Below are 57,671 nucleotides of genomic sequence, written 5' to 3'. Positions count from 1 at the left end.
GCCGGCCTGCAAACAGCAGTCTCCTGCGCTTCCGGTGCTCACGTACTTTGAGTACGCTCCGCTCCGGTTCTCGGAGACCGCCGTTTTCGGCTCGTCCTGACCCGAATCTCGACACGCCTCCCGGCGCAGGTTTCCCGTTCTCCACAAAGGGAGACGGGGAAAGGTGAACTGTTATCAAAACTTCATGGTTCCGAAATGCGCCTGAAACATTGAGGCGAGAGCTTGGCGGTCCCGTTCAACGCCATCCGGAGACAGCCATGAACAAGCTTTCGTTGACCCGCCGCGCTTTCGTCACCTCGGCCAGCGCCTTCGGCCTTGTCGGCGCCTCCGGTCTCGCGCTGCCATATTATTCCCGCGCCAGCCAGCGCCCGGCCTTCACGCATGGCGTCCAGTCCGGTGACGTCGACGCCACCTCCGGCATGGTGTGGACCCGCACCGACCGTCCGGCGCGCGTCATGTATGAGGTGTCGACGACCGAAAGCTTCGCCAATGCGACGCGGCTCGCGCCGCTCGACACCTCGCCGGCCAGCGACTACACGGTGAAGCGGCTGCTCACCGACCTCGCCTCGGATCAGGATATCTTCTACCGCATGGTGGCGGCCGATCTCTCCGACATCAACGCCGTCTCCGAGCCGATCGTCGGCCGCTTCCGCACCGCGCCGTCTTCGAAGCGCGATGTGCGCTTCGCCTGGTCGGGCGACACGGCCGGCCAGGGCTGGGGCATCGACGAGACCGGCATGAAGACCTATTCGACGATCGCCAAGCACACGCCGGACTTCTTCCTGCATTCCGGCGATACGATCTATGCCGACGGCGCCTTGAAGGACGAGGTCGACCTGCCCGGCGGCGGCAAGTGGAAGAACGTCGTCATGCTCGACGGCAAGCGCAAGGTCGCCGAGACGCTGGACGAGTACCGCGACCAGTGGAAGTACAACATGATGGACAAGCATGTGCTTGGCCTCTCCGCCATCTGCCCGACCTTCTACCAGTGGGACGACCACGAGGTGCTCAACAACTGGTCGGATTCCAAGGACCTGACCGCCGACGACCGTTACAAGGAAAAGTCGATCCATGTGCTGGCGGCCCGGGCGGCGCGTGCCTTCCATGAGATGACGACCATCCGCTACGAGCCGTCGGAGCCAGGCCGCGTCTACCGCAAGATTTCGCATGGGCCGCTGCTCGACGTGTTCTTCCTCGACATGCGCTCCTATCGCGGCCCGAACGGCCCCGACATGGAAGAAACGCTGACGCCGAAGTCGCGCATGATCGGCGAGGAGCAGTCCAAGTGGCTGAAGCGCGAGCTGGCCAATTCCAGGGCGATCTGGAAGGTCATCGCCGCCGACATGCCGCTCAGCCTCGTCGTCTGGGACGATGCGGCCAAGAAGGTCGGTTTCGAGGCCGTCAGCAACAACGACAATGGCGCGCCGAAGGGCCGCGAGCTCGAATTCGCCGACGTGCTGCGCTTCATCAAGAATGCCGGCATCACCAACACGGTGTGGCTGACCGCGGACGTGCATTACACCGCGGCGCATTACTACAACCCCGACAAGGCGCAGTTCCAGGATTTCAATCCGTTCTGGGAATTCGTCTCCGGCCCGATCCATGCCGGCACCTTCGGCCCCAACGACCTCGACATGACCTTCGGGCCGGAGTTGAAATTCATCAAGGCGCCGACCGCCGAACAGGGCCAGAATCTGCCGCCGTCGGCCGGGCTGCAGTTCTTCGGCCTGGTCGATATTTCGGGCGCGACCGAACAGCTCACCGTGCGGCTGATGGATCGCGACGACAACGAGCTTTACAAGGTGACGCTCGATCCGGTGCGGTCCGCGTAAGGTCCTGGAGAAAATTGGTAAGGTTGGCGGGACAGCGCCCCCCTCTGCCCTACCGGGCATCTCCCCCACAAGGGGGGAGATTGGCCGTCACCTCGACCTTCGCCAATCTCCAACGTTGCAGGAATGAGCGAGGCGCCGAAGCTGCTAATCTCCCCCCTTGTGGGGGAGATGGCCGGCAGGCCAGAGGGGGGCGCGAAGGATCGCGACGTTAGCCGCGTTATGGCAAAGGCGAAATCAATCCGGATAGCAAGCCCGCGGAACGTTCGGCCAGACCGCGGTGTCGCAGTTGGCATCCTTCTGGCGCTGCTTGAAGGCGGCGCTGACCGGGCCGGTGACGATCGGGTCGACGCCGTCGGGCGCGTCGGCGAACATCTGCTGTACGGTCCTGGCGTCGGGCGGCGTGATCGGGTCGGCTTCCCGAAGGGCGGCCGCCGACTGCGCGGCGCCTGCCGCTACAAGCACGCCAAGCGCGGCCCACACAAAAACCGGACGCAATCTGGGCATATGATCGGTCATGAACATCGAACTGTCCGGCCCCTCAAAGGTTCCGCCTTGGTTAACAGAATCATTTCACACCAAGACGTTTAAGAATCAGTGACCATCTATTTGGGGTCGTGCCTCCCCTTTCGCAATTGCGAAAAACCTTGTATGAGCCGCGCAACCGAAAAAGGCGGCGCTTTTGGGCCTGCTGCCTGCAACGTTCCCGAGACCAGAAAAATGAACCTCCGCAATATCGCGATCATCGCGCACGTCGACCATGGCAAGACCACGCTGGTCGACCAACTTCTGAAACAGTCCGGCGCCTTCCGCGACAACCAGCGCGTCGCCGAGCGCGCCATGGATTCCAACGACCTCGAAAAGGAACGCGGCATCACGATCCTGGCCAAGGCGACCTCGGTCGACTGGCACGGCACCCGCATCAACATCGTCGACACGCCCGGACACGCCGATTTCGGCGGCGAGGTCGAGCGCATCCTGTCTATGGTGGATTCGGCGATCGTGCTCGTCGACGCCGCCGAAGGCCCGATGCCGCAGACCAAGTTCGTGGTCGGCAAGGCGCTCAAGGTCGGACTGCGACCGATCGTCGTCATCAACAAGATCGACCGTCCGGACGCCCGCCACATCGAAGTGGTCAACGAGGTGTTCGACCTGTTCGCGGCGCTTGACGCCACCGACGAGCAGCTCGATTTCCCAATCCTCTATGGTTCTGGCCGTGACGGCTGGGTTTCGGAAAATCCCGAGGGCCCGAAGGACCAGGGTCTCGCCCCGCTGTTCGACCTGGTCGTCAAGCATGTGCCGGCACCGACCGTCCATCCCGGCCCGTTCCGCATGATCGGCACTATCCTCGAAGCCAACCCGTTCCTCGGCCGCATCATCACCGGCCGCATCGAGTCCGGCACGCTGAAGGCCAACCAGGCGGTCAAGGTGCTGCACCATGACGGCACGCAGATCGAGACCGGCCGCGTCTCCAAGATACTCGCCTTCCGCGGTCTCGAGCGCCAGCCGATCGACGAAGCCCAAGCGGGCGACATCGTGGCCATCGCCGGCCTGTCGAAGGGCACCGTCGCCGACACGTTCTGCGACCCGGCGGTGAGCGAGCCGCTGCATGCGCAGCCGATCGACCCGCCGACCGTCACCATGTCCTTCCTCGTCAATGATTCGCCGCTTGCCGGCACCGAGGGCGACAAGGTGACCAGCCGCGTCATCCGCGACCGCTTGCTGCGCGAGGCCGAGGGCAATGTCGCGCTGAAGATCGAGGAATCGGCGGAGAAGGACTCCTTCTTCGTCTCCGGCCGCGGCGAATTGCAGCTCGCCGTGCTGATCGAGACGATGCGCCGCGAAGGTTTCGAGCTTGCCGTGTCGCGTCCGCGCGTCGTCATGCAGAAGGGCGACGACGGCCAGCTGCTGGAGCCGGTCGAGGAAGTCGTCATCGACGTCGACGAGGAGCATGCCGGCGTCGTCGTGCAGAAGATGTCGGAACGCAAGGCCGAAATGGTCGAGCTGCGCCCGTCCGGCGGCAACCGCCAGCGCCTTGTCTTCCACGCACCGACGCGCGGCCTGATCGGCTACCAGTCCGAATTGTTGACCGACACGCGCGGCACCGCCGTGATGAACCGCCTGTTCTTCGCCTATGAGCCTTACAAGGGCGAGCTGCCCGGCCGCACCAACGGCGTGCTGATCTCCAACGAGCAGGGCGAATCGGTCGCCTATGCGATGTGGAACCTCGAAGACCGCGGCCCGATGATCATCGATCCGGGCGTCAAGGTCTACCAGGGCATGATCATCGGCGTCCATTCGCGCGACAACGACCTCGAAGTGAACGTGCTCAAGGGCAAGAAGCTCACCAACATCCGCGCCGCCGGCAAGGACGAGGCGGTGAAGCTGACGCCACCGATCCGCATGACGCTGGAGCGGGCGCTGGCCTGGATCCAGGACGACGAGCTGGTCGAGGTGACGCCGAAGACCATTCGCCTGCGCAAGCTCTATCTCGACCCGAACGAGCGCAAGCGTTTCGAAAAGGCCGCCAAGGTGATGGGCGCGGCGTAAGCTTCCAGATGAAGTTCAAAGAGGGACCCGGTGCTCCCTCTTTTCGTTTCAGCGGCACGCGGCAGACAAGATAGCGCTGCAATCCGCCTCTCCAGCCAGATCGATGCGCACCGCCAAGCCGTCGCGAACCGGCTTGCGCAAGGCTTTGGCGCCATCCGGTTCGATGGTCAGTCGCCTTCGGTCGTCCAGGGCCTGAAGCCTTGACCGCGAAAGGCCGAGTTCGTCGGCAAGCAGGCGGTCAAGCCGCAAAGGTGTCGTGCCATCGAGACGAAGGTCGAGCGCGAGCGCGACCGCGCGTCCCGGCTCGCCGTCCAGAAACTCCTTTCGGACCGTGACATCGGGAGATTCCTCGATCCGGCCAGTCCGGTCGCGCAGCGCGGCGGCATCGAAAGCAAAGCGGCGCACAAACGCCGGATCGTTGCTTTCGAGCGCCGCAAGCCGTGCCGGCTCGATCTCGCGGCGGTTTTGCCGCTCCAGGATGGTGAAGTTCCAGGCGTTGTCGCAGTCGACGCAGCGATAAATCAGCCAGACGTCGATGCGCTTGCCGTTGGCGTTGACGCGGAATTTTTCGCCGCATCGATACGGTTTGATGCCACCGCAGCGATTGCAGTTGATCAGAGGTCGAGGCGCGATTGCGGGCGCGATCGTCCAGTGGACACGCAAGGTGGACATGCCGGCAGGCCCTTCCCGTCGGGAAGTCCGTCAGGCCGGCAATGTCCGAGATGCCCCTTTTTGTTGAACATGATCTTTTCCGAAAACCGGGTACCACTTTTCGGCATCATGCTCGTGCGGGCACGGCGTGGCGAAGGCTGCGTGCGTTGGAAGTCAGGCGTCGGCGTGGGTCACACGCGGCGGCTCAGCAATGCCAAACCGGTCTCGAACCGCCGCCTGAAGAACACGTGAGATGAAGCAGACGCGCCAATGGCTGCGCCTGCGGTGCATTCAGAGGAGTTGGCGAGACCGGCGGTTACTGAGGCAAAGTGATGCTCGAAAATGGCTATCGGGGTGGGTCTTCTAACCGCATGGCGTCCAGCCGGCAAGCCGTCCGACTTTCGCCATCCCGGTGGTTGCGCTAGTCTCGTGGGCTAAAATTCTTCACCACAAGAGGTCCGCCATGCATCTCGCCTCGCTGCTGATCTTCGCCGCCGCTTTGTTCGTCGCCGCCGGCTCGCCCGGCCCGTCGATCGCAGCACTCGTGGCGCGGGTGGTCTCGAAGGGGTTCCGCGATGTCTTCCCGTTCCTGCTGGCGATGTGGATCGGTGAAGCCGTCTGGCTGTCGCTGGCGGTGTTCGGGCTCGCCGTCGTGGCGCAGACCTTCCACTACGCTTTCGTCGTCGTGAAATGGGTGGGCGTCGCCTATCTCGCCTATCTGGCGTTCAAGATGTGGACGGCGCCGGTCGAGGCGAAGGAAGGCGAGATGCCGCGCGAGGACTCGCCCTTGAAACTGTTCTTTGCCGGCATGGCGGTGACGCTCGGCAACCCGAAGATCATGATGTTCTATCTGGCGCTGCTGCCGACCATCATCGATCTTGCCTCGGTCAGCGTTGTCGGCTGGGTCGAACTGACGCTGACCATGGCTATCGTGCTGGTGGTCATCGACCTCGCCTGGGTGCTGGCCGCTTCGCAGGCGCGCCGGCTCCTGAAGAGCAAGCGCGCCATGAAGATCGCCAACCGCGTCAGTGCCACGACCATGGCGGGCGCGGCCGCGGCAATCGCGGCGCGATAGAGCGTTCACCGTTTCACGGAAACGGCGAACCCGCCCTATCTCCTTGTTTTGACGCAATTCCGGACGGAAGGCTACGGCGAAGGCGCCGAGCCTAACCGCTCACACTTCTCCTGGAATTGCTCAAGGCGCTTAAGCGCTACATCATCTCGATGATCGGCGCGATCTCGACGCTGAAGGCTGGGTCCATCAGGATCGGGCAATCCTTTGCCTTGGCGACGGCGTCGTCGATGTCCCTGGCTTCGACGATGGTGTAGCCGGCGGTCGGATTGCTGCCGCCATTGTTCTCGATCTTGCCGCTCGGCAGCACCGTCTTCGACATGCCGACCGGATTGCCGCCGTCGACCACGGCCGTGCCGAGCTTGTCGTACCAGCCGGTCCAGGCATCCATAGCCGCTTTGCGTTCGGCTTCGTCGGTCGGCATCTTCCGGAGCCGTGATAGACATAGAGAAATTTCGCCATGTTCTCCTCCCTTGTCGGCGGCGTCGAACCGGCATGCGGCCACGCCGCTTGCAATATGCGGCTGCGCCGCAGTCCTGGATATGCGGCTACGCCGCAATCCTGATCATCGGACCAAATGGCGGGATGGGCAACGAAAAATTCGATATTGCTAATGTAAAGCCGCGGCCGCTACCGCGCCATGGCGTGGTATTCGGGGTTGGGCCGCATGTCGACCGCGGCGGCCACCCGGTTCGACATGTTGAAGAAGGCGGCGGTCGAGGCGATGTCCCAGATATCGCGATCGGTGAAGCCGGCTTGTCGCAAGGCCGCGCGGTCGGCCTCGACGATCGTGGCCGGCTCCTCGGTCAGCTTGACCGCGAATTCGAGCATCGCTGTCTGTTTCGGCGACAGCTCGGCGGCGCGGAAATTCATCACCATCATCTCGCCGAGCGCCGGTTCGCCCGACAGCTGGCGCACTGCCGCGCCGTGCGCGGTCAGGCAATAGAAGCAGTGGTTGATCGAGGAGACGACCACGGCGATCATCTCGCGCTCCAGCTTCGAAAGACCGGAATCGCCCAGCATCAGATCGTTGTACATGTCGGTGAAGGCGCGCAGCTTCTTCTCGTCGAAGGCGTAGGCGGTGAGCACGTTGGGTACGAGGCCGAGCTTCTCCCGGCATTTGTCGAAATAGGCTTTCGTGGCCTCGCTGAGCTCCGCCTGGACAAGGTCGAGCGCGGTTATTTTGCCGGTCATGGTCGTTCTCCTCGCGCGGCGATGGCGTCGGTTCGAATTTTTTAAAGCGTCGTCAAACCTTTGTCGCCAAACCGCAGTCATCTGGCTACCATAGTCGCAAAAGCATGCCACGGGAGGCAATAAGCGTCATGGCCAGCGTGAAATCCAAGCCGAAGAAGAAAGCCGCCGCCGCGAAAACGGAGGAGAAACCCGCAAGGCTTGCCGACTATCTGCTGGCACGGGCGCCCGCCGAGGACATCGCGTCCTATGACGTGACCGACCTCGAACGCGCCGGCGAGCTCGCCGCGCAAGCGGTCGCCAGCCACCGGAAAGGCGAAAGCGTCGTCGCCGTCGAGGCCGATTCGGGCGTCGCCTGCGACGGCCGGCCAGTCACGGTGATCACCGTCGTCAACGACAACATGCCGTTCCTGTTCGATTCCATCCTCGGCGAGATCACCGAGATCAGCGGCGAGCCGACGTTGGTTACCCATCCGATCGTCACCGTCCGCCACGGCAAGGATGGTGTGGTCGAGGTGCTTGGCGATGGCGGCAAGGAGGATGACGACAGGCTGAGTGTCGTCCATGTCCACATTCCAAGGCTGAACGCCGAGCAGGCCAAGAGCCTCACCGAGCGGCTGCGCAAGATGCTTTCGCAGGTCCGGGCGGCCGTCGCCGACTGGAAGCGCATGCTCGCCCGCCTCGACCAGGCGATTTCCGAATTCCGCTATTCGGCGGTGCCGCTCGACAAGAAGAGCGTCGCCGAGGCGATCGCCTTCCTCGAATGGCTGCGCGACGACAATTTCACCTTCCTCGGCATGCGCGAGTTCAAATATACCGGCGGCGAGGAAAGCGGCTCGCTGGAGCGCGCCGAAAAGCCTGGGCTCGGCATCCTTTCGGATCCCGATGTGCTGGTGTTGAGGCGCGGCACCGAGGCGGTGACGACGACGCCGGAGATCCGCGCCTTCCTGCACGGGCCGGAGCCGCTGATCGTCACCAAGGCCAACGCCAAGTCGTCGGTGCATCGCCGCATCTATCTCGACTACATCGGCATCAAGACCTACACGGCGAAAGGCGCGCTCGCGGGCGAGCTGCGCATCGTCGGCCTGTTCACCTCGACCGCCTACACGCGCTCGGTGATGAAGATCCCCTATCTGCGCTCCAAGGCCGAGACCGTGATCTCGAAATCCGGTTTCGATCCGCACGATCATTCCGGCAAGGCGCTGATCAACATCCTGGAGAGCTATCCGCGCGACGAGCTGTTCCAGGTTCCCATTCCCATCCTGCGCAAGCACGCGGTCGCCATACTCGGGCTGATCGAGCGGCCGCGCGTGCGGGCGCTGGTGCGCGTCGACCAGTTCGATCGCTTCGTCTCGATCATCGTTTTCGTGCCGCGCGACCGCTACGACAGCGTCGTGCGCGAGAAGGTCGGCACCTATCTCAAGACGGCGTTCGAAGGCCGGTTGTCGGCCTATTACCCGGCCTTTCCGGAAGGCGGACTGGCGCGCGTGCATTTCATCATCGGCCGTTCCGGCGGCAAGACGCCGAAGGTCGAGCAGTCGACGATCGAGGCGGCGATCCGCGACATCGTGCGCACCTGGGAGGACGCGCTCTCCGAAGCCGCGGAAGCCGCCGGCAGCGATCCGGCGCTGAAGGCGATCGCGGCGCGGTTCCCCGAAAGCTACCGCGACTCCTTCTCGGCCGCCGTGGCGTTGGCCGATGCCGGGCGCATCGCGAAGATCAGCGCCGTCAATCCGATCGCCATCGACTATTACCGCCATGCCGACCAGAAGCCGCAACAGGCGGCTCTGAAAATCTATCATTTCGGCAGCCCGGTGGCGCTGTCGCGGCGCGTGCCGGTGCTGGAAAACATCGGCTTCCGCGTCATCAGCGAGCGCACTTTCGAGGTCGGCGACGATCCGGCCGACCGGGTGTTCATCCACGACATGGAGCTGGAGAACAGCTACGGCGCGCGAATAGACCTTGCCGATGGCGGCGCGCTGTTCGAGGACGCGTTCCTGTCGGTCTGGCGTGGCGATGTCGACAATGACGGCTATAACGGCCTGGCCCAGACCGCCGGCCTGTGGTCGGGCGAGATCACCATATTGCGCGCCTATGGCCGCTATCTGCAGCAGGCCGGTATTCCGCAGAGCCAGGATTTCATCGCCGCGGCACTCAACCGCTATCCGGAGATCGCGCGCGGCCTGCATGCGCTGTTCGTCGCCCGGCTCGGGCCGGCGGCGGAGGGCGATGGCGATGGCGCGGTTGCCGCCAAGCACCTCAAGGCCAAGATCAAGGACGCGCTGGAGGAGGTGCCCAATATCGATGACGACACGATCATCCGCCGCTATCTGAACCTCATCGAAGCCTCGCTGCGCACCAATCATTTCGTAGCCGATACGAAAGAGAAAGGGCAGTCGCTGGCGATCAAGCTCGACTCCCAGGCGGTTGAGGGCCTGCCGGCGCCGCGGCCATGGCGCGAAATCTTCGTCTACGGCTCCGAGGTCGAGGGCGTGCATCTGCGCTTCGGTCCGGTGGCGCGAGGCGGCCTGCGCTGGTCGGATCGCGCCCAGGACTATCGCACCGAGGTGCTGGGCCTGGTGAAGGCGCAGCAGGTGAAGAACGCGGTCATCGTGCCGGTCGGCGCCAAGGGCGGCTTCTACCCGAAGAAGCTGCCGATGAGCGCCGGGCGCGACGCGATCTTCGAGGCCGGGACTTCGGCCTACAAGAATTTCGTCTCCAGCCTGCTCTCGATCACCGACAATATCGGCGTCGACGGCGTCATCCCGCCGGCCGGCGTGGTGCGGCGCGATCCTGACGATCCCTATTTCGTCGTCGCCGCCGACAAAGGCACCGCGACCTTCTCCGATACCGCCAACGCCATTTCCGAAAAACACCACTTCTGGCTGGACGATGCTTTCGCCAGCGGCGGTTCGGCCGGCTACGACCACAAGAAGATGGGCATCACCGCCAAGGGCGCCTGGGAAGCGGTGAAGCGGCATTTCCGCGAGATCAACCGCGACATCCAGACCTCGCCCTTCACCGTGGTGGGCGTCGGCGACATGTCGGGCGACGTGTTCGGCAACGGCATGCTGTTGTCGCCGCAGACCAGGCTGATCGCCGCCTTCGACCATCGCGACATCTTCATCGACCCCGATCCGGACATGGCCGCATCGATGGCCGAGCGGGTGCGCATGTTCGCGCTGCCGCGCTCGTCCTGGCAGGACTACGACAAGTCGAAGCTGTCGGAAGGCGGCGTCATTGTCTCGCGCAACCAGAAATCGATCACGCTGCCGCCGGCGGCGGCTGCCGCGATCGGCCTCGCCAAGACGACGGCGACGCCGGTCGAGATCATGAACGCCATCCTCAAGGCGCCGGTCGACCTTCTGTGGTTCGGCGGCATCGGCACTTATGTGCGGGCTTCAGGCGAGAGCAACCAAGATGTCGGCGACCGGGCAAACGACGCCGTCCGCGTCACCGCGCTCGATGTCCGGGCGAAAGTCATCGGCGAGGGCGCCAATCTCGGCGTCACGCAGCGGGCGCGCATCGAGTTCGGCCTGAATGGCGGCCGCTGCAATTCGGACGCCATCGACAATTCGGGCGGCGTCAACTGCTCCGACGTCGAGGTCAACATCAAGATCGCGCTGGCTTCCGCCATGCGCAAGGGCTCGCTGACGCGGCCGGCGCGCAACAAGCTGCTCGCCGAGATGACCGACGAGGTGGGCGCGCTGGTGCTCTCCAACAACTACCAGCAGACGCTGGCGCTCTCGCTGGCGCGCAAGCGCGGCCTCGCCGACATCGCGCACCAGGCCCGTTTCATGACGGCGCTGGAATCGCGCGGCCTGCTCGACCGCGTGGTCGAGACGCTGCCTTCGCCGGCGGCGCTTGCCGAACGCGAGGCGCGCGGCGAGCCGCTGACCAGGGCCGAGCTCGGCGTGCTGCTCGCCTATGCCAAGATCGTGCTGTTCTCCGACATCGTCGCCAGCGACGTGCCGGACGAGCAACATTTCGACCGCGACCTGATGGGCTATTTCCCGGAACGCATGGCGAGGAAATTCGCCGGTGAGATCCGCGACCACCGGCTGCGGCGCGAGATCATCGCGCGCGTCGTCGCCAACGATCTGGTCAATCGCGGCGGGCCGTCCTTCGTCAACCGGCTGCAGGAAGCGACCGGCCGCACGGCGGCCGATGTCGTGCGCACCTTCGCGGTGATCCGCGACGGCTTCGCGCTGCCGGCGCTCTACAAGGAGATCGACGCGCTCGATAACCAGATCGACGGCCAGATCCAGCTCGATCTCTATCAGTCGGTCAGCCGGCTTATCTTTGTGACCAGCGGCTGGTCCCTGAAGAACGAAGCGGGTTCCGCGCCGCTGGGGCAGCGCATCGCCGAATTGCAGGACGCGTGCAAGGCGCTCGAACCGAAGCTGGCGTCGCTGCTGCCGGCCTTCTCGCGCGAGCGTATCGAGGAGCGGCGACATGGCCTGTTCAAGGGCGGCGCGCCGGAAAAACTCGCCGGGCAGCTCGCCCTGGCCGAAGTGGCCGAGCTGATCCCGGATGTCGCGCTCACCGCGCGCACGGCCAATGCCGACATCGTCAGCGCGGCCAAGGCGTTCTTCGCCGTCAGCGATGCTTTCCGCATCCCGCGCGTCGAGGAGGCCGCGCGCTCGATCATGCCGCCCGACTATTACGACCAGCTGGCGCTGTCGCGCGCGACCGACACGATCGGCGTGGCGCGGCGCGGCATCGCGGTGGCGGCGCTCACCGCGCACGGCACGGCGGCGGATCCGGTCGGGGCATGGCTCGAGGCCGGCGGCGAACGCGTCGCGCGCATCCGCGAGCGGCTGCAGGCGCTGACCGAAGGCGGCGACATCACCGTGTCGCGGCTCTCGGTGGCGTCGGGCCTGATGAGCGACCTGACGGGGATGTGAAGTTCCTCGCCCCTGCCAAAGCGGCTGGTCTTTGGCGATAGCGCGCATGGCAGCTTGGCGCTTGCGTTATCCTATGCTGCGCTGGTCGACCCCCACTCCGTCTCGGCTTCGCCGAGCCACCTCTCCCCCGATCGACGGGGTAGAGGAGGGCGCCAAGCTTTTTGCCGTCAATGCTCGTCCAGCAACGCTCCCTTCCTTTCCCTCCGGAGGGGGGAAAGGTGGCGCTGCGAAGCAGCGACGGATTGGGGGAACCACCTGGCAATCAAGCCTCGGCCTGATCGGTCACGCCAGAAGATGCGTGCATCGCGTAGCCGCCTTCGTGGGGCGAGGAATTGGCGCCTGCTTGTTCATTTGCATCACTGCCTGAAAACATGCAGACATGGCGTCCGACGCGAGCGGTGCCAGGGGAATCAGCATGGTGGCGGTAGAGACAGTGCAGCGGGCATCGGGGCGCGGCATCTGGGGCTGGATGTTCTTCGACTGGGCGGCGCAGCCTTTCTTCACCGTCGTCACCACCTTCATCTTCGGGCCCTATTTCGTCTCGCGCATGGCGAGCGATCCGACCGCCGGGCAGGCCGCCTGGGGCTATGGCATTGCCGCCGCGGGCCTGGTCATCGCGGTGCTCTCCCCGGTGCTCGGCTCGATCGCCGACCAGACCGGGCCGCGCAAGCCGTGGATCGCCTTCTTCGCGACGATCAAGATCGTCAGCCTCAGCCTGCTGTGGTTCGCCGCACCCGGCTCGAATCTCTTCCTGGTCGTGCTCTTGTTCTCGCTGGCTTCGGTGGCGGCCGAATTCTCCACCGTGTTCAACGATTCCATGATGCCGCGGCTGGTGCCGAAGGAAGAGATCGGCCGGATATCCAACATGGCCTGGGGGCTCGGCTATCTCGGCGGCATGATCGCGCTGATCTTCGTGGTGCTGTTCCTGGCGGGCAATCTCGAAACCGGCAAGACGCTCATCGGCCTCGATCCATTGTTCGGACTCGATCCGAAGCTCGGGGAGGACGCGCGCTTCACCGGGCCGATGTCCGCCGGCTGGTATTTCCTGTTCATCCTGCCGATGTTCTTCTTCACGCCGGACGCCAGCAAGGGAATCCCGATCGGCCCGGCGGTGCGCGAGGGCCTGTCCGAGTTGAAGTCTACTCTGGTGGAAGTGCGCCAGCGCAGCGGCATCCTGCGCTTCCTGCTGGCGCGCATGATCTATCAGGACGGCGTCAATGCGCTGCTCGCGCTCGGCGGCACCTTCGCGGCCGGCATGTTCCGCTGGTCGATCACCGAGATCGGCCTGTTCGGCATCATCCTCAACGTCGTCGCCATCTTCGGCTGCTGGATCGCCGCGCGGCTCGATACCGCGCTCGGCTCGAAGCACGTGGTGATGATCGCGCTGGTGATGCTGTCGGTCGCCACGATCGGCGTCGTCTCGACCGGTCCGGGCTTCACGCTGCTCGGCCTGATCCCGCTGTCGACCGCGGATTCCGGCGGCCTGTTCGGCACCGCGGCCGAAAAGGCCTATATCCTCTATGGCCTGCTGATCGGGCTCGCTTTCGGGCCGGTGCAGGCATCGTCGCGTTCCTACATGGCGCGCAGCGTGACTGCCGCCGAGTCGGGCCGCTATTTCGGCATCTACGCGCTGGCGGGACGCGCGACCAGCTTCCTGGCGCCGTTCATGGTGGCGACCATCACCACGATGAGCGATTCACCACGGCTCGGCATGGCGGCGATCATCCTGTTCCTCGGCGTCGGCATGGCGATCCTGGTGGGGACGCCCTATCCGGCGGACAAGCCGAAAGAGATGCTTCGATAATTCTACTCCGCTGGCCGCTTGCCGCGGTTTTCTGCGCTCCGGTGCTCACGGACCTGAATGTCCGCTCCGCTCGGTTCTCGAAAACCGCACCAATCGACTCAGCGGAGCGAATTCTTGAAGCATCTCCGCGCTGAGCATCAATGCCGGAAGTGCCGTACGCCTGTGAACACCATGGCGATGCCGTGCTCGTCGGCGGCGGCGATGACGTCCTCGTCGCGCATCGAGCCGCCGGGCTGGATGACGGCCGTGGCGCCGGCCTCGATCGCCGAGAGAAGGCCGTCGGCGAAGGGGAAGAAAGCGTCGGAGGCAACGACGGAGCCCTTGGTCAGCGGTTCGGCGAGGTCGGCGGCTTCCGCCGCGTCGAGCGCCTTGCGGGCGGCGATGCGCGAGGAATCGACGCGGCTCATCTGGCCAGCACCGATGCCGACCGTGGCGCCGTCCTTGGCATAGACGATGGCGTTCGACTTGACGTGCTTGGCGATGCGGAAGGCGAACTTGAGGTCTGCCAGTTCGGCCGGCGTCGGCGCGCGCTTCGTCACCACCTTCAGCTCGAGATCGTCGACCACGGCGTTGTCGCGGCTTTGCACCAGCAGCCCGCCCGCGACGGACTTGACCATCGTACCGGCGGCGCGCGGATCGGGCAGGCCGCCGGTGACCAGCAGGCGCAGGTTCTTCTTCGCGGCGACGATCGCGGCTGCCTCGTCGGTCGCGTTGGGCGCGATGATGACCTCGGTGAAGGTTTTCACGATCTCCTGCGCCGCCTCGGCGTCGAGGATGCGGTTCATGGAGACGATGCCGCCAAAGGCCGAGACCGGATCGCAGGCCAGCGCCTTGGCATAGGCCGCCTTGAGCGTTTCACCCTCGGCGACACCGCAAGGGTTGGCGTGCTTGATGATGGCGATCGCCGCCGAGCGGGCGGGATCGAACTCGCCGACCAGCTCGAAGGCCGCGTCGGTGTCGTTGATGTTGTTGTAGGAGAGCTGCTTGCCCTGCAGCTGCTTTGCCGTCGCCACACCCGGCCGTTTGTCGCCCGACAAGTAGAAGCCCGCGTTCTGGTGCGGGTTCTCGCCGTAGCGCATCACCTGGTCGAGACGGCCGCCGAAGGCGCGCCAGGTCGGGTGCTCGATCTGCAGCGCCTCGGCGAACCAGCCGGAGATCGCGGCGTCATAGGTGGCGGTGCGGGCAAAGGCCTTGGCCGCAAGCATCTTGCGGAAGTCGAGCGACAGCGAGCCGAGATTCATCTCCAGCGCGTTGACGACGGGCGCATAGTCGGCCGGATCGGTGACGATGGCGACATAGGCGTGGTTCTTGGCCGAGGCGCGGATCATCGCCGGTCCACCAATGTCGATGTTCTCGACGATCGAGGCATAGCCGGCGCCGGAGTGGCGGACCTCTTCAAACGGGTAGAGGTTCGAGACGACAAGGTCGATCGGCTCGATGCGATGGTCGCGCATGGCCTTGGCATGCTCGGCATCGTCGCGGATGCCGAGCAGCGCGCCATGCACCGACGGATGCAAGGTCTTCACCCGGCCGTCCATGATCTCGGGAAAGCCGGTGAGCTCGGAAACGTCGCGCACAGCCAGGCCCGCCTCGGCGATGGCCTTCGCCGTGCCGCCCGTCGAAACCAGCTCGACGCCGGCGGCGGCGAGCGCCTTGGCAAAGTCGATGAGCCCGGTCTTGTCGAAGACGGAAAGCAGCGCACGGCGCACCGGAACGAGATCGGGCGCCGGAATGTTTTTCGTGGGCACGGCCATGGGCGGGCGGCCTTTCAGAGCTGTTGGACGGGACGTTGGCCGGCCCTAGCATATGAGCCCCGGAAATCAAGTGAGTCTCGGAAATCAAGCGCGCGGCCGGATTTGTCGGGAATTCAGTTGTTCTCGGGATGGCCCGCAATGCCGGTGCGGGTCAGCTGCCAGTGGACTTCGGCAACCTCCGAGGCCTTGAAGGAGAGCACGATCTGCCGGCTGCGGCGCGGGCCGCTCAGTCCGGCGAAGTAGATCGATTCCTCGACCTCCGGCACCACTTCGGCGCAGGTGAAGACCCAGGTGTCGCCCTGCGCGGCTGCGAGCGTCAGGCGGTCGTGGTCGTCCTGCAGCAGGCTGATGTCGGGGTGGACGTGGAAGCGCACCGTGACGAAGTCGCGGCCGTTGTTGCGGATCGCGGCATTGCCCGGGCGCAGGAAACGGTCGCGGCCGGCAAGCACGTTGCCGTTCGTGGTCAGCTTCAGCTCGCGCTCATGCAGGAAACCGAATTGCTGGGCATAGCCGTCGTGGCGGGCGACGAAGCCGTGCACGCCCTTCTGGTCGAGGCGCTTGCAGGGCACGTGCTGCGGGCCGCCGATCAGCGGCGAGCCCAGCAGGTCGCTGACGCGCAGCGAATGGCTGAAGCGCGCCGACGAGGTGTCGTTGAGCGTAGCGGTCGAATGCGCGGCGGTGGCGCGCGCCAGCGGCCGGAATTCCGGGGCGCCGTAGGTGTCGATGCCGGCATTGACGATGAAGTGCTGGCGCCCAGAGGAGAGTTCGAAGGCGAGGCAGCCGGCGTGCGCGGCGTTGGAGACGTCGACCGGCGGCGGCAGGCCGGTGTCGGCGATCACCGTCACGCCGCCCATCGACAGGCGCTCGTAGCCGGAGTGCGGCGCGTGCAGCAGCGGCGCGCCCGCCGTGTCGTCATGGCGCATGATGGTGGCGATGCGGTCGTGGATGGTGGCGCCCATGCCGTTGAAGCGGGCGAGACTGCCGTCCTGGTGGCGAAAGAAACGCAGCGCCGGCAACATGCGGTCGATGGCGCCGATCAAGGCCGACGGCGGCGCCTCGGCCTGGTTGGCATAGGTCTGGCGCAACGGCAGAAGGTCGGCCAGCAGCTCCAGCACCGCCATCGGCTTGCGCGAGATATGGCCGCCATCGGGCAGGATCTGATGTTCCAGCTCCTCGGCCAGGTTGCGTGTCGCGGCGCGCAGCGCCGAGGCCGGCGCCGGCAGAGACAGCGCGGCGAAGGCAAGCGCGATGCGGGCGCGCAGCCTGGCCTCGCCATCCGGCATCTCGCGCGCCATCGAGCGGAGATAGCGGATCTGCACGGCGAGCGATTTCAGGAAGGCGCGATAGAAGGGGAATTCGGCGCCTTGAAGCACCACCGAGGAATGCTGCAGCCAGGCGATCACCCGTTTGGCCGTCGTGCCCGGCTCCCAGGCGATGCCGGAGATCTGGTTGCCGTGCATGGCGATCCAGTCGGTGACGAGCGCCCTGGCGTTGGCGGCGGCAAGCTCGGTGCCGGTGGCGCGCATGTGGCGCAGCCAGCGGAAGCCATGCAGCGATTTCTGCCAGCCGCGGTTGGGCACGTCGAGCTGGAAGGGCGATGTGCCGCCGGTCTCGACCAGATGGCCGGACAGCGGGTAGCGGCCGTAATAGATCTCCAGCGCGATCTGCGGATCGGCGAGCCGCAGATCCGGCGGCGCGATCAGGACACGTTCGGGCGTGCGGCCGGAATAGCGCCAGCGATAGACCGGGCCGGCGCGGAGGCGCCGGCGCGTTTTGCGCCAGAACTCCCTCGCGACAAGCGTCCATAGACGCGTCGTGCTGCCGGCAACAAGTGCCAATAGCCCTCCTGATGTCCCCATAACCCGAGCACAAGCTTATGCGATTCAAGAACTTATGCGAAGGCGGATTTCGCCGAAGTGAACCAATTCACGCGGCCGCGGCCGGGTCTTCCCTAAAAAAGTCAGCAAGTTTTATGAGATAACGTTTCAATCGGTCCGTCTCATCCGCGCGGCAAAGAAGCCGTCCAAGCCCGAAATCCCGGGCGATTCCAGCGCGAGGTCCGCGGGCGTGGTGCGCAGCGTGCCCTCCGGCGTCAGGAATGGGTCGATATCGGCAATTTCGCCAGGCCGGATCGGATCGGCGCCCACGCCGGGGTTCCCGGCGAGGAAATCGCGATAGAGCTCCTCGCCTTCGATCGGGTCGAGCGAGCAGTTGGAAAAGACGATGCGGCCGCCGGGCCTGACGAGACCGACGGCATGGGCAAGCAGCCGGCGCTGGAGATCGGCGAGCTTTTCGACATCCGCCATGGTCTTGGTCCAGGGCACGTCGGGATGGCGGCGCACCGTGCCGGTCGAGGAGCAGGGCGCGTCGAGCAGCACGGCGTCGAACAATTGCGCCGGCCGGCAATCCAGAAGGTCGGTCTGGACGAGTTCGGCGATCAGGCCGAGGCGGTCGAGATTCTGCTTCAGCCGCGCCAGCCGGTTCTTCGAGGTGTCGACCGCGGTCACCTCGGCGCCGGCCAGGATAAGCTGCGCCGTCTTGCCGCCGGGCGCGGCGCACAGGTCGGCGACGCGCTGTCCGCGGATGTCGCCGAACAGGCGCGCCGGCAGGCTTGCCGCGGTATCCTGCACCCACCATGCACCGTCGGCGAAACCGGGCAGGTCGATGACATTGGCGGAGAGCTTTTCGACACGCACCGTGCCGGTCGGCAGCACGATGCCGCCCAGGCGCTCGGCCCAGAGCGCCGGATCGGCCTTGACCGTGAAATCGACTGGCGCCTCATGACGATGCGCGGCAAGAATGGCGCGCGCCCTGTCGGCTCCGTAGGCGGCGGTCAGCCGCTGCGAAAACCATTGCGGCGCCTCGCTGGTCGCAGCGAGCGCCGGGGCAAGCTCGGCCTCCTTGGCGCGCGCCAGCGAGCGCAGCACCCCGTTGACGAGGCCGGAGAAGCGCAGTGTTCGCGGATCGGACTTGGCGTGGGTCACGGCTAGGTCGACGGCGGCGCTGTCGGGAACATCGAGGAACAGGATCTGCGCGGCGGCGACGGTGAGGATATGCGAGAGCGCGGTGGCGTTGGCCGGCAGCGGCTTTTCCAGCCGCCTGGCCAGCAGCCCGGCAATGGTCATGCGATAGCGCAGCGCGGTGACCAGGATGGCGCGTACCAGCGCCCGGTCGCGGCCGTCCAGCGCCCTGTATTGCGGGTGGCCGTGCTCGTTGTCGGTCAGGCCATCGAGCGGCGTATGCGCGTCGATGACGGCGGCAAGCAGGCGCGCGGCCGCCTTGCGCGCGGCAAGGCCGGCGACGTTCTCGTCGCCATTCTTGTGTTGCGGATTGCCTGGCTGTCCGCGCCTCGGCGGCGTCACGACCAGGGACCCTTCGGCCGGGCATTGCGCGGTCCGGTCGGGTTGCGGCCCCAGGGATTGGGCTTCGGCGGCGCCGGCTCAGCCTCTGGGGCCGCGTCTGCCGGCTTGCCCCACGGCCCCGCCGACGGCTCCTCGGGCTGGATGGGTGGCGCGGAAGCCTTGCGCCGATTGGCCGGCGCGGCGCCACCCATCGCGCGCGCCATCTCCTGCAGGGCAGCGATGCGGTTCTCCGTGTTCGGATGGGTCGAGAACAGATTGTCCATGCGCTCGCCGTGAAGCGGGTTGATGATGAAAAGATGCGCCATAGCCGGGTTGCGCTCGGCGTCCGGATTGGGAATCTGTTCGGCACCGCGCGCGATCTTGTTGAGCGCCGAAGCAAGCCATAGCGGGTGACCGCAGATCTCGGCGCCGCGCCGGTCGGCTTCGTATTCGCGCGTGCGGCTCACCGCCATCTGCACGATCATGGCGGCGAAGGGCGCGACGATCATCGCCACAAGCACGCCGACGAAGCCGAACGGGTTGTTGTTCTCCCGGCTGCCGCCGAGGAAGAAGGCGAAATTGCCGAGCATCGAGATGGCGCCGGCGAGCGTCGCCACGATCGTCATGGTCAGCGTGTCGCGATGCTGCACATGCGCAAGCTCGTGCGCCATCACCGCCGCGACCTCTTCATGGGAGAGCCGCTCGAGCAGGCCCGTGGACGCCGCCACCGCGGCATTCTCGGGGTTGCGGCCGGTGGCGAAGGCGTTGGGCTGCGGGTTGTCGATCAGATAGGTCTTCGGCATGGGCAGCCCGGCCTGCTTGGCCAGCGCCTGGACGATCGCGTAATATTCCGGCGCGTTCTTCTCGTCGACCTCGACGGCGCGGTTCATCGACAGCACCATCTTGTCGGCGTTCCAATAGCTGAACAGATTGGTGCCGGCGGCGATCAGAAGCGCGATGACCATGCCGCCCGGGCCGCCGATCAGATAACCGACGCCCATGAACAGCGCCGTCATTGCGGCGAGAAGCATGGTGGTGCGAAGCGTGTTCATCGTTTCATCCGTCTGACGTGATGTCGGAGAGGGCCAGAGCATCGGACCGAAAAGTGAATCCGGTTTTCGGAGTATTCCGATGCTCACCAATAGGGGTCGATCCTTCTGGTATCATGGCTATATGATGGGAGAGGCCGGTCTTCGTTTCAATCGGCGGGAGTATCGCATGACCGAAGAGCCAAGCAAAACCGGAGCAGTTGCAACGACCGAAGAGCTGCAAAAAGCGCCGACGCCCGAAGCGCAGCGGGCGTTAGCAGAGGCTGAAGCGCGTCGTCAAAAGTATCGAGCGGCGGAAGCGCAGTTGCCGAAGGAAATCGGCGGCCGCGGCGGCAAGGAACCTGGCCGCTACGGCGACTGGGAAGTCAAGGGTCTCACCAGCGACTTTTAAGCAACGGCACGCTCGGGCGCGAAGGCGATCCAGCCATTGTCGTCCGTCGCGATGGCGATTTCGTCGTAGGAACGGATTGTCGGGTGCGACGTGACGAGCGGGTGGACATGCGTGGCGCTGATCACCATCACCGAGGCGCCGGAAGCCTCGCCCGCCGCTATGCCCGCCGGCGCATCCTCGAAGACCAGGCAGTCGCGCGCCTCGACGCCGAGACGCCTTGCCGCCAGAAGGAAGCAGTCCGGCGCCGGCTTGCCATGGGTGACGTCTTCGGCGGTCACCATCATGGCGGGAACCGGGATGCCGGCCGCCTTGATGCGCAGCAGCGCCAGCTCGCGCGGCGCCGAGGTGACGATCGCCCAGCGCTCCGGCGGCAGCGATTGCAAAAACGCAACGGCGCCGGGGATCGGGACGATGCCTTCGAGGTCATCCGCCTCGGCCTTGAGCAGCAAATCCGCCTCCGCCAGCGGATCGACATCCGGAAGCCTCAGCGCGGCGATCGTCTCGCGCGCGCGCCTGCCATGGATCGTGGGCAGGAAAGCCGCCACATCGAGGCCATGCCTGTTTGCCCATGCCGTCCACACCCGTTCCGCCGCGGCGATCGAGTTGAGCACCGTGCCGTCCATGTCGAACAGGAAGGCGGCGAATTTTGAGCCTGCAAACATCGGATGTCCTGGAGAATCGTTTTCGGGGAGGGGCGAAACGCGAAGCGCAGTTTAGACCGGGCAGGACCGCCTGAGAAGGGAGCAGGTCAGCGTTGATAGAACGCTGACCTGCTCTCACTTTTTGCTTTTACGCAATTGCGGACGGAAGGCTACGGCGAAGTCGCAGAGCCCAACCGCTGCGCACTTTCCTGAATTGCTCCAGATGCCGCCATTTCGACTCGGCGCCGGAACCAGCCCCGGCTCGCGGCGTTGAACAGGCAGTCTTTCCAAAATCACCAAGGGGGGCATGCGATGCTGATCCGGCTCGGCTATGAAATCGCCATCGAATGCGCGGCGGTGACGCCGATCATCTCGCTTCTCGACATTCATGCCGAACGGCATGCCGACATCAAGCGGCAGACGCGGGTTCTGACCTCGCCCTCGGTGCCGACCCGGACCTATCGCGACCGCCACGGCAATATCTGCCGTCGCTTCACGGCGCCCGCCGGAAGCTTCCGCATCCTCTACGATGCGGCGATCGAGGACAGCGGCGAGACCGACGAAGTCAATACATTGGCGCGCGAAACGCCGGTCGCGGAACTGCCTGACGACGTGCTGGTCTATCTGCTCGGCAGCCGCTACTGCGAGACCGACCACCTCAGCGACATCGCCTGGCAGCTTTTCGGCCATTTGCCGCCTGGCTGGGCGCGGGTGCAGGCGATCGTCGATTATGTCAACAGCAGGCTTTCCTTCGGCTACGGCTATGCGCGCGCCACGCGCACGGCGGCCCAGGCGCATGAGGAGCGCGTCGGCGTGTGCCGCGACTTCGCGCATCTGGCGATCGCGCTTTGCCGATGCATCAACATTCCGGCCCGCTACGTGAACGGCTATCTCGGCGATATCGGCGTGCCGGCCGATCCGGCACCAATGGACTTCTCGGCCTGGATGGAAGTTTTTCTCGACGGCAAATGGTATACGTTCGATCCGCGCCACAACTGTCCGCGCATCGGCCGCGTCGTCATTGCGCGCGGCCGCGATGCCACCGACGTGCCGCTGCTGCACAGTTTCGGTCCGCATCAGCTCAGCCTGTTCAAGGTCTGGACCTACGAGCAGGAAGGCAACCGCTTCAATCCTCCGCATCATGGCATCGATCGGACGGTCAGCGCGCAGATGCTCCTTTGATATTCATACCGGCCTGAAACTCTATCTCAACAGACCCTGCGCTGCGCCTGTTTCATGGCTGCCGCTGACCCGCTTCGGCACAGTTCGATTGTGCCGAAGAGAGAACGACCGCGACAGCCTTCGAGATCATGGTAAGCACTTCATGAAGGTCGCTTGGCCAGCGTATTTTCGTTTACTTCCCGTTCACTCTGGTAGTTGCCGAAACCCAGCAAAAACAATTGATTAACCTGCCGTTAAGCGTCTTTCGGCGGCCGACGGCCGGGTCTGGCCGAAATCCTGCAGCGCCTTTGTCATGCGGCACGGGTGCCGCAAGAGTGGAGGCGGAAGAGATGCGGCAGTTCAGAGGTGTCGTTCGTGGGGTGGACGACTTTACGCGCAATCGCGAAGGCAATTTCGCGGTTCTGTTCGGAGCTGCTGCATCGGTCCTCGCGCTGGGGGTGGGATTCGCGGTCAATATCTCGCAGCTCTACAACGCCAGATCGAGCCTGCAGGGCGTCGTCGACGCCGCTGTGACCTCGACGGCCCGCGATCTCACCCTCGGCGTCATCACCGAAGCCGACGCCAACAAGACGGTGCAGGCGTTCCTCGACGCCAACAGCGCGGCCGGCATCCTGCAGGCCAACCGGATCGTGCTGGACAAACTCACCGTCGACAGGACGGCCAGCACGGTGAAGGCGGATGTGCACACCGATCTCGGCCTCTATTTCCCCCTGTTCAGCATCGGCGACATGCAACGGGTGACGTCCTCGACCACGGCGCTCTATTCGGACAAGACGGTCGAGGTGGCGATGATGCTCGACGTCACCGGTTCGATGGCGGGCCAGAAGATCAAGGACCTGAGAACCGCGGCGAGCAACGCGGTCAATTCCTTCCTCACCGGCCAGAACGCCGCCAATCCGCGGGTGCGGGTGGCGATCGTGCCTTATGCCAATTCGGTCAATGTCGGCTCGCTCGCCGCAAGCACGGTCTTTGTCGAGACCAAGGCCAGCGAGCGCAAGCAGGCGCCCGGCAATGACGATCCGAAGTTTGTCTCGGCGTCGACGCGGCCGGACAACTGCGCCACCGAGCGCAAGGGCGCCTACCAGTATTCCGATGCCGGGCCCGATGTCAGCATGGTCAACCGCGACCTCTACCTGTCCGACTTCGCCAAGCAGTCCCGCACACGAGCCTGTCCGGTCGCGTCAATACAGCCGCTGACCACGGATGCCTCGGCTCTGAACAACGTCATCAAGGACCTCGATGCCTCCGGCGGCACGGCGGGCCATATCGGCGTGCAGTGGGCCTGGTACATGCTCTCCGAAAACTGGGGCAGCGTGATGAAGGCCTCGGAACGGCCGGCGAAGATGGATCCGAAGAAGGTCGCAAAATACGTGATCCTGATGACGGATGGCGAATTCAACCTGTCCTATTTCGACGCCGACGGCCCGGATCAGGTTTATAACGACGCCGGCAAGGTTGAGACACGCGCGGCGGCGACGACGCTCTGCGCGGCGATGCGCGACCAAGGCATCGAGATATTCACCATCGGCTTTGCCCTTACGGAGAAGAACGCCAAGTCGACGCTGCAATCCTGCGCCAGCCCCGATAGCGGCAACAACAAGCATTTCTATCAGGCGGCCAACGGTACCGAGCTCGACCAGGCGTTTCAGGATATCGTGCGCAACATCGACAATCTCTCAATCACCAAATAGCGGGCGCCATGTAGCGCCAGGTAGCTGGAAGCCTCCGCTCGATGCCCCAAACGGAAAAGGCCGCCGCTTCTTGACGAAGCCGGCGGCCTTCCGTGTTTCCGTCCATGACGCGGCTTCTGGCGGCAACCCCATCGGGCTACCCGCCGCGCGTCTCGCGCCTTAACGGGAAGACTGCTTCCCGGAAGTGCAATCCGCAGAGCTCACGTTATGGAAAACGAAATCACTCGACATCGGATCACCTCCTTTCAGTTCGTTGAACACACTCAGATGATGGGGTGCGCCGCGGCAAAAGACAAGATGACGCCACGGAATGGTCGTGCCACGAGCCGGGAAACTGCTCTTGCGGTGCTTTTGCGCAACAGATCGGGATTGCGGTCTACAGGTCGGTGGACGACAGTGCGGCTTTGGGGGCGACATAGCGGGAGGTGGGAATGGACGCCGCCGACAGAGCCGCGCGGATCGTACGCAAGGTCGTCGAAACGCTGAAGCCGGGTTTTGCGGTCCGGCTGTGGACCGGCGAGCGGATCGGACCCGCCAGCGGTCCGGTGCTTGCCATCAACGATCAGGACATCGTCTGGCAACTGGTTCGCCGGCCGACCTTCTCGACGCTGGTGGAGATGTGGATTTCCAAGACCGTCGATATCGAAGAGGGCACGCTGTTCGATTTCTATGCCCTGCCTTCGCAAGGCAAGCTCAAGACGAAGCTCAAATCCCTGCCCAAGCTGGCGATCCTGCGCGACCTGCCGGCTGTGCTGTTTTCGCGCAAGCAGATGACGGCGCGCAGCGACCTTTCCGGCCGCAAGCCTTTCGTCAGCGGATCGAACAAGGAGGCGATCCAGCACCATTACGACATTTCGAATGATTTCTACCGACTCTTCCTCGACGAGCGCATGGTCTACAGTTGCGGCTATTTCCACGATTTCGCCAATGGCATCGACCAGGCGCAAGTCGACAAGCTCGACCACATCTGCCGCAAGCTCAGGCTCGAGCCCGGCGAAAGGCTGCTCGACATCGGCTGCGGCTGGGGCGCAATGCTTATCCATGCGGCGAAGAATTACGGCGTCTTCGGCCATGGCGTCTCGCTGTCGCAAGCCCAGACCGACCTTGCCCGCGAGCGCATTCGCGCCGAGGGGCTGGAGGATCGCATCACCATCGAGATAAAATCCTATGCCGAACTCTCAGGCACGTTCGACAAGATATCGTCGATCGGCATGTTCGAGCATCTGGGGCTCGCCAATCACGACGCCTACTTCTCGACCGTCCATCGCCTGCTGAAACCCGGCGGGATCTATCTGCATCACGCCATCACCAGGCGCAGCAAGGGCGACATCCGCAAGACGCTGCGCAAGGGGCCGGAATACAAGGCCCTGATCAAATACATCTTTCCTGGCGGCGAGCTCGATACGATCGGCATGACGCTCGGCAATCTCGAGGCGCACGGCTTCCTCGTCTATGACGTGGAGAACCTGCGCGAGCATTATGCGCAAACCTGCCGCCTGTGGGCGGAGCGTCTGCATGCGCGCTTCGACGAAGCGGTCGCCGAGGTCGGCGAGCCCAAGGCGCGGCTGTGGCTGCTCTATCTGACGGGTTGCTCGATCACCTTCCAGCGCGCCTCGGCGCAGATTTTTCAGACTGTCGCCACCAGGCGCGCCCGCGGCCCGAGCGGCCTGCCACCGACACGGGCGGATTTGTACAGGTAGACCCGGCCCGCTTCAGTCCATCAAGCGCATCGGCGCGCCGAGTTCGATCCGCGCCGGCTGGTCGACGGTGCAGTAGACGCCGAGATTGTGGGCGTTGTGGCGCACCAGGTTGCGCAGGATGCCGGGATCGGTGTCGAAACCGTCCTGGGCGATGATGGTGAAGCCGCAGCGGCGGCAGGGCTCGGAGACGGTGAGCTCGAGATCGCCGACCGCGAGTTTCCTGCCGATCCATTCCGTCTCCGGAAAGGCGCCTTCGACCGGGTCCATATTGACGACGATGTTGGGGCGGAAGCGGCGCGGATCGGGTGTGCCCTCGGGATGTAGCGCTTTCAGCCGGGACAGCGAGGCGGTGGTGAGCAGATGGATCGGCGCCTTGGCGTAGCGGGCCTCGGTCAGCGGACCGGCATAGGAGGGCGCCGCGTTCTGCGCACCGAACGGTCGGATCGCGGCCTCGAAGCCGAGGAAGGCGGATACCGCGCGGTCGCTTTCCGGATCGGGCGCGGGCAGCCAGCCGCCGCCGGGCACGGCCACTTCGAGCCGCCATTCCTTGCTCATCGGGTCCTCGCTCAACCGGGTGCGGATCAGCGGCACCTTGTGCCATCTGGCCTCGCGGTCGGGCCTGGCGATCTCGCCGTCGGAAGCATCGACCAGTCCGAACAGCCGGTCGCCGTCGACGGTCTTCAGCCCGACGGAGATGGCATCCAGCCGCTCGCCGGCGAGCGAACTCGCCGGGTAGCGCCAGAGCTGGCTGACGGTGCCGAGATCGCCGGTCATCAGCCCTTCTTGTTCTGCCGGTTGGCGACGAGGTCGTCGACCACGGCGGGATCGGCCAGCGTCGAGGTGTCGCCCAGCGCGCCGAAATCGTCCTCGGCGATCTTGCGCAGAATGCGGCGCATGATCTTGCCGGAGCGGGTTTTCGGCAGGCCGGGCGCGAACTGGATCTTGTCGGGCGAAGCAATGGCGCCGATCTCCTTGCGGACATGCGCGATCAGTTCCTTGCGCAGCTCCTCGCTCGGCTCCATGCCCTTCATCAGGGTGACGTAGCTGTAGATGCCCTGGCCCTTGATGTCGTGCGGGTAGCCGACGACGGCGGCTTCCGACACTTTCTCGTGGCTGACCAGCGCCGATTCGACTTCCGCCGTGCCCATGCGGTGGCCGGAGACGTTGATGACGTCGTCGACGCGGCCGGTGATCCAGTAGTAGCCGTCCTCGTCGCGGCGGCAGCCGTCGCCGGTGAAGTACTTACCCTTGTAGGTCGAGAAATAGGTCTGCACGAAGCGGTCGTGGTCGCCATAGACGGTGCGCATCTGACCGGGCCAGGAATCGGTGATGCAGAGATTGCCGTCGGCGGCTCCTTCGAGCACCTTGCCCTCACCGTCGATCAGTTCCGGCTTGACGCCGAAGAAGGGCCGAGTCGCCGAGCCTGCCTTGAGGTCGGTGGCGCCGGGCAGCGGCGTGATCAGGATGCCGCCGGTCTCGGTCTGCCACCATGTGTCGACGATCGGCACCTTGCCGTTGCCGACGACATTGAAATACCACTCCCAGGCTTCCGGATTGATCGGCTCGCCGACCGAGCCGAGTACGCGCAGCGATTTGCGCGAGGTCTTCTTCACATGGCTGTCGCCGGCGCCCATCAGCGCGCGCAACGCCGTCGGCGCGGTGTAGAAGATGTTGACCTTGTGCTTGTCGATGACTTCCCAGAAGCGCGACTGCGAGGGATAGTTCGGCACGCCTTCGAACATCAGCGTCGTGGCGCCGTTGGCCAAGGGCCCGTAGACGATATAGCTGTGGCCCGTCACCCAGCCGACATCGGCCGTGCACCAGTAGATGTCGCCGTCATGGTAGTCGAAGACATATTGGTGCGTCATCGAGGCATAGACGAGATAGCCGGCCGTGGTGTGCAGCACGCCCTTCGGCTTGCCGGTCGAGCCGGAGGTGTAGAGGATGAAAAGCGGGTCTTCCGCCTTCATTTTCTCCGGCTTGCAGTCGGCCTTCACCGTGGCGATCTCGTCGTGGTACCAGACGTCGCGGCCGGGCGCCCAGCCGACCTTGCCGCCGGTGCGGCGTACGACGACCACGTTCTTCACCCGCACATGATGCTTGGCGGCGATTTCGATCGCCTTGTCGGTGTTCTCTTTCAGCGGGATCGGCTTGCCGCCGCGCAGGCCCTCGTCGGCGGTGATGACGAAGGTCGATTCGCAGTCGACGATGCGGCCGGCCAGCGCGTCCGGCGAGAAGCCGCCGAAGACGATCGAATGGATGGCGCCGATGCGCGTGCAGGCAAGCATCGCATAGGCGGCCTCGGGGATCATAGGCATGTAGATGGTGACGCGGTCGCCTTTCTTGACGCCGTGCTTCTTCATCACATTGGCGAGCCGGCAGACATGCGCGTGAAGCTCATTGTAGGTGATCTTCTTGTCGTCGTAGGGGTTGTCGCCTTCCCAGATGATCGCGGTCTGGTCGCCGCGCTTCTTCAGGTGGCGGTCGATGCAATTGTAGGAGACGTTGGTCAGCCCGTCCTCGAACCACTTGATCGAGACCTTGCCGTCGAAGGAAGTGTTCTTGACCTTGGTGAAGGGCTTGAACCAGTCGATCCGCTTGCCATGCTTGCCCCAGAACTTGTCCGGATTTTTCACGCTGTCGGCATACCATTTGAGATAGGTATCGTTGTCGATCAACGCGTTCTTCTTCCACGCCGGCTGGACGCGGTGGACATGCACATCGGACATTTTTCAGCTTTCCTCCCGAACCATTCCACCGGCTTGGGCCGCCGGCGGCATCGCGGCGAAGCGGCCGCGAATTTGCGGGCATTATTAACAGTTCCGCCGTGACGGCAATATTAGACGTTGGATTCGCGCGGCGGGATGACGCATGGTCAAGCGCAAAGCCCTGTCAGCACTCTCGCTTTACGGCTGCTAACCGCCTGTTTTAATGGCAAAAATTTTGAAAAAGCTCGAAAAAATCCATAGACAGTTAAGCAACCGTGCGCACAATTCAGCGTTGGGAGGAAGGAGAATCAACCAAGGAAACGCAATGCGCGACAATTCCGAAATGGACCTGATGCTCAAGGGGTATGGGCTGACCACGGCCAAGATCCTTTACCACTACCCGGACCACCCGCACCTGCTGCAAAGCTTTGTCTGGCAGGACTACGACATAGCTCCGAAATTCCCGGTGCTGATCCGCTTCATCGAATTCTGGAAGACCAAGCTCGACGGCCCGCTGCACTCGGTCACCTACACGCATCACAAGCTGATCGCGCCGAATGAATGGCGGAAGGTGGATGGGGAGTTCCTGGTACATTAGGTGCAGGTTTTATCGATCGTCAGTGATTGGCGGAAATGTCCGTCGCTTCGTCATCCACGGGCGAAGCAAGGAGCGAAGCGGCGTCGCGAAGACCCGAGGATCCATTCCGTGACTTCGAAACGTTGCGGCGATCCAGAATTCTGCTCCGCCGCGCTCTGCGATCAAGGTAACGGCATGGATCCTCGGGTCTTCGCGACGCCGCTTCGCGGCTGCTTCGCCCGTGGATGACGAAGCTCGGAGGGCGGCCGCTAATCGCAAGCGTTCACGCTCGCCCTAATAGGGACGGGTCGACACGTGGTCAAACCGCTGGCGGGTTTAGCCGGGCGAAGCCTTCCTGGCGCCGATAGGGGAAGTAGGGATAGGGCGCGGTCACGGCGCTCGCTTCATCGAGCGCCTTGATCTGCTCAGGCGTCAGCGCCCAGCCGACGGCGCCGAGATTCTGCCGCAACTGCTCCTCGTTGCGCGCGCCGATGATGACCGACGACACGGTCGGCCGCCGCAAGAGCCAGTTGATGGCGACCTGCGGCACGGTCTTGCCGGTCTCGGCGGCGACCGCTTCCAGCACATCGACCACCTTGAAAAGATGCTCGTCCTCGACCGGCGGGCCGAAGCTGGCGGTGTCGTGCAGCCGGCTCTTTTCCGGCAAGGGCTGTCCGCGGCGGATCTTGCCGGTGAGCCGGCCCCAGCCGAGCGGGCTCCACACCAGCGCGCCGACGCCCTGGTCGAGGCCGAGCGGCATCAGCTCCCACTCATAGTCGCGCCCGACCAGCGAATAGTAGACCTGATGCGCGACGTAGCGCGGGTAGCCGTGCTTTTCCGCCAGGCCGAGCGATTTCATCACCTGCCAGCCGGAGAAGTTTGAGACGCCGACATAGCGCAGCTTACCTTGGCGCACGAGGTCGTCCAGCGCCGACAGCACCTCCTCGACCGGCGTCGAGGCGTCGAAGGCATGAAGCTGCAGCAGGTCGATATAATCGGTGCCGAGGCGCTTCAGCGCCGCGTCGACGGAGCGGATCAGGCGCGAGCGCGACGAACCCCAGTCGGCCGGGCCGTCGCCCATCGGCAGGGACGTCTTGGTCGAGATCAGCACCGCGTCGCGGCGACCCTTGATGGCCTCGCCAAGCACCTCTTCCGAGGCGCCGTTCGAATAGACATCGGCCGTGTCGAAGAGATTGACGCCCGCCTCCAGGCAGATGTCGACCAGCCGTCGCGCCTCCTTGGCGTCGCTGTTGCCCCAGTGGCCAAAGAGCGGGCCGGAGCCGCCGAAGGTACCGGCGCCGAAGGAAAGCGCCGGCACTTTCAGGCCGGAAGCGCCGAGAGGTCGATAGTCCATGATTTTTCTCCTTGGGATGTCGAAGGCGGAATTCGGCCGCTCAGCACTGCGCCGTGACCGGCTTGCCGATGGCGCGGCCGCGTTCGAGGCGCAGCGCCACGAGCACCACGCCGAGCGCGGCAAGCGGCACCAGGCCGGCAACGAGAGGGACGGCGCCGAGGCCGGGGCCGTGGTCGATGACGAAGCCGCCGAGCCAGGCGCCAATGGCGTTGCCGAGATTGAAGGCGGCGATGTTGAAGGAAGACGCAAGGCCCTGGCCGGCGCCCTCGGCCTTCTCCAGCACCCACATCTGCAGCGGCGCGACGGTGGCGAAGGCGGCAGCGCCCAGCAGGCCGACGGCGATGATCGCCATGATCGGCTGATGGATCGCCGCGGCCATGACGAACAGCACCGCCGACAGCGCGACCAGCGTGCCAATAACCGTCGGCACCAGATGCCGGTCGGCGAGGCGTCCACCGAGCAGGTTGCCCGCGACCAATCCGCCGCCGAAGACGAGCAGGATCGGCGACACGGACGCTTCGGAAAAGCCGCTGACGCGGGTGAGGATCGGCGCCAGATAGGTGAAGGCGGCAAAGACGCCGACCCAGCTCAGCACCGTAGTCAAAAGGCCAAGCAGCACCGGCCGGCGGCCGAGCACGGCGAGCGTGCCTTCAGCGCTTTCCGCCTCGTCCGCGGCGGCCGGCTCGTCGCGCGGCACCAGCAATGCGATCACGGCAAAGGCGACGACGCCCACAAGTGTGACGGCGAGGAAGGTGGAGCGCCAGCCATAGGCCTGGCCGAGCCAGGTGCCAAACGGCACGCCAAGGATGTTGGCGACGGTGAGGCCGGTGAACATCAGCGCGATGGCCGAGGCCTTCCTGTTGGGCGCGACGAGGCTGGTCGCGACGACGGAGCCGACGCCGAAGAAGGAAGCGTGGGCGAAGGCGGTCAGCACACGCGCCGCCATCAGCGTCCAGTAGTCGGGCGCCAGCGCACAGGCGAGGTTGCCGACGGTGAAGACAACCATCAGGGCAAGCAGCAAGGTCTTGCGCGGCAGGCGTCCAGTCAAGGCGCCAAGCAGCGGCGCGCCGACGACGACGCCCAGCGCATAGCCGGAAATAAGCAGGCCCGCGGCCGAGATCGAGACGCCGAGATCGGCGCTGACATCGAGCAGCAGGCCCATGATGACGAATTCGGTGACGCCGATGCCGAAGGCGCCGGCGGTGAGGGCATAAAGAGCAAGAGGCATGGCTGCGGTCCGGTTGATCAGGAAGGGACGCTCAGTCCCGCGCCCCGGGCGGAAGATCGTGATCCGCCAAGCTGTGAACCAGCCTTGCGTCCGGCATATTTTCTGTGAAATAGATTCACGAATGGCGAGACCCGACATCAACCGCTCCGGCGAGATCGAAGTGTTCGTCCGCGTCGTCGAGGCGGGCAGCTTCTCGGCCGCGGCGCGGGCGCTGCGGATGACGCCGTCGGCGGTGAGCAAGCTGATCGCGCGGCTTGAGGCGCGGCTTGGCGCACGGCTCATCAGCCGCTCGACACGCAAGCTGCAGCTGACGCCGGAAGGGGCTGCCTTCCATGACAACGGCCTGCGCATCCTCGCCGATCTCGACGCAGCCGAGCGCGAAGCGGCGGCGGGTGCAGCGCCGCGAGGCCGGCTCAGGGTCAATTCCTATGTGCCGTTCGGCCAGCACCTGCTGATGCCGTTGTTGCCGCGCTTCCTGGAGAATTATCCCGAGATTTTCGTCGAAGCCGTGCTGACCGACAGTGTGATCGATCTTCTGGAAGAGCGCGCCGATGTCGCTATCCGCGCCGGGCCGCTACGCGAGTCACGCCTGGTTGCGCGCAAGCTTGGCCAGAGCCGGATGGTCCTGGTCGCGTCGCCTGCGTATCTTGAAGCACGCGACACGCCACGCGCATTGTCCGACCTCGCTCGCCACAACATGCTGGCCTTCGGCTTCGCCAGGCATATCGAGGGCTGGCCCTTTGTCGATGCGACAGGCAAATCGATCATCATGCCGATTGTCGGAAACATGTCGCTCACCGACGGCGAAGCGATGCGGCGAACGACGCTGGCAGGAGCCGGCATAGCGCGGCTGGCGCGCTGGCATGTCGAGCCCGACATTGCCGCCGGACTGCTCGTGCCGTTGCTCGAGGAGTTCAATCCTGGCGACGAGGAGCCGACACATGCCGTCTATGTCGGCCATGGCAAGCATCTGCCGGCGCGGGTGCGGGCTTTCCTCGACTTTCTCGCGGAGACCGTTCGTCTCTGAAACGGAAAAGCCGCGCGTCCAAGGACACGCGGCTCCCGAAGGACGTCGGCTTGCTTGCGAAGACGGATTACGCCTTCGGCACGAACGGCGCCGGGCGCCGGCCGGCGCCTTGCCGCTCCAGCATCCAGCCGGGATATTCGGCAGGCAGGGCGCTCACCTCATCGAGCCTGGCGAGGTCGTCGGTGTCGAGCTTCAGACCTGTCGCGGCAAGATTTTGCTCGAGTTGGTCCATGCGGCTGGCGCCGATGATGACGCTCATCACGAAAGGCTTGGCCAGGACATAGCCAAGTGCCACGGTGGCGACGCTGACGTCGTGTTTTTTGGCAACCTCGCGCATGCCGGCGACCGCCGCCCAGGCGCGGTCCTCGTTGACCGGCGGGAAGTTGAACGAAGCGCGGCGGCCCTCGCCATTGCCCGGCGCGCCGGGACCGTATTTGCCGGAGAGCAGCCCGCCCGCCATCGGCGACCAGACCATCAGGCCAAGCTTCTCTTCGTTGATGAGCGGCACGATCTCGCGTTCGAGATCGCGGCCGGCGATCGAGTAATAGGATTGGATGGTCTCGAAACGGGCAAAGCCCTTGCGCTCGGCAATGCCCAGCGCCTTGGCGATGCGCCAAGCCTGCCAGTTGGAGACGCCGACATAGCGGACCTTGCCGCTGGCGACGAGATCGTCGAGCGCGCGCAGCGTCTCGTCGATCGGCGTCACCGTGTCGGTGCCATGCAACTGGTAGAGGTCGATATGATCGGTCTGCAGCCGCTCCAGGCTGCGGTCGACCGAATCCATGATGTGGCCGCGCGAGGAGCCGCGCTCGTTGGGCCCGTTGCCCATGGCGCCATGCACCTTAGTGGCGATGATGACGTCCGAACGCTTGACGCCGAGGTCCTTGAGCGACTGTCCCAGCAACTGCTCGGACTGGCCGAACGAATAGACGTCGGCCGTATCGAAGAAATTGACGCCGGCGGCGATCGAGCGGCCGACGATTTCGTTGACGCCCTTCTGGTCGAGGCTGGCGATCAGGCCCCATTGGGCATTCTGGCCGGCGGCGCCGAAGGTCATAGTGCCGAGGCAGAGTTCGGAAACGAACAGGCCGGTGTTGCCAAGCTGGATATAGCGCATGGTGAGCTTTCCCCGAGAAAAGGATTGAATGACATCGGGGAAATAGGAACGGACCGTTTCGTTTCAAGCGCGGGCGCAAAGAATATCGTCCGGTTGGCGGGCCGGTAACGAGATCGTGACGATTGCCAGGGCGCTCAGCTTTCCACCAAAGCGAGGATCGCGAAGGCAGTCATGCCGAATGCGACGGCGGCAAGCGGCAGCAGAATTTCGATCGTCGCCGTGCTGGCCTTCACGGGATGATCGCCAGTGTCGAACTCGCCTGCCATCCAGTCGGCGAGCGTCGTGGGTCTGCCGGCAGCGCTGATCCGGTGATGACGCCAGACACGGCCGGCGATGGCCGGCAGCACGACCGACATGACGATGAATCCAGTTACGACGAACAGCAAATAGTCGTCGGCGCCGCTGCCCGCGAAGCCGATCCAGGCCGACAACGCATAGCAGGCCGCGAGCCCCACCATGGCGAAATAGACCCAGCGGTGCAGCCCGCGGGAGACTTGCCGGTTTTGCATGGTGTGCTGGCTATGGCGTGTGGCGGTCATAGGGACCTCCTTTGCTATGAAAGGAGCCACTTGCTTCCTGTGCACGGAGCTAGCGCCAGGATTCTAGGCGACAATGCGGTGGTGTGACGCGGCCGGCCCAAGGAAAGGCCTACGCTTCCTTGAGGCGCTCCTTGCTACCGGCTGCCGAAGATCGCCGAGCCGACCCTGACGCTGGTCGCGCCGAAGGCGACGGCTGTTTCGTAGTCGCCGGACATGCCCATCGAAAGCTTGGCGACACCCGCTTCGCGAGCGAGCTTCTCCAGCAACGCGAAATGCGGGCCAGGATTCTCATCGGCCGGCGGGATGCACATAAGGCCTTCGATGGCGAGGCCGTGCACGTCGCGGCAGCGCTTGACGAAGGCGACCGCGTCGCGCGGCTCGATGCCGGCCTTTTGTGGCTCGGAGCCGGTATTGACCTGGACGTACAGCCTCGGCGCGCGGCCTTGCCTGGCGATCTCCTTGGCAAGCTCCGCGCCGATCTTCTCGCGATCGACGGTCTCGATGGCGTCGAAGAGAGCGACGGCTTCCTTGGCCTTGTTGGACTGCAGCGGGCCGATCAGATGCAGCTCCAGATCGGCAAATGCCTCTCTCAGCGCCGGCCATTTTCCCTGCGCTTCCTGCACGCGGTTCTCGCCGAAGACCCGCTGGCCTGCCTCGATGACGGGGCGGATGTCCTCGGCCGCGAAGGTCTTCGACACCGCCACAAGCGTGACGGCGCCGGCCGGGCGCTTCGCCTCGCGTTCGGCGCTCGCGATCCTCGCCTTGACCGCGTGAAGCTGCTCTACGGCGCTCGTCATGCCACTATCCTGCCCATAGTTTTAAAGCTCGCGCCGGCTCGCCGCAGTTGACGGGTCCGGCAATCCATGGTGAACACCGCGACGACATTGTCTCGGCTGCCGGCCTAGGTGTGTCGATATTCAGGTGATGCCGGCCTGCAAAGCCCGGTTTCCTGCGCTTCCGGTGCTCACGTACTTTAAGTACGCTCCGCTCCGGTTCTCGGAACCCGCCATTTTCGGCTCGGCCTGACCTGAATATCAACACGCCTTAATCCAGCACCGCGCACCTGCTTTTAAGTGAAAAACATCCGATGGCAACCGAACGATACAATCCGCGCACCTCAGAGCCCAAATGGCAGAAGGCCTGGGCCGAAAAGAAGCTGTTCGAGGCCCGCAACGACGACCCGAAGCCGAAATATTACGTGCTCGAGATGTTCCCCTATCCGTCGGGCAAGATCCATATCGGCCACACCCGCAACTACACGATGGGCGACGTGGTGGCGCGCTACAAGCGCGCCAAGGGTTTCAACGTGCTGCATCCGATGGGCTGGGATGCGTTCGGCATGCCAGCCGAAAACGCCGCCATGCAGAATAAGGTCCACCCCAAGGACTGGACCTATGAAAACATCGCCGTCATGCGCGAGCAACTCAAGATGATGGGCCTGTCGCTCGACTGGGCGCGCGAGTTCGCGACCTGCGATGTCGATTACTACCACCGCCAGCAGATGCTGTTCCTCGACTTCGTCGAGAAGGGGCTGGTGACGCGCAAATCCTCCAAGGTCAACTGGGATCCGGAGGACATGACCGTGCTTGCCAACGAGCAGGTCATCGACGGCCGCGGCTGGCGCTCGGGCGCGCTGGTCGAGCAGCGCGAGCTGACGCAGTGGTTCTTCAAGATCACCGACTTCGCGCAGGACCTGCTGGACTCGCTCAACGGGCTCGAAGAGTGGCCGGAAAAGGTCAAGCTGATGCAGCACAACTGGATCGGCCGCTCGGAAGGGCTGCTGATCCGGTGGCCGCTGGCGGCGCCGGTCGGCGACACGAACGAACTGGAAGTATACACGACCCGGCCCGACACCATCTTCGGCGCCTCCTTCATGGCGGTCGCCGCCGACCATGCGCTGGCGAGAAAAGCCGCCGAGACCAATGTCGAGCTGGCGAAGTTCATCGACGAGGTCCGCCACATGGGCACCTCGGTGGCGGCGCTCGAGACGGCCGAGAAGAAGGGCTTCGACACCGGCATCCGCGTCGTCCATCCGTTCGACGAGAACTGGACGCTGCCGGTCTATGTCGCCAATTTCGTGCTGATGGAATACGGCACCGGCGCCATTTTCGGCTGCCCGTCGGGCGACCAGCGCGATCTCGATTTCGCCAACAAATACGGCCTGCCGGTGATCCCGGTGGTGATGCCGGAAGACGCCGACGCAAAGACCTTCCAGATCATCGAGGAGGCCTATGTCGACGACGGCGTGATGATCAATTCGCGCTTCCTCGACGGCATGAAGCCGCAGAAGGCTTTCAACGAAGTCGCGAAGCTGTTGGAAGAAAAGACGATCGGCGGCCGGCCGATGGCGGAGCGCAAGGTGAACTTCCGCCTGCGCGACTGGGGCATCTCGCGCCAGCGCTACTGGGGCTGCCCGATCCCGATGATCCATTGCGAGCATTGCGGCGTCGTGCCGGTGCCGAAGGCCGACCTGCCGGTGAAGCTGCCCGACGACATCGAGTTCGACCGTCCGGGCAATCCGCTCGACCGGCACCCGACCTGGCGGCATGTGAAATGTCCGCAATGCGGCCGCGGTGCGCGGCGCGAGACCGACACGATGGATACCTTCGTCGATTCGTCTTGGTATTTCGCGCGCTTCACCGCGCCCTGGGCGAACGAGCCGACCGAGCCGAAGGCGGCCGACGAATGGCTGGCGGTCGACCAGTATATCGGCGGCATCGAGCACGCGATCCTGCATCTGCTCTATTCGCGCTTCTTCACCCGCGCCATGCGCGAGACCGGTCACCTCGATCTGGCCGAGCCGTTCAAGGGCCTGTTCACGCAAGGCATGGTCGTGCACGAGACCTACCGCGTCGGCGGCCCGTCCAACAACGGACGCTGGCTGTCACCAAGCGAGGTCAGGCTCGAGGACGTGGGCGGCAAGCGCCGCGCCGTCGAGATCGCCACCGGCGAGGAGGCGACGGTCGGCGCGCTGGAGAAGATGTCGAAGTCGAAGAAGAACACGGTGAGCCCCGAAGAGATCACCGACGGCTACGGCGCCGACACCGCGCGCTGGTTCATGCTGTCGGACTCGCCGCCGGAGCGCGACGTCGAATGGACCGACGAGGGCGCGGCCGGCGCGCACCGCTTCGTGCAGCGCGTCTGGCGCCTGGTGCAGATCGCGGCCGAGCAGCTTGCCAGTGTGAAACCGGCGGCGGCGACGGATGGCGAGGCGGGCGCCGTGTCCAAGGCCGCGCACAAGATCCTGAAGGCGGTCGGCGAGGATATCGAGAAGCTCGGCTTCAATCGGGCGATCGCGCGTATCTACGAGCTGGCCAACGCGCTGGCGACGCCGCTCGCCGACGTTGCCGAGGGCAAGGCCGATGCCGCGCTGAAAGGCGCCTGCCGCGAAGCGGTGGAGATCCTGGTGCACATCGTCGCGCCCGTCATGCCGCATCTGGCGGAAGAGTGCTGGCAGGAGCTCGGCGGCGCCGAGATGGTCGCCGAACGGCCCTGGCCGGTCTACGATCCTGCTCTGGTCGTCGACAACGAGATCGTGCTGCCGGTACAGGTCAACGGCAAGAAGCGGGGGGATTTGACAATTGCGCGCGACGCGGATCAAGGTGCCGTCGAAAAAGCGGTGCTGGCTCTCGACTTCGTGCAAAAAGCACTGGAAGGTAAGGCCCCGCGCAAGGTGATCATCGTGCCGCAGAGAATCGTCAATGTCGTTGCCTGATCCGGTGAAGTCAGAAGCGGCCCGCCTGCGCGGCCGCTTGGCGGTCTGCGGCATGGTCGCCGCGCTCGCGCTGGTCTCGGCCTGCACCGTGCGGCCGCTCTATTCCAACCAGCCGCTGTCGCCCGGATCGCGGCTCAGCGCGTCCGCCGAGCTCGGCTCGATCTCGATCAAGCCGGTCAATACCCGCTACGCGCAGCAGGTGCGCAACAATCTGATCTTCGCCTTCGGGCAAGGCTCGGGCGAGCCGGCCTCGCCGGCCTACACGCTCGATCTCGGCGTCACCGAGCTCGTCGAATCGGCGGCCATCGTGCAGGTGCAGACCCAGGAAGACGAGCCGACGGCGGGCACGGTCACGCTGACCGCCAATTACGTGCTGCGGGACACCGCGACCAACACGGTGATTGCCGTCGGCAAGCGCTCCATCCCGTCGTCCTTCGACCGGCCGCGCCAGGAATTCGCAGCCTACCGCGCGCAGATCGACGCGGAGAACCGCGCCGCGCGGGAATTGGCCGACCTTCTGCGGCTGTCGATCGCGCAGGACCTAGCCAAGCACGGCAAAAGGGCCTAGTTCCTCGCCGGGGATTGGCTGAAGTCTTCCGAACTTCGTCATCCTCGGGTCTGCGCGCGTCGCTTCGCTCCTTGCTCCGCCCGTGGATGACGATCGCGATAGGCGTCCCGGCCAATCGCCAAGGCATGTGACTTGCCAAGGCATAGACACTTTGCCACGAAGAAGGCCGGTTGCCCGGCCTTCTTCGCTACTTTTTGCCTTGCGCAATTCCCAGACGGAAAATCGTTACATACTTTTCCTGGAACTGCTCCGGCCTCAGCCGATCTTCTGGCCGGTCTTGGCCCAATCGGCGAGGAAGGCCGCGAGGCCCTTGTCGGTCAGCGGGTGATTGACCAGCGCCTTCAGCGTCGCCGGCGGCGCGGTGACGATATCGGCGCCGATCAGGGCGGCCTGCTTGACGTGGTTCACCGTGCGCACCGAGGCGGTCAGGATCTCGGTCTTGAAATCGTAATTGTCGTAGATGGTGCGGATTTCCGAGATCAGCTCCATGCCGTCCGAGCCGGTGTCGTCGATGCGGCCGACGAAGGGCGAGATGAAGGAGGCGCCGGCCTTGGCGGCCAGCAATGCCTGGTTGGCCGAGAAGCAGAGCGTCACGTTGACCATGCGGTTCATCTCGGTGCGGATGGTCTTGCAGGCCTTCAGGCCGTCGAGCGTCAGCGGTACCTTGATGGCGATATTCGGCGCGATCTTGGCCAGCACCTTGGCTTCCGCCATCATGTCCTCGTACTCGGTCGCCACGACCTCGGCCGAAACCGGACCCTCGACGATGTCGCAGATCTGCTTGGTGACGTCGATGATCTTGCCACCCGATTTCAGGATCAGCGACGGGTTGGTGGTGACGCCGTCGAGCAGCCCAAGATCGTTGAGCTCCTTGATTTCCTTGATGTCAGCGGTGTCGACAAAAAATTTCATGGCGGTCTCCTTGGGGATTGCCGGGCGCCAGCCAGGCAGATGCGAGGGTCCCCTTTGATCTAGACCAAAGTCAGGGCAAGGTCACGCCTGATGATGGAAGATTCGCCCTTTGTCGCAGCCGCGCCCGTGCTGGTGCCGATGCCCGCCGAACGGCCCTACACCTATGCCGTGCCGCCGGGCATGCGCGTGGTGCCGGGCTCGATCGTGCGCGTGCCGCTCGGGCCGCGCCAAGTCGCGGGCATCGTCTGGGATGGCGCCGTCGAAACCGTCGATGCGAAGAAATTGCGGCCGATCGAGGAGGTGTTCGACTGCCCGCCGATCGATAGGGCGATGCGCCGCTTCGTCGACTGGATCGCGCAATACACGCTGTCGGCTCCCGGCATGGTGGCGCGCATGCTGCTCAGGGCCCCCGAGGCTTTCGACCCGGAGCAGTGGATCGAAGGGCTGCAGCGCACGCTGGCCGAACCGGACCGGTTGACGGATGCGCGCCGGCGCGTGCTGGAGACGGCCGAAGGCGGCCTGGCCTGGACGCGCTCCGGGCTGGCGCATGCCGCGGGCGTGTCCTCGACCGTCATCGACGGGTTGCGGGCACAGGGCGTGTTCGAGACGGTGATGATCCCGCCGCGTCCGGTGGTGGCGGCGCCTGACACCAGCCATGCCGTGCCGGAGCTGATGCCGGACCAAAATGTTGCGGCGGAGAAGCTGCGCGCGGCAATCGCGGCCGATACTTTCAATGTCACCCTTCTCGACGGCGTCACGGGATCGGGCAAGACGGAAGTCTATTTCGAGGCGGTGGCGGCTGCGCTCGACAAGGGCAGGCAGGTGCTGATCCTTTTGCCGGAAATCGCGCTGACGCATGCCTTCCTCGAACGTTTCCAGGACCGGTTCGGCGCCAAGCCGGCGGAGTGGCACTCCGACCTGCCGCCCCGGATGCGCGAACGTGTCTGGCGGCAGGTTGCGGAAGGCGGCGTGCGCGTCGTCGCCGGCGCGCGCTCGGCGCTGTTCCTGCCGTTCAAGGAACTCGGCCTGATCGTCGTCGACGAGGAGCATGACCCGGCCTACAAGCAGGAAGACCGCGTCTTCTACAATGCGCGCGACATGGCGGTGGTGCGCGGCCATATCGGTGCTTTCCCGGTCGTGCTCGCCTCGGCGACGCCGTCGGTGGAAAGCCGGGTCAACGCCGGCCAGGGCCGCTACGGCCGGGCGGTGCTGTCGTCGCGCTTCGCCGAGGCGGCGCTCCCCGACCTGAAGTCGATCGACATGCGGCGCTCGCCGCCGGCGCGCGGCGGTTTCCTGTCGCCGGTCTTGCTGGAGCAGATGCAGCGCACGCTGGAGAGGAAGGAGCAGTCGCTGCTCTTCCTCAACCGGCGCGGCTATGCGCCGCTGACGCTCTGCCGGGTCTGCGGTCATCGCTTCGGCTGCCCGGTCTGCTCGGCGTGGCTGGTCGAGCACCGGTTTCGCGGCCAACTCGTCTGCCATCATTGCGGCCATAATGAGCGGCGGCCCGAGGCCTGCCCGGAATGCGGCACGCTCGACCATCTGGTGGCCTGCGGCCCCGGCGTCGAGCGCATCGCCGAGGAGGTGGTGGCGCATTTCCCCGAAGCCCGCACCATCGTGCTTTCGTCCGACCTTCTGGGCGGCGTGCGCCGTCTCCGGCTCGAACTCGAGGCCGTCGCCAATGGCGAGGCCGACATCGTCATCGGCACGCAACTCGTCGCCAAGGGTCACAACTTTCCCGGCATGACGCTGGTCGGCGTGGTCGACGCCGATCTCGGGCTCGCCAATGGCGATCCGCGCGCCGCCGAGCGCACTTTCCAGCTGCTCAGCCAGGTGACGGGGCGCGCCGGCCGCACCGGCAAGAAGAGCCTCGGCCTCTTGCAGACCTACCAGCCGGACCATCCGGTGATGCGGGCGATCGTCTCCGGCGATTCGGAAGCTTTTTACGAGCGCGAGATCGCCGAGCGCGAACGGGCGGCGCTGCCGCCTTTCGGCCGGCTCGCCGGCATCATCGTCAGCGCCGCGACACGGGGCGAGGCGGAGAGCCATGCGCGGGGGTTAAGGCGCGCGGCGCCGCAGGCTTCCGATCTCTTCGTGCTCGGGCCGGCCGAGGCGCCGCTGTCGTTGATCGGCGGTCGTCACCGCTTCCGCCTGCTCATCCAGGGCGAGCGGCGCGCCGACATGCAAGGCTTCATCCGCGCCATGCTGGCCGACGGGCCGAAGCCGCGCGGCTCGGTCAGGGTGCAGGTCGACATCGACCCGCAGAGCTTTTTGTAAGAATGGGGTGACTAATCGTCGCTCGGCGGGTCTTGCAGTATATTCCAACACCAAACACCAAGCGCCTCAAAATGCCTGATGTTTGCAGTTATCACGGTGAGCTCGTTGGTTGCCGCCGTGGCCGCGATCAATATGTCTGCTAGACCGGGATTCTTCCCTTGTGCAGAGGCTGCCTCCTCCATTTGACCCGCCCTTCGCGCTATATCGGCATTGACCTCTAGAATCTGATCAGCGAAGTCTTCAATGGTTTCATTGAGCCAGGCAGTGAGACCCTCGGCGCGTTTTGTGGCCCCGGCGCGGGCCAGCTTGCATATGCCTTTCTCGATTTCAGTGATCGCTATAACCGGTATGAAGAGTGCCTGCTTTGCACCTTGGGTCACGATCCAGGTGGCGACGTCTTTTGCAAGCGGCGGCCTTCCAGGCGCGAATGCCGATAAGATGGAAGTATCCACAAGATAGCCGCTCAAAGGTCGATATCCCGCGACGGCGACTCATTCCTTTCAAACTCGATTCCTCCCGGATAGGTCAGAAGGAATTCCCCGAAATTTCGACGCTCGACCGGATAAAGCTTTTGCAAGTCTTCGACCGAAACGATGGCGGCTGCTGGCTTACCATGCTTTGTGATGATGGTGGGCTCGCCGCCCTCCGCGGCCTCGACGAGCGCCGAGAACCCTGCCTTGGCTTCCCGAACTTGCATTGTTTTCACAGCAACCTCCTTGTGGTCTCATGTAGTCATAATATAGGAATTGCTGAGGAAAGGACAGCGCGATCATGAAAACCCTCGGCCTCATCGGTGGCATGAGCTGGGAATCGACCGCGATCTATTACCGCCTGCTCAACGAGATCGTGCGTGAACGGCTCGGCGGGCTTCATTCGGCCAAGCTGCTTCTGTGGTCGTTCGATTTCGCCGAGATCGCCGAACGGCAGCATGCCGGCGACTGGGAAGGCGCCGGCGTCCTTCTCGTTGAAGCCGCGCGCAGGCTGGAGGCGGGCGGCGCCGAGGGCCTGCTGATCTGCACCAACACCATGCACAAGCTCGCCGACGCGGTGCAGGCGGCCATATCGATCCCGCTTATCCATATCGCCGACGCCACGGCGCATGCCGTCGTCGATGCCGGCGTGAAGCGGCCGGCGCTGCTCGCGACGCGCTTCACCATGGAGCAGGATTTCTACAAGGGTCGGCTTGCCGACAAATACGGCCTCCAGCCGGTGGTGCCGGACCAGGTCGGCCGCGACATGGTTCACCAGGTGATCTATGACGAGCTTTGCCAGGGCGTTGTCAAAGGTGAATCGAAATCCGCCTATCTCGACGAAGTCGGCCGGATGCGGCGCACCCACGACGTGGACGGCGTCATCATGGGCTGCACCGAGATCACCATGCTGATCGGCCAGGGCGATTTCGACGTTCCGGTGTTCGACACGACGCGGATCCATGCCGAGGCCGCGGTCGATTTCGCGCTTGCTTGATGCGCTGTACCTAATGTGCCCGCCATCCTCTGGCGCGGTTTCATTCCCTCGCTAGAATGCCTGTGTTTCAGAACAAGAAATACGAGGGGGGATTTTATGGACTTCGCGTTTCCGTGGCCCGCGAGCCAGGGTGAATGGCTGGCCTGGTCGAGCGCCGTCGTGACCCTGGCCCTCGGCCTGTTCCTGTTCTTGGCGCCGGGGCTTGCGTTTCGCGCGCTGCGCCTGCAGCCAAGGCCGGAGAAAGCGGCGGCGATCGCCGAAGGACGCGGCCGCATGTCGGGCTTCTATCTCGGCGTCAGCCTGTGCTGCATCCTCCTGGCGCAGCCGCTGCTCTACATGGCGCTGGGCTTCTCCTGGCTGTTCACCGCCTTCGGCAGGCTCTTGTCGATGATGTCGGACGGCGCCAACACCCCTTTCAACTGGGTTTCGATCGTGGTTGAATTGGCATTGGCGGCGCTGCCGCTGGCCTTTGCCTTCGGCTTCGTTCCGTGAATTCGACGCTTGAGCTTGGCCTTCGCCGCCTGATGCGACAAAAGTGCCTGAAAACCATGCCGGACGATGCATTGCGGTCTTAAAAAGCCTGTGCTAGACGGCAATCGACTTTCGACCGGGGATAGCGGAAGCCGCGCCTCCGTGCTTGGAAAAATGCAGTAAGGTCAAAGATTTAGCCAGAGTTTTCGCTCGCGCCAACAATCTGCGGCCTGTCAGACAAGAGAAAAGACGGTCCGTGGCCCAATCGTCATCGCCAATCTCAGCTGTCGCCGAACGCTACGCAGGCTCGCTGTTCGAGCTCGCGCTGCAGGACAATTCAGTCGCCAAGGTCGAGGCCGACCTCGGCGGCTTCGAGGCAATGCTCAATGACAGCGACGATCTCTCGCGGCTGATCAACAGCCCGGTGTTTTCCAGCGAGGACCAGGCAAAGGCCATTGCCGCCATCGCCGACAAGGCCAAGATCACCGGCCTGGTCGGCAATTTCCTGCGCGTCGTGGCCAAGAACCGCCGCCTGTTCGCGGTGCCTGGCATGATCAAGGCGTTCCGCCAGATCGCCGCCGACCATCGCGGCGAGACGTCCGCCGAGGTCACCTCGGCGCATGCGCTGACGGCCGTGCAGCAGACTGAACTCAAGGCGGCGCTGAAAGGCATCGCCGGCAAGGACGTGGCCATCGCCATGACCGTCGATCCGTCGCTGCTCGGCGGGCTGATCGTCAAGATGGGCTCGCGCCAGATCGATACGTCGCTCAAAACCAAACTCAATTCGCTCAAGCTTGCACTGAAAGAGGTCGGCTGATGGACATCCGCGCCGCGGAAATTTCCGCAATTCTGAAAGACCAGATCAAGAATTTCGGCAAGGAGGCCGAGGTCTCCGAAGTCGGTCAGGTTCTGTCCGTCGGTGACGGCATCGCCCGCGTCTACGGCCTCGACAACGTCCAGGCCGGCGAGATGGTCGAGTTCCCGGGCGGCATCCGCGGCATGGCGCTGAACCTCGAAGCCGACAATGTCGGCGTCGTCATCTTCGGTGCCGACCGCGACATCAAGGAAGGCGACACCGTCAAGCGCACCGGCGCCATCGTCGACGCGCCTGTCGGCATGGGCCTGCTCGGCCGCGTCGTCGACGCGCTTGGCAATCCGATCGACGGCAAGGGCCCGATCAAGGCAACCGAACGCAAGCGTGTCGACGTCAAGGCGCCCGGCATCATCCCGCGCAAGTCGGTGCATGAGCCGATGTCGACCGGCCTCAAGGCCATCGACGCGCTGATCCCGGTCGGCCGCGGCCAGCGCGAGCTGGTCATCGGCGACCGCCAGACCGGCAAGACCGCCATCATCCTCGACACGATGCTGAACCAGAAGTCGGTGCACGACAACGGCCCCGAAAAGGAAAAGCTCTACTGCGTCTACGTCGCAGTCGGCCAGAAGCGCTCGACCGTCGCGCAGTTCGTCAAGGTGCTGGAAGAGCGCGGCGCGCTCGAATATTCGATCATCGTCGCCGCCACCGCGTCCGATCCGGCGCCGATGCAGTTCCTGGCGCCGTTCACCGCCTGCACCATGGGCGAATATTTCCGCGACAACGGCATGCATGCGCTGATCAGCTATGACGATCTGTCGAAGCAGGCCGTCGCCTACCGCCAGATGTCGCTCCTGCTGCGCCGCCCACCGGGCCGCGAAGCCTATCCGGGCGACGTCTTCTACCTGCATTCGCGCCTGCTCGAACGCGCCGCCAAGCTCAATGACGACAACGGCAACGGTTCGCTGACCGCGCTGCCGATCATCGAGACGCAGGCCAACGACGTGTCGGCCTACATCCCGACCAACGTGATCTCGATCACCGACGGCCAGATCTTCCTCGAAACCAACCTGTTCTTCCAGGGCATCCGTCCGGCGGTGAACGTCGGCCTGTCGGTGTCGCGCGTCGGCTCTTCGGCGCAGATCAAGGCGATGAAGCAGGTCGCCGGCTCCATCAAGGGCGAGCTCGCGCAGTATCGCGAAATGGCTGCCTTCGCGCAGTTCGGCTCCGACCTCGACGCGGCAACGCAGCGTCTGCTGAACCGCGGTTCGCGCCTGACCGAGTTGCTCAAGCAGCCGCAGTTCTCGCCGCTCAAGGTCGAGGAACAGGTCGCGGTGATCTTCGCCGGTGTCAACGGCTATCTCGACAAGCTGCCGCTCAACCAGGTCGGCAAGTTCGAACATGGCCTGCTCAGCCACATGCGCTCGGCCGGCAAGGATGTGCTCGATGCCATCCGCAAGGAGAAGGCGCTGTCGGACGATTTGCGCGCCAAGCTCAAGGCCGAGATCGACGCCTTCGCCAAGACCTTCGCCTAACAACAAGCCGGACGCACGGGATCAGGTTTGAAGCATGCCTTCATTAAAAGACCTTCGTAACCGTATCGCCTCGGTCAAGGCGACGCAGAAGATCACCAAGGCGATGCAGATGGTCGCCGCGGCGAAGCTGCGTCGCGCGCAGGAAGCGGCGGAAGCGGCGCGTCCCTATTCCGAGCGCATGGGCGCGGTTCTGGCCAACATCACCCAGGCGATCGGCGGCGGCGGCGATGCCCCGGCGCTGATGACGGGCACCGGCAGGGACGATGTGCATCTGCTCATCGTCTGCACCGCCGAGCGCGGCCTGTGCGGCGGCTTCAACTCGCAGATCGCGCGCCTCGCCCGCGACCACATCCGCCGGCTTCTCGCCGACGGCAAGCAGGTGAAGATCATCTGCGTCGGCAAGAAGGGCTATGACATCCTGCGCCGCGACTACGCTTCGATGATCCTCGAGCGCGTCGACCTGCGCGAGGTCAAGACGCTCGGCTTCGTCAATGCCGATGCGATCGCGCGCAAGATCATCCACCTCTTCAACGAGGGCGGCTTCGACATCTGCACGCTGTTCTATTCGCAGTTCAAATCGGTGATCAGCCAGATCCCGACGGCGCAGCAGATCATCCCGGCGGCACAGGCTTCGGCCGCCGCCGAGACGGGCAACGGCGCCACCGCTGTCTACGAATACGAGCCGGAGCCGGGCGAGATCCTCTCCGACCTCATCCCGCGCAACATCGCCGTGCAGATCTTCCGCGCGCTTCTGGAAAACGCGGCCGGCGAGATGGGCGCCAAGATGAGCGCGATGGATAATGCGACGCGCAACGCCGGCGACATGATCAACAGGCTGTCGATCACCTACAACCGCCAGCGGCAGGCGCAGATCACCAAGGAACTGATCGAGATCATTTCGGGCGCCGAGGCGCTCTAATCACGCGCCGCGCGGGACACCCGGCGGACGACGTGAATAACGGACAGACGAAAAGGGCAAAGACGATGGCGAAAGCAGCTACCCCGAAGACCGCCGCCAAGGCGGCAGAGGCCCCCAAAGCGGCGACGAAGGCCGCTCCGGCCAAGAAGGCGGCCGCTCCGGCCAAGGCAGCAGCCCCCGCCAAGGCGGCAGCGACCGCCAACGCGCCGGCCTTTGCGGCCAAGCGCGTCGGCGCCGCCGGCAAGGTCCGCCAGGTCATCGGCGCCGTCGTCGACGTGCAGTTCGAAGATCACCTGCCGGCCATTCTGAACGCGCTGGAAACCGACAATGTCGGCAATCGCCTGGTGCTCGAGGTTGCCCAGCATCTCGGCGAGAACACCGTGCGCTGCATCGCCATGGACTCGACCGAAGGCCTGGTCCGCGGCCAGGACGTCTTCGACACCGGCGCGCCGATCTCGGTCCCGGTCGGCCCGGGCATGCTCGGCCGCATCATCAACGTCATCGGCGAGCCGGTCGACGAGGAAGGCCCGGTCGACGGCGTCGAACTGCGCTCCATCCATCAGCCGGCTCCGGCCTATGTCGACCAGTCGACGGAAGCGCAGATCCTGGTCACCGGCATCAAGGTCCTCGACCTGCTGGCGCCTTACGCCCGCGGCGGCAAGATCGGCCTGTTCGGCGGCGCCGGCGTCGGCAAGACCGTGCTGATCCAGGAACTGATCAACAACGTCGCCAAGGCCCATGGCGGCTTCTCGGTGTTCGCCGGCGTCGGAGAGCGCACCCGCGAAGGCAACGATCTCTATCACGAGTTCATCGAATCGGGCGTCAACAAGAAGGGCGGCGGCCAGGGCTCGAAGGCAGCACTTGTCTACGGCCAGATGAACGAGCCGCCGGGCGCGCGCGCCCGCGTCGGCCTGACCGGCCTCACCGTCGCCGAATATTTCCGCGACCAGGGCCAGGACGTGCTGTTCTTCGTCGACAACATCTTCCGCTTCACCCAGGCTGGCTCGGAAGTGTCGGCGCTGCTCGGCCGTATTCCTTCCGCCGTGGGTTATCAGCCGACGCTGGCCACCGACATGGGCGCGCTGCAGGAACGCATCACGACGACGACCAAGGGCTCGATCACCTCGGTGCAGGCCATCTACGTTCCGGCCGACGACTTGACCGACCCGGCGCCGGCCACCTCCTTCGCCCACTTGGACGCCACCACCGTGCTGAACCGCGCGATCTCGGAAAAGGGCATCTATCCGGCAGTCGATCCGCTGGATTCCACCTCGCGCATGCTTGACCCGATGGTCGTCGGCGAGGAGCACTACCAGGTCGCCCGCCAGGTGCAGTCGATCCTGCAGCGCTACAAGTCGCTGCAGGACATCATCGCCATCCTGGGCATGGACGAGCTGTCGGAAGAGGACAAGCAGACCGTGGCCCGCGCCCGCAAGATCGAGCGCTTCCTGTCGCAGCCGTTCTTCGTCGCCGAAGTGTTCACCGGTTCGCCGGGCAAGCTGGTCGACCTCGCCGACACCATCAAGGGCTTCAAGGGCCTCTGCGCCGGCGACTACGATCACTTGCCGGAAGCCGCCTTCTACATGGTCGGCGGCATCGACGAGGCGGTCGAGAAGGCACAGCGCCTCGCGGCTGAAGCGGCATAAGAAAGCGAATAGGGAGTAGTGAGTAGTGAGTAGAGAATAGCGGTGTGATCCGGGCGGTTGCGTCCCTTCACTACTGACTACTCACTATTCCCTACCTGCTAAGTTTTACATGGCTGAAGCTTTCAAGTTCGAACTGGTCTCGCCCGAGCGGCTGCTCGTTTCCGAGCAGGTGGAGTCCGTGGTCATTCCGGGCGCCGAAGGCGAGATGACCGTGATGGCGCAGCATGCGCCGGTCATGACCACCATCAAGCCGGGCGTCGTCACGATAAAGACCGCGGGCGGCAAGGAAGAGCGCTTCGTCGTGTTCGGCGGTTTCGCCGACATCCTGCCTTCCGGCTGCACGCTGCTTGCCGAATCGGCGACGCATGTGAACGACATCGATCGCGCCGATCTGGCTCGCCGCATTCAGGAAGCCAAGGAAGACGCCGCCGACGCCAAGGACGACGAGAGCCGCAGCAAGGCCGAGCAGTTCCTCAGCCAGCTCACCACGCTGGAAGGCGCTCTGCTGCCGGCCTGATTTCGGCTGCCGACAAGCGATCGAGAAAGGTGGGGCTTGCCCCCGCCTTTTTTGTTGCCGCTTTCTCCGTTTGCGAAACATTCCCGAATGCGAATGGGCTCGACTCCGCCCGCACTGCGGGTGGTGAACGGGTCGGCCGGCGAACAAGTGTGAAGCCGCCCAGCTCACCGCCGAGCCAATGCCAGGCACAAACGCTATCCGGCCGTTCCGCTCTTGCCATTAATGCCGAGCGCGGCGAGAGCCAGCTTCGGGCCGCCCTGCTTGAAATGGACGAGATGCGTGGCGACAAATTCGATCAATTTCCGCCGTTCCGAATGACCCTTGGCAAAGCCGGCGAGATCGAACACCGCCGCCGTCATCTCCGCCGTCGGCGGATTGCGGCCGAACAGGTCGCCGAGGGCGGCATCGAGCGGATCGGTGAAATGGCTTTCCGGCAACGTCTTGCCGCGCGCGGCGCATGCGGCGATCCAGGCGGCGACAACCAGCGACAAATGTTCCGGCAGCAAACCCGCTTCCAGCCGGGCAAGGGCGGAGGCGACGATGCGTTGCGGCAGCTTCTGGCTGCCGTCATTGGCGATCTGCGCGGTGCGGTGGGCAAGCGCCGTGTTGGAAAAGCGCGCGGCAAGCTCGGCCGTGTAGGGGATCGGATCGAGCCCGGCGTCCTGCGGCAGCGTTGGAATGGCCTCGGCCCACAGCCAGTCCACGAACTGCCGGATCGACGGATCGGCAAAGGCCTGGTCGACGGTGGCGTGGCCGCTGAGCAGGCCGAGATAGGCGATGCCGGAATGCGCGCCGTTGAGCAGCCTCAGCTTCATGTCCTCGAACGGGCCGACATCCTCGACCATGGCGACGCCGAATTTCTCCCAGGCCGGCCGCCCGGCGGGAAAGCGGTCCTCGATCACCCATTGCCGGAACGGCTCGGTCATCACCGGCCACGCGTCATCGATGCCAAGTTGTTGCGCAACACGCGCCCGGTCCGCGTCCGTCGTCGCCGGCACGATGCGGTCGACCATGCTTGACGGGAAGGCCACGTCATCGGCGACATGGCGCGTGAGGTCGGCATCGCCCTGACGGGCGGCCCCGGCATCGCCCTGGTGGGCGAGCCGTAGATCCCGGAGCTTCGCATATTCGATCAACAGCCGGTGCAGCGTGGCGCCGTTTGCCGGCAGGTTGTCGCAGCAGAGCACGGTGAAAGGTTGTGCGCCGGCCGCGCGACGGCGCGCCAAGGCCTCGGCAAGAAAGCCATGCGCGGTCTTCGGCGATCCTGGGTTGGCGAGGTCGTGGACAATATCAGGATGCGTGCTGTCGAGCGTGCCGTCGGCCGCCCTGAGATAGGCCTTTTCGGTGATGGTGAGCGTGACGATGCGGATGCGCGGATCGGTCAGCGCGGCGAGCACCGCGCCTGGGTCTTCCGGGGCGACGAGCAAGGACTGGATCGAGCCGACGACTTGCAGTTGTTCGCCGGCGCTGTCCCTGATTGCCAGCGTGTAGAGCCCGTCCTGCGGCTTGAGCGCATCGCGCGTGTCGGGACTGCGCAGCGAGACGCCGACGATGCCCCAATCGCTCTCGCCGTCCGCCAGGCAGGCATCGACATAGGCAGCCTGGTGGGCACGGTGAAAGGCGCCGACGCCAAGATGGACGATGCCGGGCGCGACGGACTTGCGGTCGTAGCGAGGCACCAGAACTTCGGCCGGCAGCTCCGCAAAGGTAGCGTTTGACAGGCGGCCGCTCATGGAAGCCAATCTCCGATCGGAAAACGACGGCAGCGACGTAACACCCGCTGTCACCATACACAATGGCCGCGTTCCTTTGGAAAGTCATCATACAACTGCATAATATTTGTATGTTGACATTATCTCTGACCGATCTACCAATAGCGAAGCCTGGGAGGAGCCGCGTGGCCGCATTGACCGATCCGGACCTGCTGTTCGCGCCGGAAACGCGATCATTGGCGCGCGACCTTTACGCGGGTGTGAAGGACCTGCCGATCGTCAGTCCGCACGGCCATACCGACCCGCGCTGGTACGCGCTCAACGAACCGTTTCCCGATCCGGCGCAGCTCTTGATCGTGCCGGACCATTACATTTTCCGCATGCTGTTCAGCCAAGGCGTGCGGCTGGAGGAACTCGGCGTGCCGACGCTCGACGGTTCGCCGGTCGAGACCGACGGCCGGGCGATCTGGCGGCGCTTCGCCGAACATTATTATCTCTTCCGCGGCACGCCGACACGGCTCTGGCTCGACCATGTGTTCGAACATCTGTTCGGCATCGAGGAGCCGCTCACCGCGACCAGCGCCGACCGCATCTACGATACGATAGCCACGCTGCTGCAGCGCGACGACTATCGGCCGCGCGCGCTGTTCGAACGCTTCAACATCGATGTGATCGCGACGACCGAAGGCGCGCTCGACGATCTCAAATGGCACCGGACGATCCGCGACAGCGGCTGGAACGGCCGTGTCGTCACCGCCTACCGGCCGGACGCCGTGGTCGATCCCGATTTCGAAGGGTTTGCTTCCAATCTCGATCGCCTCGGCGAGATCACCGGATGCAACACCGGAAGGTGGTCCGGCTATCTCGATGCGCATCGAAAGCGCCGCGCCTATTTCAAGGAATTCGGCGCGACCTCGTCCGATCACGGCCATCCGACGGCCGAGACCGCCAATCTTTCCGACGTGGCGGCCGAAGATCTGTTCAACCGCATCCGGAGCGGCTCCGAGGATGAGCGCGAGCGAAAACTGTTCCGAGCCCAGATGCTGACCGAGATGGCCAAGATGAGCCGCGACGACGCCTTGGTGATGCAGATCCATCCTGGATCATGGCGCAATCATTCGCCTTCTGTCTTCCAGAGATTCGGCCGCGACAAGGGCTTCGATATCCCGACCCGGACCGATTATGTGACGGCGCTGAAGCCGCTGCTCGACTGCGTCGGGCTGGAGCGCGACCTCACAATCATCCTGTTCACGCTCGACGAGACGAGCTATGCGCGCGAGCTTGCGCCGCTCGCCGGCGTCTATCCGGCGCTCAAGCTCGGGCCGGCCTGGTGGTTCCACGACAGCCCGGAAGGCATGCGCCACTTCCGCGAGATGACCACCGAGACGGCCGGCTTCTACAACACCGTCGGCTTCAACGACGACACGCGCGCCTTTCCGTCGATCCCGGCGCGCCACGACGTCGCGCGGCGTGTCGACTGCGCCTTTCTGGCGCGGCTGGTCGCAGAGCATCGCCTCCGGGAGGAGGAGGCGCATGAGCTGGCGCGGGAGCTTGCCTACTCGCTTGCCAAGAAAGCGTATCGGCTCTGAGCCAGGGCATCCGTGATTTTTGAAGGGAGGAAAGAACATGTTGCGTATTTCGAGATTGCTGGCGGCGACATTCGCCATCGGGTCCTTGATGATCGGCACCGCGCGGGCCGAAACCGTCCTGCGCTCTTCGGACACCCATCCGGACGGCTATCCGACAGTCGAGGCGGTCAAATATATGGGCGAGCTGATCAAGCAGCGCACCAACGGGCGCTATTCGATCGAGGTCTATCATTCGGCGCAGCTCGGCGAGGAAAAGGATACGATTGAGCAGACCCAGGCCGGCGTCATCGACCTCGATCGCGTCTCCATGGGGCCGTTCAACGGCATCGTGCCGGAAACCGCCGTGCCGTCGTTGCCCTACATCTTCCGCTCGGTCGAGCATATGCGCCATGTCATGGACGGGCCGATCGGCGACGAGATCCTGAAGGCCTTCGAAGCGCATGACCTTGTCGGACTCGCCTTCTACGATTCCGGCGCGCGCTCCTTCTACAACACCAAGAAGGACATCGCCTCGATGGCAGACATGAAGGGCATGAAGTTCCGCGTCATCCAGTCGGACGTCTTTGTCGACATGGTGAACGCGCTTGGCGCCAACGCCACGCCGATGGCCTATGGCGAGGTCTATTCGGCGTTGCAGACCGGCGTCATCGACGGCGCCGAGAACAACTGGCCGAGCTTTGAATCGGCCAAGCACTACGAGGTCGCCAAGCACTATACGCTGGATCAGCACCAGATCGTGCCGGAGGTGCTGGTGATGTCGAAGGCAAGCTGGGACAAGCTCGCGCCGGAAGACCAGGCGATCGTGCGCCAGGCGGCCAAGGACAGCGTCGTTAAGATGCGCGAGCTGTGGGACGCGCAGGAAAAGAAGTCGCGCGACATCGTCGAGAAGGCCGGCGTCAAGGTCAGCGAGATAGACAAGCAGCCGCTGATCGACGCGATGAAGCCGGTCTACGACAAATATCTGTCGACGCCCGAGCTCAAGGACCTCGCCGCCCGCATCCAGGCGACGAAATGACTGGGATGGGCAACGGGCCCGGTGGCACGGAGGCTTCCGCGCTGCCATCCAGCCGGTCGGGTCCGAAAGGGTTCTGGCTGCGGGTGGAACGGGCCCTTTCCGGGCTTGCGCGGTTGGCCTTATGGGTCAGCGGCACCGGGCTGACGCTGATGACCGTCATCATCTTCTGGCAGGTTTTCTCGCGCTACGTGTTGAACCGCTCGCCGAGTTGGACCGAATCCTCATCCGTGCTGCTGATGGGCTGGTTCATCTTTCTCGGCGCCGCCGTCGGCGTGCGCGAGCGCACGCATCTCGGCTTCGACGTGCTGCTCTATGTCTTGCCTGCCTCGGCCAAGGCGGTGCTGCGCAGCATTTCCGATCTCGTCGTGCTGGCCTTCGGCACCGGCATGATCGTCTATGGCGTGCAACTGGCCAGGCTGACCTGGAACACGGTGATGCCATCGCTCGCCTTGCCTGGCGGCGTCAGCTTCCTGCCGGTCATCCTGGGTGGCGGGCTCGTCTGCCTGTTTTCACTCGAGCGGCTGGCGGGGCGCTTTGCCGGGCTGCCGGTCGATGCCGACATCTACGCAACCGGCGAGGAGCTTTGAACCATGGCGCTGATCGTGCTTTTCGGCACTTTCGTCTTCCTGCTGGTTATCGGCACGCCGATCGCGTTCTGCCTCGGCGTCGCCAGCTTCGCGACGATCCTCACGATCGGCCTGCCACCCGTCGTGGTGTTCCAGCGGCTCAATTCCGGCGTCAGCGTCTTTTCGCTGATGGCCATCCCGTTCTTCATCTTCGCCGGCGACCTTATGGTTCGCGGCGGCATCGCCGCCCGCCTGGTGGCATTGGCCGGGTCCCTGGTCGGCCATCTGCGCGGCGGTCTGGGCCAAGTCAACATTGCCGCGTCGACCATGTTCGGCGGTATTTCCGGTTCGGCGGTGGCCGATGCCTCAGCCGTCGGCGGGCTGATGATCCCGCAGATGAAGGCGCGCGGCTACGGCGTCGACTATGCCGTCAACATCACCTCAGTCGGCGCCATCATTGCGCTGCTGATCCCGCCGTCGCACAACATGATCATCTATTCGATCTCGGCCGGCGGCCGCATCTCGATAGCGGATCTTTTCACCGCCGGGGTTCTGCCGGGGCTGCTGCTGGCCTTGTCACTGATGGTCACCGCCTATCTGGTGGCAAGCCGGCGCGGCTATCCGACGGAACCGTTTGCCGGTTTCGGCCGGGCCTTGCAGTTGCTTGTCGCCGCCATTCCCGGGCTGATCCTGATCGGCATCATCTTTGGCGGCGTCCGATCCGGTATCTTCACCGCCACCGAAAGCTCGTGCATTGCCATCGTCTATGCTTTCCTGGTGACATTGATCATCTACCGGTCGATGAGCTGGAACGATTTCGTCACCGCGACCACCGCGGCGGTGCGCACGACAGCGATGGTGCTGATGATTATCGGCTGCGCCGCGGCCTTCGGCTGGCTGCTGGCCTATCTCCGGGTTCCGGCAGCGCTTGTCGCGTTTTTGCAGTCCGTGTCCGACAACAAGCTGGTCATACTGCTCCTGATCAATGTCGTCCTGCTCATCCTCGGCACATTCATGGATATGTCGCCGCTCATCATTATCACCACGCCCATCTTCCTGCCGGTGGTCATGGCCTATGGCGTCGATCCCGTGCATTTCGGCGTCATCCTGATCCTCAATCTCGGCATCGGCCTTTGCACGCCGCCGGTCGGCGCGGTGCTGTTCGTCAGTTGCGCCATCGGTCGCATTCCCATCTGGACGGCGATGCGCTCGATCTGGCCCTTCTATGGAGCGGCCTTCGCGGTGCTGATGCTTGTCACCTACATACCGGAAATCTCATTGTGGCTGCCGAGCCTGTTCCATTAGGAGGGCACCACGTGTCCCAAACAGTTGCCGACCTCAGGGTCGAACGGAAGCCGAAACTGTCGGAGACCGTGGTCGCGGCGATCCGCAAGCAGCTCTTGGCAGGCGAGGTTCCGCCCGGACAGAAGCTGCCAACCGAAGGCCAACTGACGGAGACTTTCGGCGTCAGCCGCACGGTCATCCGCGAGGCGCTGGCCAAGCTTGCCGCCGATGGCCTGGTCGAAGCGCGGCAAGGCGCCGGCGTCTTCGTCAGCGAGCACATCTCGACGACCTTCGGCGTTTTGGCCGCCGACATGGGAGCCAAGGATTCGGTCGCGCTCAACGTGCTCGAGGTCCGCCTCGCGATCGAAATCGAATCGGCGGGCCTAGCCGCCATCCGACGCAACGCCGCCCAGGAGGCCGCGATCCAGGAGGCCTTCTTCGAGTTCGAGCGGCTGCTGCTCGCCAGTCAGCCGACCGGCCCGGCCGACCTCGCCTTCCACCGCACGATCGCCAGCGCCACCAACAACCCGTTCTATGTCGAGATGCTCGATGTGCTGGGACGCCGCGCCATTCCCTGCGACGTGACCTCGCCCTGGTCGACAGAGATCGTCCAGTCGGACGAGTACCAGCGCGGCCTGCAGCGCGAGCACCTCGTCATCCTCAATGCGATCTCGGCGGGCGATGCCGAGGCCGCGCGCGAGGCGATGCGCACGCATCTGACCCGCAGCCAGCAGCGCTACCGCGAGCGGCTGCAGGCCAGACAGGCCTATTATGCCAATTCGCTGAAAGCGGCATCGACCGAGTGACCGTCAGACAAGGCCTAGAAATGGACCAGAGCCTAGAAATGGACCAGACACACACCGAATTTTCCTCGCGCTTCGCCATCGATCCTATCGCCGCCGCGGCCATGGGGACCGACGAGCTGCGCCACCATTTCCACGTCGAGGGGCTTTTCCAGCCGGGCCTTGTCAGCCTGACCTACACGCATTACGACCGCATGATCGTCGGGGGCGCCATGCCGGTCGACAAAATCCTGCCGCTCGAGGCGATCAAGCCGATCGGAACCAAGGCTTTCCTCGATCGCCGCGAACTGATCGCCGTCAACATCGGCGGCGCCGGCACCGTCACGGCCGGCGGCCTGCCTTACGAATTGGCGGCGCGCGACATGGTCTATCTCGGCATGGGCACTGAGCAGGTGTCGTTCGCCTCGGCGGAGCCCGACAAGCCGGCAAAATTCTACCTGCTGAGCGCGCCGGCGCATCGAACCTATCCCAGCCGGTTGATCCGCGTCGGCGACGCCAGGCGGCTCGACCTCGGCAGTCTGGCGACCAGCAACGAACGCTCGATCTTCCAGTTCATCCACGCCGACGGCGTCAAGACCTGCCAGCTCGTCGTCGGCATGACGCAATTGGCGCCTGGATCGGTGTGGAACACCATGCCCTGCCATGTGCATGACCGGCGCATGGAAGCCTATCTCTATTTCGATCTGCCGGAAGGGCAGCGCGTCTTCCACTTCATGGGCGAACCGGACGAGACGCGCCATATCGTCATGCGCAGCGAGGAGGCGGTGCTGTCGCCGGGCTGGTCGATCCATTCGGGCGCCGGCACATCCAACTACGCCTTCATCTGGGCGATGGCCGGCGACAATGTCGACTATACCGACGTCGACCAGGTGGCGATGGATCAATTGCGATGAGCGATCCTTCCGCCTTCAGCCTCACGGGCAAGCGCATCCTGGTCACCGGCGCCAACACCGGCATCGGGCAAGGCATCGCCGTGTCGGTCGCGCGCGCCGGCGGCATGGTCGTCGGCGCAGGCCGCTCGGCGATGGACGAGACGGCCGGGAAGGTCGCGGCGGCGGGGGGCAGCTTCGAAGCGGTACGGGCCGATCTCGGCGATCCGGCCGAGGCAGTTGCGATGCTCGACCGGGTCTGGGGCGAAAGCGGCCCGCTGGACGGCCTCGTCAACAATGCCGGCATCATCCGGCGCGCCGACGCGGTCGACCTCAGCGAAGCCGACTGGGACGAGGTGATGGACGTCAATTTGAAGACGGTCTTTCGCCTCTGCCAGGGTTTCGCGAGGCGCGTGCTTGCGGATCCGGGACGGCGCGGCAAGATCGTCAACATAGGCTCGGTGCTGAGCTTCCAGGGCGGCATCCGCGTTGCCTCCTACACGGCCTCGAAGCACGGCGTGCTCGGCCTCACAAGGCTGCTCGCCTGCGAATGGGCGGCAAAAGGCATCAACGTCAACGGCATCGCGCCGGGCTATATCGAGACCAACAACACCGAAGCCTTGCGCGCCGATCCCGACCGCAGCGCCGCGATCCTCGGGCGCATTCCGGCCGGACGCTGGGGCCAGCCCGCGGAT

The 57,671-nt window shown here is 64.6% G+C and carries 47 protein-coding genes and 1 pseudogene (1 of these 48 running past the window's edge); 28 read left to right on the top strand and 20 right to left on the bottom strand.

Going from position 1 to position 57,671, the window contains the following annotated elements; translation table 11 throughout:
- Window positions 1-257 precede the first annotated feature (257 nt).
- A complete protein-coding gene (locus FJW07_RS25740) occupies window positions 258-1,832 on the top strand; it encodes an alkaline phosphatase (protein ID WP_140859246.1) in 1,575 nt (524 codons plus the stop codon).
- 234 nt (window positions 1,833-2,066) lie between these two features.
- On the opposite strand, the gene FJW07_RS25735 is transcribed toward FJW07_RS25740, so the two are convergent.
- Window positions 2,067-2,354 carry a hypothetical protein gene (locus FJW07_RS25735; protein WP_246672498.1) on the bottom strand — a complete coding sequence of 96 codons (288 nt, stop codon included), beginning with the start codon at window positions 2,352-2,354 and terminating at the stop codon, window positions 2,067-2,069.
- A 195-nt stretch (window positions 2,355-2,549) separates the two neighbouring features.
- Between FJW07_RS25735 and typA the strand changes: the two genes are divergently transcribed.
- A complete protein-coding gene (typA, locus tag FJW07_RS25730) occupies window positions 2,550-4,379 on the top strand; it encodes a translational GTPase TypA (protein ID WP_140647004.1) in 1,830 nt (609 codons plus the stop codon).
- 48 nt (window positions 4,380-4,427) lie between these two features.
- Here typA and FJW07_RS25725 read toward each other — a convergent pair whose 3' ends face one another.
- The gene (locus tag FJW07_RS25725; RefSeq protein ID WP_140710967.1) at window positions 4,428-5,051 is read right to left on the bottom strand and encodes a DUF1062 domain-containing protein; all 624 of its coding nucleotides are present in this window, start codon (window positions 5,049-5,051) and stop codon (window positions 4,428-4,430) included.
- A gap of 442 nt (window positions 5,052-5,493) precedes the next feature.
- Between FJW07_RS25725 and FJW07_RS25720 the strand changes: the two genes are divergently transcribed.
- Window positions 5,494-6,105: a LysE family translocator gene (locus FJW07_RS25720; RefSeq protein WP_140859245.1), complete on the top strand. Its 612-nt coding sequence runs from the start codon at window positions 5,494-5,496 to the stop codon at window positions 6,103-6,105.
- 136 nt (window positions 6,106-6,241) lie between these two features.
- Here FJW07_RS25720 and FJW07_RS25715 read toward each other — a convergent pair.
- Window positions 6,242-6,564, bottom strand: a pseudogene (locus FJW07_RS25715) (hypothetical protein).
- Window positions 6,565-6,732: 168 nt separating this feature from the next.
- The gene (locus FJW07_RS25710; RefSeq protein ID WP_140647000.1) at window positions 6,733-7,296 is read right to left on the bottom strand and encodes a peroxidase-related enzyme; all 564 of its coding nucleotides are present in this window, start codon (window positions 7,294-7,296) and stop codon (window positions 6,733-6,735) included.
- Window positions 7,297-7,424: 128 nt separating this feature from the next.
- Here FJW07_RS25710 and FJW07_RS25705 point away from each other — a divergent pair, with 128 nt between their 5' ends.
- Both FJW07_RS25705 and FJW07_RS25700 read left to right on the top strand, forming a co-directional pair.
- Window positions 7,425-12,200, top strand: a complete 4,776-nt coding sequence (locus tag FJW07_RS25705; RefSeq protein WP_140859244.1) for an NAD-glutamate dehydrogenase — start codon at window positions 7,425-7,427, stop codon at window positions 12,198-12,200.
- 415 nt (window positions 12,201-12,615) lie between these two features.
- A complete protein-coding gene (locus FJW07_RS25700; RefSeq protein ID WP_246680867.1) occupies window positions 12,616-14,004 on the top strand; it encodes an MFS transporter in 1,389 nt (462 codons plus the stop codon).
- A gap of 137 nt (window positions 14,005-14,141) precedes the next feature.
- Here FJW07_RS25700 and purH read toward each other — a convergent pair whose 3' ends face one another.
- From purH to htpX, 4 genes are all read right to left on the bottom strand, one after another.
- Entirely contained in the window at window positions 14,142-15,758 is a 1,617-nt protein-coding gene (gene purH / locus FJW07_RS25695; protein ID WP_140859242.1) for a bifunctional phosphoribosylaminoimidazolecarboxamide formyltransferase/IMP cyclohydrolase, read from the bottom strand.
- A 113-nt stretch (window positions 15,759-15,871) separates the two neighbouring features.
- Window positions 15,872-17,596, bottom strand: a complete 1,725-nt coding sequence (locus tag FJW07_RS25690; RefSeq protein WP_140646997.1) for a heparinase II/III family protein — start codon at window positions 17,594-17,596, stop codon at window positions 15,872-15,874.
- 147 nt (window positions 17,597-17,743) lie between these two features.
- Window positions 17,744-19,126 carry an RsmB/NOP family class I SAM-dependent RNA methyltransferase gene (locus FJW07_RS25685; protein WP_181182721.1) on the bottom strand — a complete coding sequence of 461 codons (1,383 nt, stop codon included), beginning with the start codon at window positions 19,124-19,126 and terminating at the stop codon, window positions 17,744-17,746.
- The gene (htpX, locus tag FJW07_RS25680; protein ID WP_140859240.1) at window positions 19,117-20,151 is read right to left on the bottom strand and encodes a zinc metalloprotease HtpX; all 1,035 of its coding nucleotides are present in this window, start codon (window positions 20,149-20,151) and stop codon (window positions 19,117-19,119) included. Before htpX ends, FJW07_RS25685 begins: the two co-directional genes overlap by 10 nt.
- Window positions 20,152-20,317: 166 nt before the next feature.
- Here htpX and FJW07_RS25675 point away from each other — a divergent pair, with 166 nt between their 5' ends.
- The gene (locus FJW07_RS25675) at window positions 20,318-20,539 is read left to right on the top strand and encodes a DUF1674 domain-containing protein (RefSeq protein ID WP_140859261.1); all 222 of its coding nucleotides are present in this window, start codon (window positions 20,318-20,320) and stop codon (window positions 20,537-20,539) included.
- Here FJW07_RS25675 and FJW07_RS25670 read toward each other — a convergent pair.
- Window positions 20,536-21,201, bottom strand: coding sequence for an HAD-IA family hydrolase (locus tag FJW07_RS25670; protein WP_140859239.1), 666 nt, complete (start codon window positions 21,199-21,201; stop codon window positions 20,536-20,538). The two genes, FJW07_RS25675 and FJW07_RS25670, sit on opposite strands and share 4 nt — an antisense overlap.
- A 291-nt stretch (window positions 21,202-21,492) precedes the next feature.
- On the opposite strand from FJW07_RS25670, the gene FJW07_RS25665 reads away from it, so the two are divergent.
- The 3 genes from FJW07_RS25665 (at window position 21,493) to FJW07_RS25655 (ending at window position 25,753) form a co-directional block, all read left to right on the top strand.
- A complete protein-coding gene (locus tag FJW07_RS25665; RefSeq protein ID WP_140646993.1) occupies window positions 21,493-22,362 on the top strand; it encodes a transglutaminase family protein in 870 nt (289 codons plus the stop codon).
- A gap of 329 nt (window positions 22,363-22,691) precedes the next feature.
- Window positions 22,692-24,053 carry a pilus assembly protein gene (locus FJW07_RS25660; RefSeq protein WP_140859238.1) on the top strand — a complete coding sequence of 454 codons (1,362 nt, stop codon included), beginning with the start codon at window positions 22,692-22,694 and terminating at the stop codon, window positions 24,051-24,053.
- Between the two features lie 431 nt (window positions 24,054-24,484).
- The gene (locus FJW07_RS25655) at window positions 24,485-25,753 is read left to right on the top strand and encodes a cyclopropane-fatty-acyl-phospholipid synthase family protein (protein ID WP_140859237.1); all 1,269 of its coding nucleotides are present in this window, start codon (window positions 24,485-24,487) and stop codon (window positions 25,751-25,753) included.
- A 12-nt stretch (window positions 25,754-25,765) separates the two neighbouring features.
- On the opposite strand, the gene FJW07_RS25650 is transcribed toward FJW07_RS25655, so the two are convergent.
- Window positions 25,766-26,527 carry an MOSC domain-containing protein gene (locus FJW07_RS25650; protein WP_140859236.1) on the bottom strand — a complete coding sequence of 254 codons (762 nt, stop codon included), beginning with the start codon at window positions 26,525-26,527 and terminating at the stop codon, window positions 25,766-25,768.
- Complete coding sequence (gene acs / locus FJW07_RS25645; RefSeq protein WP_140859235.1) at window positions 26,527-28,482, bottom strand: acetate--CoA ligase; 1,956 nt, start codon at window positions 28,480-28,482, stop codon at window positions 26,527-26,529. Before acs ends, FJW07_RS25650 begins: the two co-directional genes overlap by 1 nt.
- A 304-nt stretch (window positions 28,483-28,786) precedes the next feature.
- Here acs and FJW07_RS25640 point away from each other — a divergent pair, with 304 nt between their 5' ends.
- Window positions 28,787-29,059: an usg protein gene (locus FJW07_RS25640; protein ID WP_140646989.1), complete on the top strand. Its 273-nt coding sequence runs from the start codon at window positions 28,787-28,789 to the stop codon at window positions 29,057-29,059.
- A gap of 298 nt (window positions 29,060-29,357) precedes the next feature.
- Here the strand turns inward: FJW07_RS25640 and FJW07_RS25635 are convergent, their stop codons facing one another.
- Complete coding sequence (locus tag FJW07_RS25635) at window positions 29,358-30,392, bottom strand: aldo/keto reductase (RefSeq protein WP_140704380.1); 1,035 nt, start codon at window positions 30,390-30,392, stop codon at window positions 29,358-29,360.
- A gap of 40 nt (window positions 30,393-30,432) precedes the next feature.
- Window positions 30,433-31,620, bottom strand: a complete 1,188-nt coding sequence (locus tag FJW07_RS25630; RefSeq protein ID WP_140859234.1) for an MFS transporter — start codon at window positions 31,618-31,620, stop codon at window positions 30,433-30,435.
- Between the two features lie 121 nt (window positions 31,621-31,741).
- Here FJW07_RS25630 and FJW07_RS25625 point away from each other — a divergent pair, with 121 nt between their 5' ends.
- Window positions 31,742-32,647: a LysR family transcriptional regulator gene (locus FJW07_RS25625; RefSeq protein ID WP_140859233.1), complete on the top strand. Its 906-nt coding sequence runs from the start codon at window positions 31,742-31,744 to the stop codon at window positions 32,645-32,647.
- 67 nt (window positions 32,648-32,714) lie between these two features.
- On the opposite strand, the gene FJW07_RS25620 is transcribed toward FJW07_RS25625, so the two are convergent.
- From FJW07_RS25620 to FJW07_RS25610, 3 genes are all read right to left on the bottom strand, one after another.
- Window positions 32,715-33,764, bottom strand: a complete 1,050-nt coding sequence (locus FJW07_RS25620) for an aldo/keto reductase (protein ID WP_140859232.1) — start codon at window positions 33,762-33,764, stop codon at window positions 32,715-32,717.
- A 134-nt stretch (window positions 33,765-33,898) separates the two neighbouring features.
- Window positions 33,899-34,303, bottom strand: coding sequence for a hypothetical protein (locus FJW07_RS25615; protein WP_140658974.1), 405 nt, complete (start codon window positions 34,301-34,303; stop codon window positions 33,899-33,901).
- A 134-nt stretch (window positions 34,304-34,437) separates the two neighbouring features.
- On the bottom strand, window positions 34,438-35,100 hold the full coding sequence (locus tag FJW07_RS25610; RefSeq protein ID WP_140859231.1) for a YggS family pyridoxal phosphate-dependent enzyme: 663 nt from the start codon (window positions 35,098-35,100) through the stop codon (window positions 34,438-34,440).
- A 290-nt stretch (window positions 35,101-35,390) separates the two neighbouring features.
- On the opposite strand from FJW07_RS25610, the gene leuS reads away from it, so the two are divergent.
- Window positions 35,391-38,018 (top strand): leucine--tRNA ligase, encoded by a 2,628-nt coding sequence (leuS, locus tag FJW07_RS25605; RefSeq protein ID WP_140859230.1) that lies wholly within the window; start codon window positions 35,391-35,393, stop codon window positions 38,016-38,018.
- A complete protein-coding gene (gene lptE / locus FJW07_RS25600) occupies window positions 38,005-38,586 on the top strand; it encodes an LPS assembly lipoprotein LptE (protein ID WP_140646467.1) in 582 nt (193 codons plus the stop codon). Before leuS ends, lptE begins: the two co-directional genes overlap by 14 nt.
- Before the next feature lie 255 nt (window positions 38,587-38,841).
- On the opposite strand, the gene fsa is transcribed toward lptE, so the two are convergent.
- Window positions 38,842-39,498: a fructose-6-phosphate aldolase gene (gene fsa / locus FJW07_RS25595; RefSeq protein WP_140646469.1), complete on the bottom strand. Its 657-nt coding sequence runs from the start codon at window positions 39,496-39,498 to the stop codon at window positions 38,842-38,844.
- Window positions 39,499-39,588: 90 nt separating this feature from the next.
- Between fsa and FJW07_RS25590 the strand changes: the two genes are divergently transcribed.
- The gene (locus tag FJW07_RS25590; RefSeq protein ID WP_140859229.1) at window positions 39,589-41,772 is read left to right on the top strand and encodes a primosomal protein N'; all 2,184 of its coding nucleotides are present in this window, start codon (window positions 39,589-39,591) and stop codon (window positions 41,770-41,772) included.
- 11 nt (window positions 41,773-41,783) lie between these two features.
- Here FJW07_RS25590 and FJW07_RS25585 read toward each other — a convergent pair whose 3' ends face one another.
- Together FJW07_RS25585 and FJW07_RS25580 are read right to left on the bottom strand one after the other, a co-directional pair.
- Window positions 41,784-42,239 (bottom strand): type II toxin-antitoxin system VapC family toxin, encoded by a 456-nt coding sequence (locus tag FJW07_RS25585; RefSeq protein ID WP_140646471.1) that lies wholly within the window; start codon window positions 42,237-42,239, stop codon window positions 41,784-41,786.
- Window positions 42,236-42,478: a type II toxin-antitoxin system Phd/YefM family antitoxin gene (locus FJW07_RS25580; protein WP_140646473.1), complete on the bottom strand. Its 243-nt coding sequence runs from the start codon at window positions 42,476-42,478 to the stop codon at window positions 42,236-42,238. Before FJW07_RS25580 ends, FJW07_RS25585 begins: the two co-directional genes overlap by 4 nt.
- 65 nt (window positions 42,479-42,543) lie before the next feature.
- On the opposite strand from FJW07_RS25580, the gene FJW07_RS25575 reads away from it, so the two are divergent.
- From FJW07_RS25575 to FJW07_RS25545, 7 genes are all read left to right on the top strand, one after another.
- The gene (locus FJW07_RS25575) at window positions 42,544-43,239 is read left to right on the top strand and encodes an aspartate/glutamate racemase family protein (protein ID WP_140859228.1); all 696 of its coding nucleotides are present in this window, start codon (window positions 42,544-42,546) and stop codon (window positions 43,237-43,239) included.
- Window positions 43,240-43,335: 96 nt separating this feature from the next.
- Entirely contained in the window at window positions 43,336-43,731 is a 396-nt protein-coding gene (locus tag FJW07_RS25570) for a DUF4345 family protein (RefSeq protein WP_140546140.1), read from the top strand.
- 235 nt (window positions 43,732-43,966) lie between these two features.
- A complete protein-coding gene (locus FJW07_RS25565; protein WP_140859227.1) occupies window positions 43,967-44,527 on the top strand; it encodes a F0F1 ATP synthase subunit delta in 561 nt (186 codons plus the stop codon).
- Window positions 44,527-46,056, top strand: coding sequence for a F0F1 ATP synthase subunit alpha (gene atpA, locus FJW07_RS25560; protein ID WP_140646477.1), 1,530 nt, complete (start codon window positions 44,527-44,529; stop codon window positions 46,054-46,056). Before FJW07_RS25565 ends, atpA begins: the two co-directional genes overlap by 1 nt.
- Before the next feature lie 34 nt (window positions 46,057-46,090).
- Window positions 46,091-46,975, top strand: coding sequence for a F0F1 ATP synthase subunit gamma (locus FJW07_RS25555; RefSeq protein ID WP_140859226.1), 885 nt, complete (start codon window positions 46,091-46,093; stop codon window positions 46,973-46,975).
- A gap of 65 nt (window positions 46,976-47,040) precedes the next feature.
- Window positions 47,041-48,621: a F0F1 ATP synthase subunit beta gene (gene atpD / locus FJW07_RS25550; RefSeq protein ID WP_140658982.1), complete on the top strand. Its 1,581-nt coding sequence runs from the start codon at window positions 47,041-47,043 to the stop codon at window positions 48,619-48,621.
- Window positions 48,622-48,730: 109 nt separating this feature from the next.
- On the top strand, window positions 48,731-49,138 hold the full coding sequence (locus FJW07_RS25545) for a F0F1 ATP synthase subunit epsilon (RefSeq protein WP_095769727.1): 408 nt from the start codon (window positions 48,731-48,733) through the stop codon (window positions 49,136-49,138).
- Window positions 49,139-49,332: 194 nt separating this feature from the next.
- Here FJW07_RS25545 and FJW07_RS25540 read toward each other — a convergent pair whose 3' ends face one another.
- Window positions 49,333-50,871, bottom strand: coding sequence for a mannitol dehydrogenase family protein (locus FJW07_RS25540; RefSeq protein ID WP_140859225.1), 1,539 nt, complete (start codon window positions 50,869-50,871; stop codon window positions 49,333-49,335).
- A 164-nt stretch (window positions 50,872-51,035) separates the two neighbouring features.
- Between FJW07_RS25540 and uxaC the strand changes: the two genes are divergently transcribed.
- The 7 genes in view from uxaC to kduD are tightly spaced (at most 38 nt apart) and all read left to right on the top strand, a layout consistent with a single transcriptional unit that may run on beyond the window.
- Window positions 51,036-52,439 (top strand): glucuronate isomerase, encoded by a 1,404-nt coding sequence (gene uxaC, locus FJW07_RS25535; protein WP_181182718.1) that lies wholly within the window; start codon window positions 51,036-51,038, stop codon window positions 52,437-52,439.
- Between the two features lie 37 nt (window positions 52,440-52,476).
- On the top strand, window positions 52,477-53,454 hold the full coding sequence (locus FJW07_RS25530) for a TRAP transporter substrate-binding protein (RefSeq protein ID WP_140646489.1): 978 nt from the start codon (window positions 52,477-52,479) through the stop codon (window positions 53,452-53,454).
- 5 nt (window positions 53,455-53,459) lie between these two features.
- The gene (locus FJW07_RS25525) at window positions 53,460-54,041 is read left to right on the top strand and encodes a TRAP transporter small permease (RefSeq protein ID WP_140859223.1); all 582 of its coding nucleotides are present in this window, start codon (window positions 53,460-53,462) and stop codon (window positions 54,039-54,041) included.
- A 3-nt stretch (window positions 54,042-54,044) separates the two neighbouring features.
- Window positions 54,045-55,325, top strand: coding sequence for a TRAP transporter large permease (locus tag FJW07_RS25520; protein ID WP_140646490.1), 1,281 nt, complete (start codon window positions 54,045-54,047; stop codon window positions 55,323-55,325).
- A gap of 11 nt (window positions 55,326-55,336) precedes the next feature.
- Window positions 55,337-56,110 carry a FadR/GntR family transcriptional regulator gene (locus FJW07_RS25515; protein WP_140658985.1) on the top strand — a complete coding sequence of 258 codons (774 nt, stop codon included), beginning with the start codon at window positions 55,337-55,339 and terminating at the stop codon, window positions 56,108-56,110.
- A gap of 38 nt (window positions 56,111-56,148) precedes the next feature.
- Window positions 56,149-57,000 (top strand): 5-dehydro-4-deoxy-D-glucuronate isomerase, encoded by an 852-nt coding sequence (gene kduI / locus FJW07_RS25510; RefSeq protein ID WP_140859222.1) that lies wholly within the window; start codon window positions 56,149-56,151, stop codon window positions 56,998-57,000.
- Window positions 56,997-57,671, top strand: partial view of a 2-dehydro-3-deoxy-D-gluconate 5-dehydrogenase KduD gene (kduD, locus tag FJW07_RS25505; RefSeq protein WP_140859221.1) — the 5' portion only. 93 nt of this gene lie beyond the right edge of the window; only the first 675 of its 768 coding nucleotides appear in the window; the start codon lies at window positions 56,997-56,999; the stop codon falls past the right edge of the window. Before kduI ends, kduD begins: the two co-directional genes overlap by 4 nt.

The sequence above is a fragment of the Mesorhizobium sp. B3-1-9 genome, from assembly GCF_006439595.1.
Lineage (GTDB): Bacteria > Pseudomonadota > Alphaproteobacteria > Rhizobiales > Rhizobiaceae > Mesorhizobium.
Note: the sequence above shows the minus strand (reverse complement) of the source record. Positions and strands in the feature narration are given on the sequence as shown.

Coding starts and splice junctions, on each gene's coding strand:
- FJW07_RS25740 (WP_140859246.1), top strand. CDS start 258: ATGAACAAGCTTTCGTTGACCCGCCGCGCTTTCGTCACCTCGGCCAGC.
- FJW07_RS25735 (WP_246672498.1), bottom strand. CDS start 2,354: ATGTTCATGACCGATCATATGCCCAGATTGCGTCCGGTTTTTGTGTGG.
- typA (WP_140647004.1), top strand. CDS start 2,550: ATGAACCTCCGCAATATCGCGATCATCGCGCACGTCGACCATGGCAAG.
- FJW07_RS25725 (WP_140710967.1), bottom strand. CDS start 5,051: ATGTCCACCTTGCGTGTCCACTGGACGATCGCGCCCGCAATCGCGCCT.
- FJW07_RS25720 (WP_140859245.1), top strand. CDS start 5,494: ATGCATCTCGCCTCGCTGCTGATCTTCGCCGCCGCTTTGTTCGTCGCC.
- FJW07_RS25710 (WP_140647000.1), bottom strand. CDS start 7,296: ATGACCGGCAAAATAACCGCGCTCGACCTTGTCCAGGCGGAGCTCAGC.
- FJW07_RS25705 (WP_140859244.1), top strand. CDS start 7,425: ATGGCCAGCGTGAAATCCAAGCCGAAGAAGAAAGCCGCCGCCGCGAAA.
- FJW07_RS25700 (WP_246680867.1), top strand. CDS start 12,616: ATGGTGGCGGTAGAGACAGTGCAGCGGGCATCGGGGCGCGGCATCTGG.
- purH (WP_140859242.1), bottom strand. CDS start 15,758: ATGGCCGTGCCCACGAAAAACATTCCGGCGCCCGATCTCGTTCCGGTG.
- htpX (WP_140859240.1), bottom strand. CDS start 20,151: ATGAACACGCTTCGCACCACCATGCTTCTCGCCGCAATGACGGCGCTG.
- FJW07_RS25675 (WP_140859261.1), top strand. CDS start 20,318: ATGACCGAAGAGCCAAGCAAAACCGGAGCAGTTGCAACGACCGAAGAG.
- FJW07_RS25670 (WP_140859239.1), bottom strand. CDS start 21,201: ATGTTTGCAGGCTCAAAATTCGCCGCCTTCCTGTTCGACATGGACGGC.
- FJW07_RS25665 (WP_140646993.1), top strand. CDS start 21,493: ATGCTGATCCGGCTCGGCTATGAAATCGCCATCGAATGCGCGGCGGTG.
- FJW07_RS25660 (WP_140859238.1), top strand. CDS start 22,692: ATGCGGCAGTTCAGAGGTGTCGTTCGTGGGGTGGACGACTTTACGCGC.
- FJW07_RS25655 (WP_140859237.1), top strand. CDS start 24,485: ATGGACGCCGCCGACAGAGCCGCGCGGATCGTACGCAAGGTCGTCGAA.
- FJW07_RS25650 (WP_140859236.1), bottom strand. CDS start 26,527: ATGACCGGCGATCTCGGCACCGTCAGCCAGCTCTGGCGCTACCCGGCG.
- acs (WP_140859235.1), bottom strand. CDS start 28,482: ATGTCCGATGTGCATGTCCACCGCGTCCAGCCGGCGTGGAAGAAGAAC.
- FJW07_RS25640 (WP_140646989.1), top strand. CDS start 28,787: ATGCGCGACAATTCCGAAATGGACCTGATGCTCAAGGGGTATGGGCTG.
- FJW07_RS25635 (WP_140704380.1), bottom strand. CDS start 30,392: ATGGACTATCGACCTCTCGGCGCTTCCGGCCTGAAAGTGCCGGCGCTT.
- FJW07_RS25630 (WP_140859234.1), bottom strand. CDS start 31,620: ATGCCTCTTGCTCTTTATGCCCTCACCGCCGGCGCCTTCGGCATCGGC.
- FJW07_RS25625 (WP_140859233.1), top strand. CDS start 31,742: ATGGCGAGACCCGACATCAACCGCTCCGGCGAGATCGAAGTGTTCGTC.
- FJW07_RS25620 (WP_140859232.1), bottom strand. CDS start 33,764: ATGCGCTATATCCAGCTTGGCAACACCGGCCTGTTCGTTTCCGAACTC.
- FJW07_RS25615 (WP_140658974.1), bottom strand. CDS start 34,303: ATGACCGCCACACGCCATAGCCAGCACACCATGCAAAACCGGCAAGTC.
- FJW07_RS25610 (WP_140859231.1), bottom strand. CDS start 35,100: ATGACGAGCGCCGTAGAGCAGCTTCACGCGGTCAAGGCGAGGATCGCG.
- leuS (WP_140859230.1), top strand. CDS start 35,391: ATGGCAACCGAACGATACAATCCGCGCACCTCAGAGCCCAAATGGCAG.
- lptE (WP_140646467.1), top strand. CDS start 38,005: ATGTCGTTGCCTGATCCGGTGAAGTCAGAAGCGGCCCGCCTGCGCGGC.
- fsa (WP_140646469.1), bottom strand. CDS start 39,498: ATGAAATTTTTTGTCGACACCGCTGACATCAAGGAAATCAAGGAGCTC.
- FJW07_RS25590 (WP_140859229.1), top strand. CDS start 39,589: ATGATGGAAGATTCGCCCTTTGTCGCAGCCGCGCCCGTGCTGGTGCCG.
- FJW07_RS25575 (WP_140859228.1), top strand. CDS start 42,544: ATGAAAACCCTCGGCCTCATCGGTGGCATGAGCTGGGAATCGACCGCG.
- FJW07_RS25570 (WP_140546140.1), top strand. CDS start 43,336: ATGGACTTCGCGTTTCCGTGGCCCGCGAGCCAGGGTGAATGGCTGGCC.
- atpA (WP_140646477.1), top strand. CDS start 44,527: ATGGACATCCGCGCCGCGGAAATTTCCGCAATTCTGAAAGACCAGATC.
- FJW07_RS25555 (WP_140859226.1), top strand. CDS start 46,091: ATGCCTTCATTAAAAGACCTTCGTAACCGTATCGCCTCGGTCAAGGCG.
- atpD (WP_140658982.1), top strand. CDS start 47,041: ATGGCGAAAGCAGCTACCCCGAAGACCGCCGCCAAGGCGGCAGAGGCC.
- FJW07_RS25545 (WP_095769727.1), top strand. CDS start 48,731: ATGGCTGAAGCTTTCAAGTTCGAACTGGTCTCGCCCGAGCGGCTGCTC.
- FJW07_RS25540 (WP_140859225.1), bottom strand. CDS start 50,871: ATGAGCGGCCGCCTGTCAAACGCTACCTTTGCGGAGCTGCCGGCCGAA.
- FJW07_RS25530 (WP_140646489.1), top strand. CDS start 52,477: ATGTTGCGTATTTCGAGATTGCTGGCGGCGACATTCGCCATCGGGTCC.
- FJW07_RS25525 (WP_140859223.1), top strand. CDS start 53,460: ATGGGCAACGGGCCCGGTGGCACGGAGGCTTCCGCGCTGCCATCCAGC.
- FJW07_RS25520 (WP_140646490.1), top strand. CDS start 54,045: ATGGCGCTGATCGTGCTTTTCGGCACTTTCGTCTTCCTGCTGGTTATC.
- kduI (WP_140859222.1), top strand. CDS start 56,149: ATGGACCAGACACACACCGAATTTTCCTCGCGCTTCGCCATCGATCCT.